This is a genomic window from Micromonospora sp. CNZ297 (assembly GCF_007827625.1).
On record NZ_VISU01000019.1, the window covers coordinates 55823 to 113493 of the forward strand.

At 73.1% G+C, this 57671-nt stretch carries 53 protein-coding genes (2 of these 53 running past the window's edge); 24 read left to right on the forward strand and 29 right to left on the reverse strand.

What is annotated here, in order from left to right:
• The 6 genes in view from FB454_RS26670 to kdd are tightly spaced (at most 58 nt apart) and all read right to left on the reverse strand, a layout consistent with a single transcriptional unit that may run on beyond the window.
• Positions 1-99 carry the start of a glutamate mutase L gene (locus tag FB454_RS26670; RefSeq protein ID WP_013286281.1) on the reverse strand. 1245 nt of this gene lie to the left of the window's left edge, so the window shows 99 of its 1344 coding nt (coding positions 1-99); it begins with the start codon at positions 97-99; its stop codon lies beyond the left edge, outside the window.
• Positions 100-157: 58 nt separating this feature from the next.
• Positions 158-550 carry a 3-aminobutyryl-CoA ammonia lyase gene (gene kal / locus FB454_RS26675; protein WP_013286280.1) on the reverse strand — a complete coding sequence of 131 codons (393 nt, stop codon included), beginning with the start codon at positions 548-550 and terminating at the stop codon, positions 158-160.
• Complete coding sequence (gene kamE, locus FB454_RS26680) at positions 550-1302, reverse strand: lysine 5,6-aminomutase subunit beta (RefSeq protein WP_013476833.1); 753 nt, start codon at positions 1300-1302, stop codon at positions 550-552. Before kamE ends, kal begins: the two co-directional genes overlap by 1 nt.
• Entirely contained in the window at positions 1299-2858 is a 1560-nt protein-coding gene (gene kamD / locus FB454_RS26685) for a lysine 5,6-aminomutase subunit alpha (RefSeq protein ID WP_145823727.1), read from the reverse strand. Before kamD ends, kamE begins: the two co-directional genes overlap by 4 nt.
• Positions 2855-4426: an amidohydrolase gene (locus tag FB454_RS26690; RefSeq protein ID WP_123110120.1), complete on the reverse strand. Its 1572-nt coding sequence runs from the start codon at positions 4424-4426 to the stop codon at positions 2855-2857. The genes kamD and FB454_RS26690 overlap by 4 nt, the downstream gene beginning before the upstream one ends.
• Positions 4427-4430: 4 nt before the next feature.
• Positions 4431-5492: an L-erythro-3,5-diaminohexanoate dehydrogenase gene (kdd, locus tag FB454_RS26695; protein WP_036311047.1), complete on the reverse strand. Its 1062-nt coding sequence runs from the start codon at positions 5490-5492 to the stop codon at positions 4431-4433.
• A 143-nt stretch (positions 5493-5635) separates the two neighbouring features.
• Here kdd and FB454_RS26700 point away from each other — a divergent pair, with 143 nt between their 5' ends.
• On the forward strand, positions 5636-7042 hold the full coding sequence (locus FB454_RS26700) for a KamA family radical SAM protein (protein WP_013286275.1): 1407 nt from the start codon (positions 5636-5638) through the stop codon (positions 7040-7042).
• Positions 7043-7108: 66 nt separating this feature from the next.
• Here the strand turns inward: FB454_RS26700 and FB454_RS26705 are convergent, their stop codons facing one another.
• Together FB454_RS26705 and FB454_RS26710 are read right to left on the reverse strand one after the other, a co-directional pair.
• Positions 7109-7303 (reverse strand): CsbD family protein, encoded by a 195-nt coding sequence (locus tag FB454_RS26705; RefSeq protein ID WP_013286274.1) that lies wholly within the window; start codon positions 7301-7303, stop codon positions 7109-7111.
• A gap of 123 nt (positions 7304-7426) precedes the next feature.
• Positions 7427-8344: a LysR family transcriptional regulator gene (locus FB454_RS26710; RefSeq protein ID WP_145823728.1), complete on the reverse strand. Its 918-nt coding sequence runs from the start codon at positions 8342-8344 to the stop codon at positions 7427-7429.
• A 73-nt stretch (positions 8345-8417) separates the two neighbouring features.
• On the opposite strand from FB454_RS26710, the gene FB454_RS26715 reads away from it, so the two are divergent.
• Together FB454_RS26715 and FB454_RS26720 are read left to right on the forward strand one after the other, a co-directional pair.
• Entirely contained in the window at positions 8418-9386 is a 969-nt protein-coding gene (locus tag FB454_RS26715; protein WP_486485464.1) for a DMT family transporter, read from the forward strand.
• Positions 9387-9441: 55 nt separating this feature from the next.
• Entirely contained in the window at positions 9442-10053 is a 612-nt protein-coding gene (locus FB454_RS26720) for a histidine phosphatase family protein (protein ID WP_145823729.1), read from the forward strand.
• On the opposite strand, the gene FB454_RS26725 is transcribed toward FB454_RS26720, so the two are convergent.
• From FB454_RS26725 to FB454_RS26745, 5 genes are read right to left on the reverse strand one after another with little or no spacing between them, the layout of a single operon-like run.
• The gene (locus tag FB454_RS26725; protein WP_013286270.1) at positions 9986-10489 is read right to left on the reverse strand and encodes an Lrp/AsnC family transcriptional regulator; all 504 of its coding nucleotides are present in this window, start codon (positions 10487-10489) and stop codon (positions 9986-9988) included. The two genes, FB454_RS26720 and FB454_RS26725, sit on opposite strands and share 68 nt — an antisense overlap.
• 59 nt (positions 10490-10548) lie before the next feature.
• Positions 10549-10764 carry a DUF433 domain-containing protein gene (locus FB454_RS26730; protein ID WP_013286269.1) on the reverse strand — a complete coding sequence of 72 codons (216 nt, stop codon included), beginning with the start codon at positions 10762-10764 and terminating at the stop codon, positions 10549-10551.
• A 9-nt stretch (positions 10765-10773) separates the two neighbouring features.
• A complete protein-coding gene (locus FB454_RS26735; RefSeq protein ID WP_135240113.1) occupies positions 10774-11916 on the reverse strand; it encodes an acyl-CoA dehydrogenase family protein in 1143 nt (380 codons plus the stop codon).
• Positions 11913-13022, reverse strand: a complete 1110-nt coding sequence (locus tag FB454_RS26740) for a M24 family metallopeptidase (RefSeq protein WP_135240112.1) — start codon at positions 13020-13022, stop codon at positions 11913-11915. Before FB454_RS26740 ends, FB454_RS26735 begins: the two co-directional genes overlap by 4 nt.
• Before the next feature lie 9 nt (positions 13023-13031).
• Positions 13032-14159, reverse strand: a complete 1128-nt coding sequence (locus FB454_RS26745) for an FUSC family protein (RefSeq protein ID WP_186461662.1) — start codon at positions 14157-14159, stop codon at positions 13032-13034.
• Positions 14160-14417: 258 nt separating this feature from the next.
• On the opposite strand from FB454_RS26745, the gene FB454_RS26750 reads away from it, so the two are divergent.
• From FB454_RS26750 to FB454_RS26815, 14 genes are all read left to right on the forward strand, one after another.
• Positions 14418-14888, forward strand: a complete 471-nt coding sequence (locus FB454_RS26750) for a hypothetical protein (protein WP_209310439.1) — start codon at positions 14418-14420, stop codon at positions 14886-14888.
• Positions 14888-16285, forward strand: coding sequence for a hypothetical protein (locus FB454_RS26755; RefSeq protein WP_145823730.1), 1398 nt, complete (start codon positions 14888-14890; stop codon positions 16283-16285). The genes FB454_RS26750 and FB454_RS26755 overlap by 1 nt, the downstream gene beginning before the upstream one ends.
• On the forward strand, positions 16282-17607 hold the full coding sequence (locus tag FB454_RS26760) for a VWA domain-containing protein (RefSeq protein WP_145823731.1): 1326 nt from the start codon (positions 16282-16284) through the stop codon (positions 17605-17607). Before FB454_RS26755 ends, FB454_RS26760 begins: the two co-directional genes overlap by 4 nt.
• Before the next feature lie 13 nt (positions 17608-17620).
• Positions 17621-18733 (forward strand): ATP-binding protein, encoded by a 1113-nt coding sequence (locus tag FB454_RS26765; RefSeq protein WP_071095066.1) that lies wholly within the window; start codon positions 17621-17623, stop codon positions 18731-18733.
• Positions 18730-21537 carry a DUF5682 family protein gene (locus FB454_RS26770; RefSeq protein ID WP_145823732.1) on the forward strand — a complete coding sequence of 936 codons (2808 nt, stop codon included), beginning with the start codon at positions 18730-18732 and terminating at the stop codon, positions 21535-21537. The genes FB454_RS26765 and FB454_RS26770 overlap by 4 nt, the downstream gene beginning before the upstream one ends.
• A 41-nt stretch (positions 21538-21578) precedes the next feature.
• Entirely contained in the window at positions 21579-21959 is a 381-nt protein-coding gene (locus tag FB454_RS26775) for a YccF domain-containing protein (protein WP_030272340.1), read from the forward strand.
• 539 nt (positions 21960-22498) lie between these two features.
• Positions 22499-23221 (forward strand): FkbM family methyltransferase, encoded by a 723-nt coding sequence (locus FB454_RS26780; RefSeq protein ID WP_186461663.1) that lies wholly within the window; start codon positions 22499-22501, stop codon positions 23219-23221.
• 228 nt (positions 23222-23449) lie between these two features.
• Positions 23450-24508 carry a LacI family DNA-binding transcriptional regulator gene (locus FB454_RS26785; protein WP_145823733.1) on the forward strand — a complete coding sequence of 353 codons (1059 nt, stop codon included), beginning with the start codon at positions 23450-23452 and terminating at the stop codon, positions 24506-24508.
• 115 nt (positions 24509-24623) lie between these two features.
• A complete protein-coding gene (locus FB454_RS26790; protein ID WP_145823734.1) occupies positions 24624-26300 on the forward strand; it encodes an ABC transporter substrate-binding protein in 1677 nt (558 codons plus the stop codon).
• 87 nt (positions 26301-26387) lie between these two features.
• On the forward strand, positions 26388-27512 hold the full coding sequence (locus FB454_RS26795) for an ABC transporter ATP-binding protein (protein WP_071095071.1): 1125 nt from the start codon (positions 26388-26390) through the stop codon (positions 27510-27512).
• Positions 27509-28486 carry an ABC transporter permease gene (locus FB454_RS26800; RefSeq protein ID WP_013286255.1) on the forward strand — a complete coding sequence of 326 codons (978 nt, stop codon included), beginning with the start codon at positions 27509-27511 and terminating at the stop codon, positions 28484-28486. Before FB454_RS26795 ends, FB454_RS26800 begins: the two co-directional genes overlap by 4 nt.
• Positions 28487-28489: 3 nt before the next feature.
• Positions 28490-29572, forward strand: coding sequence for an ABC transporter permease (locus FB454_RS26805; protein WP_145823735.1), 1083 nt, complete (start codon positions 28490-28492; stop codon positions 29570-29572).
• A complete protein-coding gene (locus FB454_RS26810; protein WP_145823736.1) occupies positions 29569-30576 on the forward strand; it encodes an ABC transporter ATP-binding protein in 1008 nt (335 codons plus the stop codon). The genes FB454_RS26805 and FB454_RS26810 overlap by 4 nt, the downstream gene beginning before the upstream one ends.
• A gap of 36 nt (positions 30577-30612) precedes the next feature.
• A complete protein-coding gene (locus tag FB454_RS26815; RefSeq protein ID WP_013476851.1) occupies positions 30613-32025 on the forward strand; it encodes a GH1 family beta-glucosidase in 1413 nt (470 codons plus the stop codon).
• Positions 32026-32053: 28 nt separating this feature from the next.
• Here FB454_RS26815 and FB454_RS26820 read toward each other — a convergent pair whose 3' ends face one another.
• Entirely contained in the window at positions 32054-33298 is a 1245-nt protein-coding gene (locus tag FB454_RS26820; protein WP_013476852.1) for an ROK family transcriptional regulator, read from the reverse strand.
• 141 nt (positions 33299-33439) lie between these two features.
• Here FB454_RS26820 and FB454_RS26825 point away from each other — a divergent pair, with 141 nt between their 5' ends.
• Positions 33440-34819 carry a carbohydrate-binding protein gene (locus tag FB454_RS26825; RefSeq protein WP_145823737.1) on the forward strand — a complete coding sequence of 460 codons (1380 nt, stop codon included), beginning with the start codon at positions 33440-33442 and terminating at the stop codon, positions 34817-34819.
• A 106-nt stretch (positions 34820-34925) separates the two neighbouring features.
• On the opposite strand, the gene FB454_RS26830 is transcribed toward FB454_RS26825, so the two are convergent.
• On the reverse strand, positions 34926-36341 hold the full coding sequence (locus FB454_RS26830; RefSeq protein WP_486485465.1) for a gluzincin family metallopeptidase: 1416 nt from the start codon (positions 36339-36341) through the stop codon (positions 34926-34928).
• Between the two features lie 82 nt (positions 36342-36423).
• On the opposite strand from FB454_RS26830, the gene sthA reads away from it, so the two are divergent.
• The gene (gene sthA / locus FB454_RS26835; RefSeq protein WP_145823738.1) at positions 36424-37827 is read left to right on the forward strand and encodes a Si-specific NAD(P)(+) transhydrogenase; all 1404 of its coding nucleotides are present in this window, start codon (positions 36424-36426) and stop codon (positions 37825-37827) included.
• Positions 37828-37873: 46 nt separating this feature from the next.
• Here the strand turns inward: sthA and FB454_RS26840 are convergent, their stop codons facing one another.
• From FB454_RS26840 to FB454_RS26870, 7 genes are read right to left on the reverse strand one after another with little or no spacing between them, the layout of a single operon-like run.
• Positions 37874-38470, reverse strand: a complete 597-nt coding sequence (locus FB454_RS26840) for a DUF6368 family protein (RefSeq protein ID WP_013286247.1) — start codon at positions 38468-38470, stop codon at positions 37874-37876.
• Between the two features lie 48 nt (positions 38471-38518).
• Complete coding sequence (locus tag FB454_RS26845; protein ID WP_145823739.1) at positions 38519-40306, reverse strand: gamma-glutamyltransferase family protein; 1788 nt, start codon at positions 40304-40306, stop codon at positions 38519-38521.
• A 10-nt stretch (positions 40307-40316) separates the two neighbouring features.
• On the reverse strand, positions 40317-41351 hold the full coding sequence (locus FB454_RS26850; RefSeq protein WP_030272360.1) for an ABC transporter ATP-binding protein: 1035 nt from the start codon (positions 41349-41351) through the stop codon (positions 40317-40319).
• The gene (locus FB454_RS26855) at positions 41348-42325 is read right to left on the reverse strand and encodes an ABC transporter ATP-binding protein (protein ID WP_030272361.1); all 978 of its coding nucleotides are present in this window, start codon (positions 42323-42325) and stop codon (positions 41348-41350) included. The genes FB454_RS26850 and FB454_RS26855 overlap by 4 nt, the downstream gene beginning before the upstream one ends.
• 44 nt (positions 42326-42369) lie before the next feature.
• Positions 42370-43251 carry an ABC transporter permease gene (locus tag FB454_RS26860; protein WP_145823740.1) on the reverse strand — a complete coding sequence of 294 codons (882 nt, stop codon included), beginning with the start codon at positions 43249-43251 and terminating at the stop codon, positions 42370-42372.
• Positions 43248-44192, reverse strand: a complete 945-nt coding sequence (locus FB454_RS26865) for an ABC transporter permease (RefSeq protein WP_013286242.1) — start codon at positions 44190-44192, stop codon at positions 43248-43250. Before FB454_RS26865 ends, FB454_RS26860 begins: the two co-directional genes overlap by 4 nt.
• On the reverse strand, positions 44192-45730 hold the full coding sequence (locus FB454_RS26870) for an ABC transporter substrate-binding protein (protein WP_145823741.1): 1539 nt from the start codon (positions 45728-45730) through the stop codon (positions 44192-44194). The genes FB454_RS26865 and FB454_RS26870 overlap by 1 nt, the downstream gene beginning before the upstream one ends.
• Positions 45731-45908: 178 nt before the next feature.
• Between FB454_RS26870 and FB454_RS26875 the strand changes: the two genes are divergently transcribed.
• Positions 45909-47537, forward strand: coding sequence for an acyl-CoA dehydrogenase family protein (locus tag FB454_RS26875; protein ID WP_145823742.1), 1629 nt, complete (start codon positions 45909-45911; stop codon positions 47535-47537).
• 10 nt (positions 47538-47547) lie between these two features.
• Complete coding sequence (locus FB454_RS26880; RefSeq protein WP_145823772.1) at positions 47548-48369, forward strand: MOSC N-terminal beta barrel domain-containing protein; 822 nt, start codon at positions 47548-47550, stop codon at positions 48367-48369.
• A gap of 53 nt (positions 48370-48422) precedes the next feature.
• On the opposite strand, the gene FB454_RS26885 is transcribed toward FB454_RS26880, so the two are convergent.
• The gene (locus FB454_RS26885; protein WP_145823743.1) at positions 48423-48992 is read right to left on the reverse strand and encodes a GNAT family N-acetyltransferase; all 570 of its coding nucleotides are present in this window, start codon (positions 48990-48992) and stop codon (positions 48423-48425) included.
• A gap of 34 nt (positions 48993-49026) precedes the next feature.
• On the opposite strand from FB454_RS26885, the gene FB454_RS26890 reads away from it, so the two are divergent.
• On the forward strand, positions 49027-50235 hold the full coding sequence (locus tag FB454_RS26890) for a MalY/PatB family protein (protein ID WP_145823744.1): 1209 nt from the start codon (positions 49027-49029) through the stop codon (positions 50233-50235).
• Between the two features lie 36 nt (positions 50236-50271).
• Here FB454_RS26890 and FB454_RS26895 read toward each other — a convergent pair whose 3' ends face one another.
• Together FB454_RS26895 and FB454_RS26900 are read right to left on the reverse strand one after the other, a co-directional pair.
• Positions 50272-51363 carry a winged helix DNA-binding domain-containing protein gene (locus FB454_RS26895; RefSeq protein ID WP_145823745.1) on the reverse strand — a complete coding sequence of 364 codons (1092 nt, stop codon included), beginning with the start codon at positions 51361-51363 and terminating at the stop codon, positions 50272-50274.
• A gap of 20 nt (positions 51364-51383) precedes the next feature.
• Positions 51384-51962 carry a DinB family protein gene (locus FB454_RS26900; protein ID WP_145823746.1) on the reverse strand — a complete coding sequence of 193 codons (579 nt, stop codon included), beginning with the start codon at positions 51960-51962 and terminating at the stop codon, positions 51384-51386.
• Between the two features lie 85 nt (positions 51963-52047).
• Between FB454_RS26900 and FB454_RS26905 the strand changes: the two genes are divergently transcribed.
• Entirely contained in the window at positions 52048-53052 is a 1005-nt protein-coding gene (locus FB454_RS26905) for a WYL domain-containing transcriptional regulator (RefSeq protein ID WP_145823747.1), read from the forward strand.
• Between the two features lie 17 nt (positions 53053-53069).
• Here the strand turns inward: FB454_RS26905 and FB454_RS26910 are convergent, their stop codons facing one another.
• The 3 genes from FB454_RS26910 to FB454_RS26920 form a co-directional block, all read right to left on the reverse strand.
• Complete coding sequence (locus FB454_RS26910) at positions 53070-53249, reverse strand: NIPSNAP family protein (RefSeq protein WP_357000588.1); 180 nt, start codon at positions 53247-53249, stop codon at positions 53070-53072.
• Positions 53250-53264: 15 nt separating this feature from the next.
• Entirely contained in the window at positions 53265-53798 is a 534-nt protein-coding gene (locus FB454_RS26915; protein ID WP_013286233.1) for a flavin reductase family protein, read from the reverse strand.
• A gap of 68 nt (positions 53799-53866) precedes the next feature.
• Positions 53867-54658: a TetR/AcrR family transcriptional regulator gene (locus FB454_RS26920; protein WP_013286232.1), complete on the reverse strand. Its 792-nt coding sequence runs from the start codon at positions 54656-54658 to the stop codon at positions 53867-53869.
• A gap of 223 nt (positions 54659-54881) precedes the next feature.
• On the opposite strand from FB454_RS26920, the gene helR reads away from it, so the two are divergent.
• Complete coding sequence (helR, locus tag FB454_RS26925) at positions 54882-57053, forward strand: RNA polymerase recycling motor ATPase HelR (protein ID WP_145823749.1); 2172 nt, start codon at positions 54882-54884, stop codon at positions 57051-57053.
• A 41-nt stretch (positions 57054-57094) separates the two neighbouring features.
• Here helR and FB454_RS26930 read toward each other — a convergent pair whose 3' ends face one another.
• Positions 57095-57671: the 3' portion of an ABC transporter permease gene (locus FB454_RS26930; RefSeq protein WP_145823750.1), read on the reverse strand. The gene runs 233 nt beyond the window's last position; 577 of the gene's 810 nt are visible here — the last part of the coding sequence; its start codon lies off the right edge, out of view; its stop codon occupies positions 57095-57097.

Here is a 57671-nt window from a genome sequence, read left to right on the forward strand (position 1 = left end):
CGCCGCCGCGACCAGACGGCCGCCGTCGAGGTCCACCACCGCGGCCTTCGTGTACGTCGACCCGACGTCGGCGCAGACGACAACCGGCCTCGCGCTCACGCCGGGCTGTCCTTCGTTCGCGACTGCGGGGCTCGCAACACCGGCTCGCTCCTCGCGCTCACGGTGCTGGCGGCACGACCACCGTGCCGGTCGCGGTGACCGCCACGATCGGCTCGTCGAGCACCTCGGCGGCCGACTCGCCCTTGTCCGGGCGGCCCCGGCACACCACTGTCGCGGCGAAGTCGACGGTGCGGCTGCGGGTGCCCACCCGGGTCACCGTCGCCGTCACCTCCAGCACGTCACCGGCCTTCATCGGCGCCCGGAACTGCACGTCGGAGTACGAGGCGAACAACCCCTCGTCGCCGTCGGTGCGGATGCACACCTCGGTGGCCACGTCTCCGAACAAGCCCAGCGCGTACGCCCCGTCGACCAGGTTGCCCGCGTAGTGGGCGTGGGAGTACGGCACGTACCGGCGGTGGGTGACTGTCAGACCGACACGGGGATCGCTCATCAGGCGTTCGCCTTCCTGGAGGTGATCAAAGCGTGGACGAGGTAACTGGCGACCTCGCCCGGGGTGGTGCCACGGCCGAAGATCCGGTCCACGCCCAGCTCGCCGGTCATCGTCTCGTCGAACCGCGGCCCGCCGACGATCAGCAGCGGCCGCTTCCCGGCCGGCATCGCCTCCCGGAACGCCGCCGACATCTCCCGCGTGTTGTGCAGGTGCGCGTCACGCTGCGTCACCACCTGCGACACCAGCACCGCGTCGGCGCGTTCCCGCCGGGCCGCCTCGACCAGCTCCGGCACGCTCACCTGCGCGCCCAGGTTCGTGACCTTCAGCTCCCGGTAGTACTCCAGGCCCTTCTCGCCGGCGATGCCCTTGACGTTGAGGATCGCGTCGATGCCCACGGTGTGCGCGTCCGTGCCGATGCAGGCGCCCACCACCGACAGCTTGCGGCGCAGCCGCCGCTTCACCACCGCGTTGACCTCCTTGGCCGACAGCAGCGGATAGTCACGCTCCACCACCTGCACCTTCGACAGGTCCACCAGGTGGTTCACCCGCCCGTACACCACGAAGAACGTGAACCCGTCACCGATCGGCTTGGCGTGCACCAGCATCGCCGGGTCCATGCCCATCTTGTTGGCGAGCTGCACCGCCGCGCCCTCGGCCCGCTTGTCGTGCGGCACCGGCAACGTGAACGACACCTGCACCATGCCGTCACCGGTGGTGTCCCCGTACGGCCGCACGACCGTCTTCTCACTCATGAGGGTTGCTCCAGGATCTCCGTGGCCGGGTTGTAGTAGTCCGCCTCGTGCCGCGCCACCCCGTCCAGGCCCTTGCCCCGGTCCGCCGGCCGCTTCATGATCCCGAACGTGCCCTCGGCGATCGCCGTCAGCAACGACTGGTCCCCGATACGCTCCAGCAGGTCCACCGCCTCACCGAGCACCCGGTGCGCCCGCTGCTGGATGAACCCGCCCGGCGCCGGCACGAAGTCCTCGTGCAACCCGCCCGCCGCGCCCAGCACGTACCGCACGTTCTGCAGCGCGATGTCCCGGTCCGACAGCCACGGCGTCACCACCGCCTCGGTCATCATCCCCACCAGCAGGATGCCCTGCCCGGTCATCGTGCCCACCAGGTTGAAGAACCCGTCCAGCAGGTTGCCCCGGAACACGTCACCGGTCATGTGCTTCGTCGGCGGCATCCACTTCAACGGCGCGTCCGGGAACAACTCCCGCGCCAGCAACGCGTGCGCCAGCTCCAACCGGAACGACTCCGGCACATCCGGGTTGATCTCGAACGCGTGCCCCAGCCCCAGCTGCCAGTCCGCCAGCCCCGCCTCGTGCGCGAAGAACTCGTTCAGCAGCTGCGACACCGTCACCGTGTGCGCCTCGTCCACCGCGTCCGCGGTGGTCAGGTAGTTGTCCTCACCGGTGTTGATGATGATCCCCGCCCGCGCGTGCACCTGCCGCGAGAACCGCTGGTCCACGAACGTGCGGATCGGGTTGATGTCACGGAACAGGATCCCGTACATCGAGTCGTTGAGCATCATGTCCAGACGCTCCAACCCGGCCAGCGTCGCCATCTCCGGCATGCACAGACCCGACGCGTAGTTCGTCAACCGCACGTACCGGCCCAGCTCCCGCGACGACTCGTCCAGCGCCGCCCGCATCAGCCGGAAGTTCTCCTGCGTCGCGTACGTGCCCGCGAACCCCTCCCGGGTCGCCCCCTCCGGCACGTAGTCCAGCAGCGACTGCCCCGTCGACCGGATCACCGCGATCACGTCAGCACCGGCCCGCGCCGCCGCCTGCGCCTGCGGGATGTCCTCGTAGATGTCACCGGTCGCCACGATCAGGTAGATCCACGGCCGCTGCTCCGGATCCCCGAACCGCTTCACCAGCCGGTCCCGCTCCGCCCGCCGCCGGTCGATGCTGCGGATTCCCGCCGCCACCGCCTTACGCGACGCCCGCCGCGCCGCAGTCGCCGCCTTCCCCGACGGCTGCGCGAACCGCACCGAACCGGCCGCCGCCTTCTGCGCCAGCAACGTCACATCCGCGATGCCCTCACGAGCCAGCGCGTCGAACACCGGCGCCGCCACCCCGTGCCCCAGCCCCACGTCCGCGACCACCGCGTCCACGAGCCGGTTCACCCACGGAATGCCGTCCGGGTCCGCGCCGGTCACCCCGGCCAGCCGCAGCACCGCCCGCTCCACCGACACAGTGGTGTGGCTGCGCGCCAGATCCACCACCGGCTGCCCGGCCCGGCGCGCCAACTCCCGTGCCCGCGCCACCAGCGCCGGATCCAGCCCAAGCTTCCCTGTCACGAAGACCCTTCCTGATAGATCACGTCACCGCGCAACACGGTGGCCCGGCACACCGGCAGCGGCGTCGGATCGTCCGCACCCCGCAACTCCGGATCCTCCGCCAGCACCACAGGCAGCCCCCGCTCCACGCCCGCCGGGGTGTCCCAGACCGCGAACGTCGCCGGCGCCCCCAACGCCAGCACACCCTCGTTGTCCAGGTGCACCGCCCGCCACCCGCCGCGCGTGTGCGCCGCGAACGCCGCCCGCACACTCATCCGCTGCGCCGGGTTGTGATGCGCCGCCGCCGCCCGCACCGACCCCCACGGATCGACCGGCGTCACCGGCGAATCCGACCCGAACGCCAACGCCACACCGACCCCGTGCATCGCACCCATCGGATTCGACTCCAGCGACCGGGCCAACCCCAGCCGCGACTCGTACATCCGGCCCGCGCCGCCCCACAACCTGTCGAACGCCGGCTGCATCGACGCCACGATCCCGTACTCCACGAACCCGGCGATCAACGCCTTGCTCATGATCTCCGCGTGCTCCACCCGGTGCCGGGCCGCCCGCAACCGGTCCACACCCAGCGACCGCGCCGCCAGCCCGAACCCCTCAAGCACCGTTCCGATCGCCGCGTCCCCGATCGCGTGGAACCCGCCCTGCAACCCGTGCGCCGCGCAGTCCAGCAGATGATCACGCACCTGCTCCGCCGACACGTACCCGTGCCCGCACGCCCCCGCCTCACCGTCCAGGTACGCCGCCGACACGTGCGCCGTCCGCGACCCCAGCGCCCCGTCGGCGAACAGGTCACCACCCGCGCCCACCGCACCCAGCTCCCGGGCCTTCGCCGCACCCAGCAGCTCACCCCAGTACCCGTACACCTCCGGCACCCCGGCCCCCGAGATCGCCAGCAGCCCGGTGAAGTCCTCCTCGTCGGAGATGTCCGGACCACCGCACTCGTGCACCGCCGCCACACCCAGCGACGCCGCGTGTTCCAGCGCCCGCCGCTGCGCCGCCACCCGCTGCGCCCGCGACACCGACGCGAACGCCGCCGCCCGCACCACGTGATGCGCGTCGCGCCGCAGCCACCCCGACGCGTCGTAGCCGGCCGCCGACACCACCTCCGGGCACGCCGCCAGCAACGCCGCCGACACCAGCGCCGAATGGATCGACGCCTGCGACAGATACACCCGCCGCCCACCGGCCGCCCGGCCCAGCGCCGCCGCATCAGGCAACGCCCGATCCGCCCAGGCCGACTCGTCCCAGCCGTGCCCCAGCACCACCGCGTCACCCGGCAGACCCGCCGCGAACGCCGACACCGCCTCCAGCAGCTCACCCGCCGACCGCACCGCCGACAGATCCAGCCCCGACAACGCCAACCCGGTATCGGTCGCGTGCACGTGCGCGTCCACGAACGCCGGCGTCACCAGCGCACCGCCCAGCTCCACCACCCGGTCCGCCCGCGGCGCCTCCGCATCAGTACCCAACCAGGCGATCCGCCCGTCCCGCACCAGCAGCGCCGTCGCGCTCGGGTCCGCCGGACAGTGCAGCACTCCACCGCGATACAGCGTCGAGGGGTTCGTCATGGTCTCAGTCTGCCGCCAGACGAGCCTCGAACAGACCGCGCACCCCCGGCTCGGCACGCAGCAGATCCAGCGCCAGCGCCGCGTGCCCAGGCACGTACCCGTTGCCCACCAGCATCGTCACGTCCGCCGCCAGGCCCTCCGCACCCAGCGCCGCCGCCGCGAAGCTCGTCGCCATCGAGAAGAAGATCACCGTACCGCCGTCCGCCGTGGCCAGCACCGCACCGTGCTCACACCCCGGCACGTCCACGCACACCACAGTCACGTCCGCCGGCACACCCAGCGCCGTCGTCACCGCCGTCGACAGCCCCACCGGATCCCGCGCGTCGGCCAGCGCCACCACGTCGGCCAGCCCGGCCGCCGTCAGCGCGTCCCGCTCCGCGACCACCGGAACCACCCCGACGGTACGGGCGGCGCCCGCCCGCCGCGCCGCCGCGAGCGACAACGACCCGCTCTTGCCGGCCCCGCCGATCACCGCCACCGACACCGGACGCGGATCACCCTCACGGGACCGCCGCGCCACCTGCTCGGCCACCACCCGCGCCGTCAACGCCGGCGCCCCGCACACGTCCAGCACCGCCAGCGACAGCTCGGGGTGCAGGTCCGGCGGCAGCACCGCCGCGATCGACCGGGCGAACAGGATCGCGTACCCGTCGCACGGCACCTGCTCGCTGCGCCCGTCCCAGCGGGCCAGCCCGTCGGTGATCGTCAGCGGCGTCAGCGTCAGCGACACGAGCGTCGCCACCCGGTCACCCGGCTTCAGCCCCAGCGGCGAGCGGCGGCCCGCCTCCTCGACCGTGCCGATCAGCATGCCGCCGGAACCGGTCACCGGGTTCTGCATCTTCCCCCGGGCCGACACGATCTCCAGCACCTCGGCGCGGACCTTCTCCCCGTCGCCGCCGTGCTTCTCCGCCAGCTGCCGGAAACTCGCCGCGTCCAGGTTCAGCCGCTCGACCCGGATCCGCACCTCGTTCGCCGCGATCCGCGGGTCGGGGTCCAGCCGCCAGGCCGCCTGCGGAAGCACCCCCGCCGGTTCCACGACTCGGTGCAGACCCACCGGTGACGTCACGCCGACCCCCTATGTCCAGCCGCCCGAACCCCCGGTCAGGGCTCGCGTCGCGGGAAAACTTCCGGCAGACTAATTTCTTCACCGCAGATTTTCCAGTAGCCTACGCATTCGTTGATCAACCCGCACACTGACGAGGAGGGGCCGTGACCCAGACCCAACCGGTGGAGACCATCCCGACGCCCCGCCCCGCGCCGGTCGCCGTTCCGACCGCCGGACAGCCCTACGAATACCGCCGCGCGCCCCTCGTCGAACCCGACTGGACCCGCTTCCCCGGCTGGCGCCACATCACCCGCGACCAGTGGGAGAGCGCCCAGTGGCAACGGGTCAACTGCGTCAAGAACATCAAGCAGCTGCGCGCCGTCCTCGGCGACACCGTCGACGAGACCTTCTACGCCGACCTGGAGGCCGACCAGAAGGCGCTGGCCACCATGTCCATGCTGGTGCCGCCGCAGATGCTCAACACCATGGTGCCGCATCAACCGATGAGCACCGAGGCGCTGCTCGCCGACCCGATCCGCCGCTACATGATCCCGGTCGCCTCCGACCGGCGCACCGACTGGCCGTCCCACCCGTACGCCAGCCGCGACAGCCTCCACGAACACGACATGTGGGTCGCCGAGGGTCTCACCCACCGCTACCCCACCAAGGTCCTCGCCGAGCTGCTATCCACCTGCCCGCAGTACTGCGGCCACTGCACCCGCATGGACCTCGTCGGCAACTCCACCCCCGCCGTCGACAAGCTCAAGCTCACCCTCAAGCCGGTCGACCGCTACGACGCCCACATCACCTACCTCAAGGCCCACCCGGGCGTACGCGACGTGGTCGTCTCCGGCGGTGACGTCGCCAACGTGCCGTGGCGCAACCTCGAGTCGTACCTGATGCGCCTGCTGGAGATCGAGACGATCCGCGACATCCGGCTCGCCACCAAGGCGCTCATGGGCCTGCCCCAGCACTGGCTCCAGCCCGACGTGGTCGAGGGCCTCGAACGGGTGGCCCGCACCGCCGCCCGCCGCGGCGTCAACCTGGCCATCCACACCCACGTCAACCACGCCCAGTCACTGACGCCGCTGGTCGCCAAGGCCGCACAGACCGCGCTCGACGTCGGCGTACGCGACGTGCGCAACCAGGGCGTGCTCATGCGCGGCGTCAACGCCACCAGCGCCGACCTGCTCGACCTCTGCTTCGCGCTCCAGGGCGAGGCGGGCATCCTGCCGTACTACTTCTACATGTGCGACATGATCCCCAACGCCGAGCACTGGCGCGTCCCGGTCTGGCACGCCCAGCAGCTCCAGCACGACATCATGGGCTACCTGCCCGGCTACGCCACCCCGCGGATCGTCTGCGACGTGCCGTTCGTCGGCAAGCGCTGGGTGCACATGCTCACCGACTACGACCGTGAGCGCGGCATCTCGTACTGGACCAAGAACTACCGCACCTCGATCGAGTCGGCCGACCTGGAGGCGCTGAACAAGCGCTACGCCTACTACGACCCGATCGACACGCTGCCCGAGGCCGGCCAGGCCTGGTGGCTCGCGCACCGCGACGACTGACCCCCGGCCCTCAGGGCGTACGACGGCGGGCCACCTCTCCGATGAGGTGGCCCGCCGTTCGCGTACTCACTTGTTGAAGGCGTCCTTGACGTCGCGGCCCGCCTGCTTGGCGTGCTCCCCGGCCTGCTTGGCACGCGCCGTGCTCTGCTCGGAGGCGCCCTCGGCCCGCAACCGCTCGTTGTCGGTCACGTCGCCGATCCGCTCCTTGGCCATGCCGCTCATCTCCTGGGCCTTGTTCTTCGCCTTGTCGGTGAAGCTCATGTCGCCCTCCCTCGTCCGGCTACGCCTTGCCCTTGTCGCGTCCCCGGCGAGTGTCGGTGCAAACGCCGTTGACCGGCGCACATCGCGTAAGGCGTCCTAGGATAATAGGTTGAAGGTGTGCGCCTACCGGCCGAGGTCGCGGACCCGCTCCGTGACGGCGGCCAGGAACGCGGTGAGGGCGGGCCCGGGCGGCGTGTCCCGGGTGACTGCGACCAGGCGGCGCCGGAGAACGGTCTCGGCGATACCCCGGACCGCCAGCGCCGGGTCGGCGTCGGGCAGGGTCAGGGCCGGCATCAGAGCGACCGCCGCCCCGGCCCGGACCAGTTCCAGCTGGACGTCCGCGTCGCTGGAACGGTGCCGCAGGTCCGGTTCGTAGCCGCCGAGACGACGGCACGTCCCCACCACCATGGCGTGGTGCCCGGTGCCCTCGGCGGAGGCGGTCCACACCTCGGACCGCAGGTCGGTGACCGCGACGTGTCCCCCGTGCCCGGCGAGCGGGTGCGCGGCGGGAAGCACGAGACGCAAGGGCTCCTCGAGCAGGAGCGTGAAACGGAGCCCCGCCGGGCGGGGGCGGGGCTGGCTGTCGTACTCGTCGCCGATGACCAGGTCGACGGTGCCCAGGCGCAGGCCCGGCAGGGACTGTTCGAGTTCCAGCTCGAAGATCTCCACCCGGACCCGAGGGTGCTCGGCTCTCATCCGGGCCACGGCCGGCACGAGCAGGCGGCGCGCCGCCGACTGCAGGCCGCCCGCCCGGACGCTCCCCCGGACGTCACAGTCGAGGGCGGCCAGGTCGGCCTCCGCCGCCTCGGCCGCCGACAGCAGCACCCGGGCGTGCCGAGCGAGCACGTGCCCGGCCTCGGTGAGCCGTACGCTGCGGCCGGCCCTGCCCAGCAGCCGGACACCTGCCTCCTTCTCCAGCAGGGCCAGCTGCTGCGAGACAGTCGACGGGCTGTAGCCCAGAGCCGCGGCGACAGCGGCCATCGTGCCGCGTTCCTCGAACTCCCGCAGGAAGCGCAACCGCCGCAGGTCCAGCTCGATCATGCGGAAATCCTAATGATTCACCTGCGGAATTCATCGCTGGACCTGGGCAGTCGGTGCCGGTGATCCTTGGCGCGTGGGTGCCGCACTGTGTCTCCTGTCAGCCGCCTGTTTCGGCGCGATGGCCGTCTTCGGCAAGCTCGCGTACGACGCCGGTGTCCCCCCGACGTCTCTGCTGCTGGTGCGTTTCGGGCTGGCCGCCGCACTGCTCTGGCTCGTCCTGCTCACCCGGCCGGGCCTGCGCCGCGCGGCGCCGGGCGACGCCGGCGGTGGGCGGCCGGCGACGAGGCGTGGGCGGGTGGTGGCCGTCGCCCTGGGGCTGGGCGCGATCGGGTACGCCACGCAGGCGAGCCTGTTCTTCTCCGCGCTCGAGCTGATGGACGCGTCACTGCTGGCGCTGATCCTCTACACGTACCCGGTCATGGTGACAGTGGCCGCGGTCCTGCTCGGCCGGGACCGGCTCACCCCGGGACGCGGCGCGGCCCTGGTGGCCGCCTCGGGCGGAACGCTGCTGGTCCTGCTCGGCGCCGGTGGCGCGGGCTTCCACCCGCTCGGGGCGCTGCTGGCCTTCGCCGCCGCCGTCACCTATACGGTCTACATCCTGGTCTCCGACTCCGTCGTGCACCGGCTGGCACCCGTGGCACTGTCGGCGCTGGTGATGACCGGTGCCGCCGGCACCCTCGGCGCTCGCGCCCTGGTCACCGGCGGCGTCGACCTGAGCTTCGGGTGGCGGGGATGGTTCTGGCTGGCCGCCATCGCCGTGGTCTCCACGGTCGTGGCGATGCTGGCCTTCTTCGCCGGCCTGAGGCGGACCGGGCCGTCGACCGCGGCCATCCTGTCCACCTTCGAACCCGTGGTCACCGCCGCGCTGGCCACGCTCGCGCTCGGCGAGGCCCTGACGCTCGCGCAGCTCGCCGGCGGCGCGCTGGTGCTGTCCTCCGTCGCGGTCCTGCAACTGCGCCCCGGCCGCGTACGCCGCCGGGAACAGGCGGCCGGCCGACCGGGACCGGCGCGCGACACCGAACCGGCGCCGGCGGCCCGGTAGCGCCGGCGCAAACCGTCGGCGGGCCCGACCCGCCTCGTCATGGTTGACTGGGCCGGTGAACGAGATCCTGCTGATCCGGCACGGCGAGACCACCTGGAGCGCCGCCCACCGGCACACCTCGTACACCGACCTGGACCTGACACCCGACGGCGAGCGGCAGGCACGCGCGCTGGCTCCTCTGCTGGCCGGCCGGCACCTCGCCCGGGTGCTGTCCAGCCCTCGGCAGCGCGCCACCCGCACGGCCGCCCTGGCCGGGCTCACAGTGGACGCGATCGAGCCGGACCTGGCCGAGTGGAACTACGGCGAGTACGAGGGCCGCACCACCGCGGACATCCAGCGGGAACGGCCCGGCTGGTCGATCTGGACCGACGGCGGCCCCGGCGGCGAGTCACCGGAGCAGGTGGGCGCCCGCCTGGACCGCGTGCTGGACCGGGCCGCGCCGCTGCTGGAGGAGGGTGACGTCGCGCTCGTCGGGCACGGGCACAGCCTGCGGGTGCTGGGGGCGCGCTGGATCGGGCTGCCGCCCTCGGCCGGTGCGCTGCTGCGGCTGGACACCGCCACGCTCAGCGTGCTCGGTCACGAGCACGGCCGGCGGGTGCTCAGGCGGTGGAACCTGCCGGCTCCGCCGACGGTCGGGGACGTCCCCGACCGGTCAGCTCGCCATTGATCTTCGGCGGCCGGTTCTCGTACGGCGTGGACAGCACCACTGTCGTGCGGGTGGTGACGTTCGCGGCGGTACGGATCTCCTGCAGCACCCGTTCCAGGTCGGCCGGGCCGGCCACCCGCACCAGCAGGAGATAGAAGTCCTCCCCCGCCACCGAGTAACACGAGTCGATCTCGGGCAGGTGCGCCAGCCGCTCCGGCGCGTCGTCCGGCTGCGACGGGTCGAACGGCCGGATCGCCACGAACGCGGTCAGCGGCAGGTCCAGCGCCTCGAACGACACCCGGGCGGCGTACCCCTTGATCACCCCACGCTGCTCCAGCCGGCGGACCCGCTGGTGCACGGCCGACACCGACAGGCCCACCCGCTCGGCCAGATCCGTGTACGACAGCCGACCGTCTCCGGTCAGCGCGGCGACGATGGCACGGTCGATCTCCTCCACGCGCTGCACCCTAGCCGGAAAAGCGCTCCCACGCCGCACCCGGCCCGCCGCGGTGACGCTCAGCGCGCCGTCCGGTCGCGCACCGCGTCCGCCGCGTAGTTCAGCACCTCCGCCATGTCCTCCTCGTCCAGGAACGGCAGGTCGGTGAGGATGTCCGTGACGGACATGCCCTCGGCCATCATGGCCAGCAGGGTGGCCACGGGGATGCGCGACTGCCGTACGCAGGGCGCACCCCCCATGACGTCGGGGTCCACGGTGATCCGGGGGAAGGTCACCGCGACAGGCTAGCCCTTCGCCAGCGCGCGGGAGATGACCAGCCGCTGGATCTGGTTGGTGCCCTCGACGATCTGGAGCACCTTGGCCTCCCGCATGTACCGCTCGACCGGGTGGTCGGCGACGTATCCGGCGCCGCCGAGCACCTGGACCGCGTCGGTGGTCACCCGCATCGCCACGTCCGTGGCGAACAGCTTCGCCTTGGCCGCCTCGATCGAGTACGGGCGGCCGGCGTCGCGCAGCCGCGCGGCGGCGAGCGTGAGCGCCCGCGCGGCGGAGATCTGGGTGGCGGCGTCGGCCAGGTTGAACCCGAGCCCCTGGAAGTCGATGATCGCGCGGCCGAACTGGCGGCGTTCCCGGGCGTAGCCGACCGCATAGTCCAGCGCGCCCTGGGCCAGGCCCACCGCGCACGCGGCGATGCCCAGGCGACCGGAGTCCAGCGCGGACATCGCGATGGTGAACCCGGCGCCCTCGCCGCCGATCAGCCGCTCCGCCGGCACCCGCGCGTCGTCGAAGGCGATCTGCGCGATCGGCGAGGCGTGCAGACCCATCGTGCGCTCGGCGGCCTGCGGGTGGATGCCCGCCGTGGACCGGTCGGCCAGCAGGCAGGAGATGCCCTTCGGGCCCGGACCGCCGGTGCGGCAGAAGATGTTGTAGAAGTCGGCCACCCGGGCGTGCGTGATCCACGCCTTGGTGCCGGTCACCACGTACGCGTCGCCGTCGCGCACCGCCCGCGTGGTCAGCGCCGCCGCGTCCGAGCCACCCTGCGGCTCGGAGAGGCAGTACGCGCCGAGCAGCTCCCCGCCGATCATGTCCGGCAGCAGTTTGCGCTGCTCGTCGGTGCCGAACTGGGCCAGCGGGTAGCAGGACAGTGTGTGCACGCTGACCGCCTCGGCCACTGCCAGCCACCTGCTGGCGAGGATCTCCAGCACCTGGAGGTACACCTCGTACGGCTGCGCCGCCCCGCCGTGCTCCTCCGCGTAGGGCAGGCCGAGCAGGCCGGCCCGGCCCAGGGTGCGCAGCACCTCCCGGGGGAACTCGGCGCGGGCCTCGAAACCGGCGGCGGCCGGGGCCAGCTCCCGGTCGGCGAGTTCGGTGGCGAGGCCCAGCAGGTCGTGGGCCTCGTCGGTGGGCAGGATCCGGTCGACGTTCATAGCGCGATGAGCTCCGTGGGGGTGGTGTTGAGCCGTTGCCCGCCGTCCGTCGTGCAGACGACGATGTCCTCGATCCGGGCTCCGTGCCGCCCGGCGAGGTAGATCCCGGGTTCGACCGAGAAAGCCATGCCGGCCTGGAGCGGCCGGGGGTTACCGGTCACCACGTACGGCTCCTCGTGGCCGTCGAGGCCGATGCCGTGACCGGTGCGGTGCAGGAAGGCGTCGCCGAGACCGGCGGCGCCGATGACGTCGCGGGCGACCGCGTCGAGGGCCTCGGCGGTCACGCCCGGCGCGACGGCGGCCACGGCGGCGCGCTGCGCCTCCCACAGCACCGCGTAGTAGTCCACGAACTCGGCCGGGGCGGGAGCGCCGGTGACGTACGTGCGGGTGCAGTCGGAGCGGTAGCCCGACGGCATGGTGCCGCCGATGTCGACCACCACCGGCTCGCCAGCGCCGATCGGGCGGTCCGAGGTGCCGTGGTGCGGGCTCGCGCCGTTCGGCCCGGCCGCGACGATGACGAAGTCGACGGCGGCGTGCCCGGCCGCCCGGATCGCGGCGGCGAGGTCGGCGGCGACCTCGCGCTCGGTGCGGCCGGGGCGCAGCCACTCCCCCATCCGCAGGTGCACCGCGTCGATCGCGGCGCCCGCCTCGGCCAGCGCCGCCACCTCGGCCGGCGACTTGCGGATCCGCATCTCCCGCAGCACGTCGGAGGCGAGCCGCTGGGCCGCGCCGGGCAGCGCGTCGCGCAGCGCGAGGACCTGCTGCGCCCACATCCGGTCGGCCAGCCCGACGGCGCGGACCGGGCCGGGCAGCGCTGCGCGCACCAGCGGCCACGGGTCGGTGCCGTCGGCGTGGTCGACGATCCGGTACCCGGTGCCGGGCGCGGCCTCGGCGTCCGGCCGCTCCAGCACCGGCACGATCAGCGTCGGCTCACCCTCGGCGGGCACCACCAGGCAGGTCAGCCGCTCCCCCTCGCGGGCGTCGTAGCCGGTCAGGTAGCGCAGGTCGGAACCCGGGGTGAGCAGCAGCGCGTCCAGGCCCGCAGCGGCGGCGGCGCGCTGGGCCGCGACGAGACGCCCGGCGGGGTACAGTTCCTCGATTCCCACCCCCGAAGCTTAACGGTCGTTTGGGTCCGGGCGGGAGTCCGGGCGATGCTCGCAGACACCGGCCGTCCGGTCCGCCTCGATCTTGGTCATGCCGGACGCCTGGAGCAACTCGCCGACCACGATGAGCAGCTGCGAGGCCACGATCGTGCCGGAGAAACCCAGCCCCGCCGCCCGCGCCCGGCCCGCATCCTGCGCGGCCTCCCGTGCCCGCGCCCGGGCGATGTCCGGCGGCCGCCCGGCCAGGAAGTCACGGTGCAGCAGCCGCAGCGACTGCCCGAACGCCTCGACCCCGGCCGGCAGGGCCGGGGGAACCGGCTCCCGGGCCTCCAGCAACGCGACCACCCGGCGGACCATGTTGCGGCTGTTCGTGTACGCCAGCTCCAGGTGGGTGGCGGCGTTCTCGTAGCGGCGCAACTGGGCCCGGCGCCGCCACCGCCACGGCGACAGCGACGTCACCTCCCGGGCCGCCGCGACGATCTCGGTGGTCTGCTTCCGCTCGACCTCGGCCGCCTCCAACCGGCCCTGCGCCGCCTCGGCCGCCCCGGCGTCCCGGGTGGCCAGCGCGTTCGCCGTCGCCGTCAGCTCGTTGGCAAACAGGTCCAGGGTGGGCCCGGCGGCGCGGTGCACCACCCGGACCGGGTTCAGCGGCAACAGCAGCAGCGCCACCACCACCGCCACCCCGCCGCCCACCAGCGCGTTCGCCGTACGCGGCACGGCCAGGTCCGGCGCGTTGGGCTCCACGGTGCCCAGCAGGACCGCGGTGCTGCCGGCCTGCACCATCACGGCGCCGCTGCCCCGGATCACCACCGCAAGTGAGATCGCCAGCGCGACCACCAGGCCGGTCTGCACCGGACCGGCCCCGATCAGCTTGATGATCAGGTCGCCGACCAGCACGCCGAGGATCACGCCGCCGAGCAGTTCGGCGGTGCGGCGGATCCGGTTGCCGATCGCCGCGGCGATGGTGCCCACCGCCGCGGCCGGCGCGAACAGCGGCTGCGGGTTCTTGAGCAGCGCGCTGGCCACGTACCAGGCCAGACCGGCGGCCAGGCCGGCCTGGAGAGCCACGATGAAGTACCGGCGCAGCCGCTCGTACGCCTCCCGGGCCTCGCGGCGCGCCGCCGGAGCCACGGGGGTCACGGCACCGCCCGCCTGCCCGGGCGCCACAGGCACGACGGCTCGGGCTCGATCACGCCCTCCTCTACCCGCCGGGCCGCACGGTATTCCCGGCGCCGCCCGCGACGGCGCTCCTGTCGTACCCGTGGTCCATGATCCTTGTCGTCACAGCGGCACGGATCACGGCCGGCGACGGCGTCCCGGCGTGCCCGGCGGCGGCCGGCCGGCGGGGAGGTCGGGAAGATGACGGAGGCGAACGACGCCTCGTGGCGACGGCGCAGCGTGCTGCGGGTGGCGCCGCCCGCGCGGGCCCGCAAGCTGGCCAAGGTGCCCTTCGTGGAGCTGGCCGACGGGCGGTTGCAGGGGGTGGTGTCCAGCGGCTCCGACGTGGAACGCGTCTACGTCTCCTCGGTGACCGCCGGCACGCACGCGGTCAACTGCAGCACCAACAACAACCGGCCCTGCGGCGGGCTGCGCGGCACCATGCTCTGCAAGCACCTGCACGCGCTGGCCGACGAGGCGGTGCTGCAGTACGGCGCCGAACAGGTCGCCCGCTACCTGCGGGTGGACGTGGGCGACGGCGTCGACAGCGGCACCGCCCTGCTGGCCCGCACCGACGCCCGGCACGAGCCGGGCCCGGCCGCCGTGGTGTTCAGCCGCTTCCTGCGCCACCTGGCCTACCTCGAGGTCCCGGCCGCCACCACGGCGGTGCCGGAGCTGCACTGGTTCCCGGCCACGGCGGCGGTGCGCTGATGCTCGCCGCGCACCTGACCCGGCTCCACGACGGGACGATCCCCGGGCTGGCCGAGACGCTCGCCGTCGTCGACCGCGCCGACGACACGCTCACCGCCGGGCTGGCCCGCGCCGACGAGCCCGGCGCCGCCGCCTGGGCCGCGCTGGCCGCGGCGGTCGGCGGCACGCCGCTGGCCGAGCGGACGGACGCGGCGGCCGGCGCGGTGCGCACCGGCGCGCTCGCCGAGGACCACCTCGCTGCCCTCGCCGGGGCCCGCGCCGCACTGCTCGGCGCGGCACACGACGCCCTGCTCGACCGCCTCGACACGGCGCTCGGCCGGCCCCGCGCGGCGTGGACCGCCGCACCGGACGGCACCACAGTCTCCCCGCCCGCCCTGGCCGGCGCACGAGCCTGGCTGCACGAGCTGGCACTCGCCGGTTGGCGCGGCACCGACCACGAACTGCTCTCCGCCGCCGCCGCGCCGGTCGAGGCCGCACTCGCCGACCCGGCGTCACGCCGCATCGCGGTGCTCCTCGACGGGCTCGCCGCCGAACTGCGCGCCGCCCTGCCGGTGGCGTCGCTGCCACAGGTGCCCGCCCGCCGGTGGGCCGACCTGTGGACCCGCGCCGTCCTGCTCACCCTCGGCGCGCACGGCGAGACCGCGCCCGGCGAGCCGGTGTCCGGGCGGCTGCTGCCCCTCGGCGTCGACCTGCACGAGCACGACACGGCGTTCCAGGCGCAGGTGCACGCACTGCTCGAACCGGCCGGGGACGGCGCGCCCCGGCTCGTCCGGGTGACAGTGGTCGCGGCGAAGGTCGCCACCATCGTCGGCCCGGCCGGCTGGCGGCTGCTGGAGGCGTACCCGGTCCTGCTCACCGCCCTGGCCCAGCGGCGGGCGATCACCGTCACCGACCTCACCGCCCACGGCGCGGACCTGCACTGGGCCGAGGACCGCGCGGCCCTCGGCGAGCCGGCCGACCCGTTCGCCACGGCCCGGGTGCTGCTGGCCGGCGCCACGGCCGCGGCGACCCCACCGCTGCTGCGCCACCCCGCCGCGATCGCCGAACCGGTACTGGTCGAGGGCTACACCGTCCGCGACGACGACGGCGTCCCGGCGCTCGACCTCGACGGCCGGTCCCTGCACCTGGCCGCCGACCGGCTGCCCGCCGCCGGTCCGCTCACGCCCGCGCTGGTCACCGCCTCCACCGCCTGTCTCGGCCTGCTCCGCTGGGACGACGGCCGCTGGCTGCTGCAACCCCTCGCGGTCCGGGCCACCGTCAAGCGGCAGACGGTCGAGGCGCACAACGGCGACTGGGCGTGCGGCGTCACCGACCCGAAGACGGCCAAGGCCGAGGCCAAGGCGGGCGACGCCGTGGCGGTGCTGCGCGAACGCGCGGGACGGTTGCTGCGCCGATGACCGAGGACCGCACCCACGCCAACCGCCGCCAGGTGCTCTACTGGCGGCTGCTCGCCCGCCTGTTCCACCCCGACGAGCAGCCCGGCCTGGAGTCGGCGAGCGTCGCCGTCGTGGACGACCTCGGCCTGCCGGCCGCGCTGCTGGACCCGGCCGTCTCCGTCGACACCGTCGTGCAGCGCTTCCCCGCCCTCGCCGGCGAGCTGCGCGGCCTGCTCACCCCCGGCGACGACACCACGGCCGCCGCCGGGCCGTTCCAGCCGGCCGAGACCGAGGTACGCCGTGCCGCGCTGGCGTCCAAGCTGCTGCTCAACGTGTTCGCCACCGGCGGCGGCGAGGTCAGCGCCGGGCAGCTCGCCCGCTGGCAGGCCGACGCCGGCTGGTTCGAGCAGGCGTGCGGCGCGCAGCCCGGTGAGCTGCGCCGCGAGGGCACCGGCCTGGGTGCCACGCTCGCCGGGCTGGAGGGTGACCTGGTGGCCCGGATGCGGCTGCGCGAGGTGCTCGCCGACCCGGTGCTCGCCGCCCGGCTGACCCCGAGCATGTCCCTGATCGAGCAGCTCCTGCGGGACAAGTCCAACCTGTCCGGGGTGGCGCTCGCGAACGCCAAGTCGCTGATCCGCCGCTACGTCGACCAGGTCGCCGAGGTGCTGCGTACCCAGGTCGCGCAGGCCACCGTCGGGGCCGTCGACCGGTCCGTGCCGCCCAAGCGGGTCTTCCGCAACCTCGACCTGGACCGCACCATCTGGCAGAACCTGACCAACTGGAGCCCGGACGACGAGCGCCTCTACGTCGACCGGCTCTACTACCGGCAGACCGCCCGGCGGACCACCCCGTCGCGGCTGATCGTGGTGGTCGACCAGTCCGGCTCGATGGTCGACTCGATGGTCAACTGCACCATCCTCGCCTCGATCTTCGCCGGCCTGCCCAAGGTCGACGTGCACCTGATCGCGTACGACACCCGGGCGCTGGACCTCACCCCGTGGGTGCACGACCCGTTCGAGGTGCTGCTGCGCACCAAGCTCGGCGGCGGCAACGACGGCCCGGTCGCCATGGCCCTGGCCCGCCCCAAGATCGTCGAGCCGCGGAACACGGTCATGGTCTGGATCTCCGACTTCTACGAGTTCGACAGGTCCCAGCCGCTGTTCGACGGCATCGAGGCCGTGCACCGCTCCGGCGTGAAGTTCATCCCGGTCGGCTCGGTCAACAGCTCCGGCAACCAGAGCGTCAACCCCTGGTTCCGGCAGCGCCTCAAGGACCTCGGCACCCCCGTCATCTCCGGCCACATCCGCAAGCTCGTCGCCGAGCTGAAGAACTTCCTCACCTAGGAGAGCATCCCTGATGTCCGACATGCTCCGCGCCCCCGCCGAGGTCAAGTACGCCGACGAGCTGGCCTACCTCGAATCCGTCGACACCGGGCCGAAGCCGTTCTCCTGGCGGCTGAGCCCCCGCATGGTCCGACTGTTCGTGCTCGGCTCCGAACGCGCCGACGGCCTCGACCGGGAGATCCCGCAGAAGTGGTTCGGCGACCGCAGCTTCGTCGAACGCAGCATCGTCACGCTCGCCTCTGACCGCGGCCTGCTGCTCATCGGCGACCCGGGCACCGGCAAGAGCTGGCTCGCCGAACTGCTCGCCGCCGCTGTCTGCCGCAACTCCACGCTCGTCGTGCAGGGCACCGCCGGCACCACCGAGGACCACATCAAGTACTCGTGGAACGTCTCCATGGTCATCGCCCGGGGCCAGTCGCGCGAGTCGATGATCCCCTCGCCGATCATGACCGCCATGGAGCAGGGCGTGATCGGCCGGTTCGAGGAGCTGACCCGCTCCACCAGCGACGTCCAGGACGCGCTGATCTCGATCCTGTCCGAGAAGTACGTCTCTCTCCCGGAACTGGACCACGACAACATCGTCTTCGCCAAGCCCGGCTTCTCCGTCATCGCCACCGCCAACAGCCGCGACCGGGGCGTCAACGACCTGTCCTCCGCACTCAAGCGGCGGTTCAACTTCATCCGCATCCCGGTGGTCACCAACAAGCGCAGCGAGGCCGAGATCGTCCGCTTCCGCACCGAGGAGCTGCTGCGCCGGCACCGCATCGAACTGGACGTGCCGCCCACCCTGCTCGACATCCTGCTGCAGAGCTTCGCCGACCTGCGCGCCGCCGCGTCCGCCGCCACCAGCGACGACGAGAAGCTGGAGTCGGCGCTGTCCACCGCCGAGCAGATCGGCGTGCTGGAGGACGCGATCCTGCACAGCCAGTTCTTCGGCGACCGCACCCTGCGCGCGCAGACGCTCGCCGGCTCACTGATGGGCTCGCTGGCCCGCCGCGCCCCGGAGGACCTGGCCATCCTCAACAAGTACCTGCACGGCGTGGTCGAACCCCGCGCCAAGGCCGACGGCGGCGACTGGGAGGGCTTCCTCGACGGCGGCCGCCAGGCGATCGCGTCGCTGTCATGACCGCGCCCGCACCGACCGGCCTGTTCGGTCCGCTGCGCGACCAGCTCACCGACGCCGCCGCCGCGTTCGCCGGCTCCCCGGACGCGCTCGCCGGCATCCTCTCCGGCATGGTCGACGACGTCGACCGGGCGCTGCGCGAACGGCTGGAGATCTTCCCGGTCTGCCACCACTCCCCCGCCTCGGCGCTGGCCATGGCACGCCGCCTGCGCGCCCGCCCGCCCAAGGTGATCTACCTGGAGCTCTGCGAGGACCTGCGCCCCCTGCTCGACGAGCTGCGCAACTGCCGGCTGCCGGTGGCGGTGCAGGCGTTCGCCACCGAACTCGACGGCTTCCCCGCCGAGTGGAGCCCGCTGAGCGTGGTCGCCCCGATCACCGAGGCGTCCGCCGAATACCAGGCCGTCGCGTACGCGCTGGACACCCCCGGCGTGGAGCTGGTGCTCGTGGACCGCTCCACCGACCACGTCTTCCAGTGGACCCCCCGCGACGACACCGGGCCCGCACCGGGGCCGGACTCCGCCCCCGCGTCCGCCGACGACACGGCACTGCACGGCGACGCGGTCGGCGTGGAGATCGGCGACCTGCGCCCCCGGTTCGCCGAACTGGAGGCCCACCTGCTGCACCACGGCAAGGTGCGGCACTGGTCGGAATGGTGGGACCAGTACGTCGAACGGCCGCTCGCCGACGCCGACCACGACACGTACCGCCAGGTCATGGTGCTGATCGGCAGCCTGTTCCGGCGGCTGCGCCCGTCCCGGTCCGCCCGCGACGACCGCGACGAGGACCGCGAACGCCACATGTGGACCCGGATGCGACAGCACCTCGCCGAAAGCGGCGCCGACCCGGCCGACTGCCTCTACGTCTGCGGCGCCTTCCACGCCGCCAGCCAGGTCGAACAGTTCGGCCTCGACTCGACCGCACCGGACTTCCCGATCAGCCCGCGCACCGGCACCCGCTGGCGTTACGGCCTCATCCCGTCCAGCCACTCGGCCATCGAGGCGCAGTTCGGGCTGGCCCCGGGCACCGTGTCCATCGCCGCCGCGAACTGGACGACCGCTGTCGCCCGCACCCGGCTCACGCCGTACCGGCTGGCCGGGCAGCGTACCGGGAAGAAGGGCCGCCGGGCCCGCGCCGCCGCGCCGGCCACAACCGGCCCGGCCACGGACCGGCTCAGCGGATTCCTCGCCGCCCCGCCCGTCCTCGACGAGCTGGACGAGGCCGAACTGCGCGGCTGGTGCGTCGACATCGTCCGGCTCGCCCGCCGCAACGGCTACCTCGCCAGCACCGCCGACGCGATCGCCGTGTTCGAGACGTCGATCCTGCTCGCCACCATGCGCAACCGCGCGCGGCCCACGCCGTACGACTTCGCCGACGCCGCCGTGACCTGCATCGAGAAGGACGTGGTGCCCGGCCGCCGCGACGTCCGCCGGCTCTGCGAGATCCTCCTCGGCGGCGACCGTGTCGGCCAGGTCGGGTACGACTCCCTGCCGCCGCTGGCCCGCGACGTCCTGGACCGGCTGCGCCCCCTCGGCCTCGACCTGGAACGGCGCACCGTGCAGCGGGCGCTGCTCGACCTGCGCGCCGACCCGGCGCTGGCACCCTGCTCCGACCTGCTGTGGATGCTGCGGCACCTGCTGCCCGCCGACGCGGTCCGCCCGATCATGGGCGAGCGCCGCCTCGGCCACCGCTCCGAACAGGAGAGCTGGGACCTCGCGCTCGGCCGCAACCAGCGCGCCCTGATCGAGCTGGGCTACGAGGGCGTCACCGTCGAACAGGTGCTGGAGCAGCGGCTGCGCCGGGCGGTACGCGGCCCCGACGCGACAGCCGCCCGCGCGCTCGCCGCCGTCGAGGACGCCATCCGGCTGCTGGACAGCCCTCGCCTGGTCGACGAACTCGGCGCGCGGGCGGTGGAGCTGCTCGCCGCCGAACGCACAGTGGACGACGCGCCGGAGGTGCTGCGCCGCATCCGGCGGCTGCTCGCCCACCACCGCACCACCACACCGGCGCTGCCCGCGTGGTGCCGGACGTTCGTCACCACCGGGTACGCCCACTACTGCACGCTGCTGCCCACCGCGTTCGTGGACGAGTCCACCGGCGTACGGCAGGTCGGCGCGATGCTCGGCTTCCTGTTCAGCATGGAGAGCCTCGCGTTGTCGCTCGGGTGCGACCGCTCCCAGCTCGAACTGGCCGTCGCGCAGGCCCACCCGGAGGCCCCGGCCAAGCTCGCGCTGCTCTGGGCCGCCCGCCACCAGCTCGGCCTGCTGCCGCTGGCGCGACTGCGCGAACAGTGCGCCGAGCTGCTCGCCAATCCGCTCGTGGTGCCCGCGTTCCCGCAGTACCTGTCCGGCTTCGTGCACGCGCTCGAACCGGTGCCGGGGCTCGCGCCGTTCGTGGTGGAGACCATGTCGTCCGCCTTCGCCGGGCTGCCCGACCCGGTGCTGCTGCCCTGGCTGCCGACGCTAATCACCACACTGCGCGAGCACGGCCCGGAGCTGGTGCCGCTGCTGGTCCGCGAGGCGGAACGCACGTTCCCCGCCACGCTGCCCGCGCTGGACGCCTGGACACCGCCGTGGGCGGCCACGCCCACCCCGTCCACCGCGCCCGCGCCGTCCCCGGGAACCGGTCCGGTGCACGGTCTGCTGGGCGCCCACCCGGAGGCGGTCGACGCGGTGGCGGCGCTGCTCGGCTGCTCCGGCGGCTGGCAGCCGCTCGCCGAGGGCGGCACGTCGCCGGGTGACGGGGCGTCGGTGCTGCTCGCCGCACACCCGGCGACGGCTCATGCGGTGGCGACGCTGCTGGCGGACTGATCGACGTCGGCGGGTTTGCGAGGGCAGGCGACCATGGAGTGGTGATCCGCTTTCTGCTGAACCTGCTGTGGCTCGTCTTCGGCGGCGGCTTCGTCCTGGCCCTGGGCTACGGCGTGGCCGCCCTGATCTGCTTCGTCCTCGTCGTCACCATCCCGTTCGGTGTCGCCTCGCTGCGGCTGGCGTCGTACTCGCTGTGGCCGTTCGGCCGCACGATCGTGCGCAAGCCGGGTGCTGGTCTGCCCTCCGGCCTGGCGAACGTGCTCTGGGTGGTGCTGGCCGGCTGGTGGCTGGCGCTGTCGCACATCCTCGCCGGCATCGCGCTCTGCGTGACGATCATCGGCATCCCGTTCGGGGTGGCGAACTTCAAGCTGGTCCCGGCGGCGCTGTGGCCGCTCGGCCAGGAGGTCGTCGACAACCCGTAACCACATGCCGGCCCCGACGGCGCGGGCGCCGGGGCCGGGGCCGGGCGAGCCTGGTGGCCGGTAGGAGCTGAGCGAACGCCGGGACAGCTGCTGCCCTATCGACGTCCTGCCTGTCCGCCGGCCCTCGCCGCGCCCAGCCCCTCCCCTAGCGTCCGCTGCGACCCGCGAGCGGGTGGAACGTCATGGGTGTCTCCGCCCTCGTTTGACACCCATGACGTTCCACCCGTGGTTAGCACTCCTCGGGCAACGAGTGCGAGTCCTGATGAGCGGGATCCGCGTTCCGGTCACCGGGGTTGCGGGCGATCTTGGTACGAAACGGCCCTCATGGGGGCCGTTTCGTACCAAGATCTGCTGGGTCGTCGTTGACTGCTCGCGCGGAGATGCGAAGCGGACGCGGGGCAGCGCACCATCTCTACGGCGTCCTAGGAGGATGGGGTGATTGCTCAAGGGACGCGAATGGCGCTCGGGGACGCGCCCGGCTGGCTAGCGTCGGAGGGGTGCGGGACGGGGTGATCGAGACGCTCAAGGCGGACCCGGCGATGTCCGGTCTGCGCCGGTCGCTGGACTTCTACCACGGCGACCCGGCGCGCGACGCCGCCCTGGACGCGTTCTACGCCCCGCTGGTCCGCGCCGGTGACCTGGTCTTCGACGTCGGCGCGCACGTGGGCGACCGGCTCGGCAGCTTCCGCCGTCTCGGTGCGCGCGTGGTGGCGGTCGAGCCGCAGCCGCTGTGCGCCCGGGTGCTGCGCGAGATGTACACGGGCGACGACGGCGTGACGGTGGTGGAGGCGGCGTGCGGGCGTACAGCCGGGCCGGTGCGACTGCACGTGAACTCGGCCAACCCGACCGTCTCCACCGCCTCCCCCGGGTTCGTCCGCGCCGCCGACGGCGCACCCGGCTGGACGGGCGAGATCTGGGACGCCCAGATCGAGGTGCCGGGCACCACGCTGGACGCGCTCGTGGCCGCGCACGGCGTACCGGCGTTCGTGAAGATCGACGTGGAGGGCTTCGAGGACGCCGTGCTGGCCGGGCTGAGCCGGCCGGTCCCCGCGCTGTCGTTCGAGTTCACCACCATCGCCCGGGTGGCGGCGGCGCGCTGCCTGGACCGGCTCGCCGCGCTCGGCTTCACCCGGTTCACCGTGGCGATCGGTGACGAGATGGAGTTCGCGCTGCCCGGCTGGCGTCAGGCCGCCGAGGTGGCCGCGTACCTGCGCACGCTGCCGGACGAGGCCAACTCCGGCGACGTGTACGCCCGCCCCTGAGCGTCCACTTCGGACCGCCCTGCACGAAGGAACGAGGCATCGACCCTGCTCATCGCCGTGATCGGCGGAGCCGCAGCCCGGGCACTTTTTTCAAGCCTCGAACTTAGCAGTGCATCGTTATCCGTCTGTGATTGACGTGACCCGCGCCACTTGGGTTGACTGCCACGGAACCGCTTCCGCAACCGGTTCCGAAACACCCCGCTCATCCCTGCGACCCGGGAGCGTCACGTGCCGATCACCATCGCCGACGTCGCCACCCGCGCCGGGGTGAGCAAGACGACGGTCTCCCGGGTGCTCAACGGCAAGGGCGAGGTGCACGTCCGTACCGCCGACCGGGTCCGTGCCGTGATCAGCGACCTCGGGTACGTGCCGAGCGCCCGCGCGGTCGGCCTCGCCCGGGGGCGTACCCGGGTGGTCGGGATGCTGGTCCCGGCGCTGACCTGGCCCTGGATGGGCGAGGTGCTCCAGGGCGCGGCCGACGTGGTCGAGGCCGCCGGCTACGGCATGCTGCTGTTCACCTGCACCCACGGCGACGAGTCGATGCGCCGGTTCGCCTCCCAGGTCTCGGCCAAGTCGTTCGACGGCCTGCTCGTGGTCGAACCGGAGGGGACGCTCGACTACATCACCGAGCTGCACCGGCGCGGCCTGCCGGTCATCCTCATCGACGACCGGGGCCACCAGCCCGGCTTCCCGTCGGTGCGGACCACGAACGAGGAAGGCGCGCGGGCCGCCGCCACGCACCTGCTGGCGCTCGGCCGGCGGCGGCCGCTCGTCGTCACCGGCTTGCGCCGGTTCGGCTGCACCCGGGAACGGCTCGCCGGGTTCGCCGGCGCCTACGCCGACGCGGGCGTGCCGGTCGAGCCGGACCGGGTGGTGGAGGGCGACTTCACCTTCGAGTGCGGGCGCGCGGCGGTACGGCGGCTACTCGCCGACGGCGTACCGTTCGACGCCGTCTTCGCCCACAACGACCTGTCGGCCGCCGGGGCGTTGCAGGCGCTGCGCGACGCCGGGCGGCGCGTCCCGCAGGACGTGGCGGTGGTCGGCTTCGACGACCTCCCGCTGGCCGGGCACACCCACCCGCCGCTGAGCTCGGTGCGCCAACCCCTGCGGGAGATGGGTACGGCGGCGGCCCGCCTGCTCATCGGCCACCTCGGCGGCACCCCGCTGCCGGACACCCCGACCGTCATCCCGACCGGCTTCACCGCCCGCGACTCGACGACCACGAGCGACCCGACCGCACCGGACTCGACAGGCGCGCGGGCGCCGGCGGGTGCCCGCGTCACCTGACCCACCCCGCCGTACCGGCGACCACGCCGGCGGGCCCGCCCGCCGGTGGCACCACCGCACACCTCCATCCACCACATCCCGCCCGAGGACTGCGGGACCACCGAGGGAGACCTCCATGAGAAGACGGCAACTCCTCGCCCTCGCGCTGGCCGGCGCGATGGTCACCGGCGCCGCCGCCTGCGGCGACAGCCCGAACGCGAACAAGAAGAGCGGCCAGGCCGCGACCGTGTTGAACGTCGGTATGCCCAACGGCCCGCAGGCGGAGAACAACAACCCGTTCCTCACCACCTCGGCCGCCGCGTCGCTCGGCTACCGGTGGCAGATCTACGAGCCGCTGATGATGTGGAACCCGGTCAAGCCGGCCGAGCCGTTCAAGCCGTGGCTCGCCACCAAGGCCGAGTGGTCGTCGGACTACAAGACGGTCAAGGTGACCATCCGGGAGAACGCCACCTGGTCCGACGGGCAGAAGGTCACCGCCGAGGACGTCGCGTTCACCTACAACCTGGTGAAGAAGTTCCCGGCCCTCAACGACCAGGGCGTCCCGTACACCGACGCCGTGGCCAGCGGCAACGAGGTCACCATCTCGATGGCCAGCCCGCAGTTCGTCAACCAGCAGAAGGTGCTGTGGCGCGTGCCGATCGTGCCGAAGCACCTGTGGGAGAAGATCGCCGACCCGGCCACCGACCCGGTGAAGCAGCCGGTCGGCAGCGGCCCGTACACGCTGAAGTCGTTCACCCCGGCGACCACGACGCTCTCCGTGCGCGACAGCGGCTACTGGCAGGACCCGCCGAAGGTCAAGGAGCTGCGGTACACGTCCTACACGGACAACAGCGCGCAGACCACCGCGCTGGCGAACGGCGAGTCGGAGTGGAGCTTCGTCTTCATCCCGAACTACCAGACCGTGTTCGTGGCGAAGGACCAGAAGAACCACAAGATGTGGGCGCCGCCGGTGCTGGGCATCCACGGCCTCTACGTGAACACCACGAAGAAGCCGTTCGACGACCCGACGCTGCGCAAGGCGATGAACATGGTGATCGACCGGGCGGACATCTTCACCACCGCCGAGGCCGGCTACTTCCACCCGGAGGTCAAGAGCGTGACCGGCCTGCCCAGCCCGGCCGGTGACTCGTTCATCGCGCCCGAGTACAAGGGCCAGGAGCACAAGGTCGACGTCGAGGGCGCCAAGGCGCTGCTCACCGGCGCGGGCTACAAGCTCGACGGCACCACGCTCAAGGACAAGAGCGGCAAGCCGGTGACGATCCGGCTCACCGACCCGGCCGGCTGGTCCGACTACCAGACCAGCCTGGAGATCGTGAAGGGCAACCTGGCGAAGATCGGCATCGCGGCCACCATCGACAAGGCCAACCAGGACGCCTGGTTCCGCAACGTCGAGCAGGGCAACTTCGAGGCCACGTTCCGGTGGACCGAGTCCGGCGCCACGCCGTACGACATCTACCGGACCATCATGGACGGCCGCGTGCTCAAGCCGATCGGCACCGCCTCCCCGGCGGGCAACTTCGGCCGGTTCCAGAGCAAGGAGGCCACCGACGCGCTGGTGTCGTACGCCAACGCCACCGACGACGCCACCCGCACCACGGCGATGGCCACCCTGCAGAAGATCTTCGTCGAGCAGATGCCGATGATCCCGGTCGGCGCGGACAACATCGGCGGCGCGTACAGCACGAAGAACTGGACCGGCTGGCCGGACGACTCGAACCCGTACGGCGCGCTCCAGCCCACCCAGCCCAACGCGGTGGACGTGGTGCTGCACCTCAAGCCGGCCGCCGGCTGACCCGGCGCCGCCGGCCCGGCCACGATCGCCCGGCCGGGCCGGCGGCGCCCGCCCCTCTCTTCGGCAACCCTGAGACAGGAATGCGGCATGACGTTGACCGAGAGCGCACCGGCGCCGGCCGACGAGGTGGTGCTGGAGGCCGTCGGCCTGACCAAGCACTTCCCCGTCCGCCGGCGGCTGCGTGACCTCCTCTCCCGCACCCCGGCGGTGGTGCACGCCGTCGACGACGTATCGATCGCGCTGCGCCGTGGCCGGGTGACGGCACTCGTCGGCGAGTCCGGCTCCGGCAAGTCCACAGTCGCCCGGCTGCTGGCCCAGCTCTACCCGCGCACCGCCGGCGACATCCGGCTGCACGGCCGCTCGACACGGGTACGCGGCGGGCGCCGGTTCCGGGCGTACGTGCGCCGGGTGCAGCTGATCCTCCAGGACCCGTTCGCCTCGCTGAACCCCGTGCACACGGTCCGCTACCACCTGACCCGGTCGCTGCGCATCCACGGCAACGCCGGGACCGGACCGGACGGGCTGGAGAAGGCGCTCGCCGGCCTGCTGACCCGGGTCGCGCTCACCCCGCCGGAGCGCTACCTCGACGCGTTCCCGCACGAGCTGTCCGGCGGGCAGCGCCAGCGGGTGGCGATCGCGCGGGCGCTCGGCGCCGATCCCGAGGTGCTGCTCGCCGACGAGCCGGTGTCCATGCTCGACGTGTCGATCCGCCTCGGCGTGCTCAACCTGCTCCAGGACCTCAAGGACCGGCTCGACCTGGCGATCCTCTACATCACCCACGACATCGCCTCGGCCCGCTACTTCGCCGACGAGACGATCGTCATGTACGCGGGGCGGATGGTCGAGGGCGGCGACAGCGAGACGGTCACCCAGCGCCCGGCCCACCCGTACACCCGGTTGCTCATCGAATCGGCGCCGGACCCGGAGCGGATCACCGGCGCGGGCGGCGACGGCGCGGCGGCGGGCGAGCGGGGTCACGGCGAGCCGCCGAGCCTGATCCGCCCGCCGGCCGGATGCCGGTTCCACCCGCGCTGCCCGGCGGCCATGCCGCGCTGCGCCACCGACCTGCCGCCGCCGATCCCGGTCGACGACGCGCCGGGCCACTGGGCGGCGTGCTGGCTGTACGACGCGGACACCGTCGCCACGGAGAAGCCGGCGAACGCGGAGAAGCCTGCGAACGCGGAGCAGGCCGGAACGGAGGCGGCCCGGTGAGATTCCTGCTGCAACGGGTGGCCTTCTACCTGTTCACCGCCTGGGCGGCGATCACGCTCAACTTCTTCATCCCGCGGATGGTGCCCGGCGACCCCGTACAGTCGCTGATCTCCCGCAACCAGGGCCGGATCAGCGCCGACGCGATCGCGTCGCTGCGGGTGCTGTTCGGGCTGGACTCCGACCGCTCGCTGTGGGAGCAGTACGTCGCCTACTGGGGGCAGCTCCTGCACGGCGACCTGGGGCTGTCGTTCACGTTCTTCCCCGCCCCGGTGTCGCAGGTGATCGGCGACAGCCTGCCGTGGACCGTCGGCCTGGTCGGCGTCACCACGATCGTCAGCTTCCTGCTCGGCACCGCGCTCGGCGTCGGCGCCGGCTGGCGGCGCGGCTCGTGGATCGACGGGCTGCTGCCGGCCACCACGTTCCTGTCCTCGATCCCGTACTTCTGGCTGGGTCTGGTCGCGATCGCGCTGTTCGCCGGGCCGGGCAGCTTCTTCCCCTCCTCCGGCGGCTACGAGCCGGGCCTGGTGCCGGCGTTCGACGCGTACTTCGTGCCGAGCGCGATCCAGCACAGCATCCTGCCCGCGGCGACCATCCTGGTGTCGTCGATGAGCGGCTGGATCCTCAGCATGCGCAACATGATGGTGACTGTCGCCAGCGAGGACTACATCACCGTGGCGCACGCCAAAGGGCTGTCCGAGCGCCGGGTGGCGCTCAGCTACGCCGCACGCAACGCGCTGCTGCCGAACGTGTCCGGGTTCGCGCTGTCCCTCGGCTTCATCGTCGGCGGCACGCTGCTCGTGGAGATCGTCTTCTCGTACCCGGGTCTGGGGTTCCAGCTCTTCCAGGCCGTCGGCGCGAAGGACTATCCGCTGATGCAGGGCATCTTTTTGATCATCACGATCTCGGTGCTGGTGGCGAACCTGCTCGCCGACGTGGCGTACCTGCTCCTCGACCCGCGGACCCGAAAGAGCTGAGCGATGACACTCTCCCCGTCCAGCATCGAGCAGGTCATCCCCGGCCAGGGGGCGATGGCGCAGCCGTCGGCCCGGGCACGCCGCCGCCGGTTCCGCTTCGTCGCCAACGCCAAGGCCGCGACCGGCCTGGCAGTCCTCGGGGTGTACGTGCTCCTGGCGGTGATCGGGCCGTGGATCGCGCCGTACGACCCGGACGCGCGCAGCGCCGACGTGCTCCAGGCGCCCTCGGCCCGGCACTGGTTCGGCACCACCCACCTCGGGCAGGACATCTTCAGCCAGATCCTGGTCGGCGCGCGCAGCGTCATGGTGGTGGGCCTGATCGCCGGCGTGCTCGCCACGATCCTGTCCATCCTCATCGGCGTGACCTCCGGCTACCTGGGCGGCGCGGCCGACGAGGGCCTGTCGGCGGTGTCGAACGTGTTCCTGGTGATCCCGGCGCTGCCGCTGATCATCATCGTCACGTCCCTGGTCGACCAGGCCGGCGACATGCTCGTGGCGCTCATCATCGGCCTCACCTCGTGGGCGTGGGGCGCCCGGGTGCTGCGCGCGCAGACGCTGTCGTTGCGCCGCCGCGACTACGTCGAGGCCGCCCGCGCCACCGGCGAGCGGACCTGGCGGATCATCGGCTTCGAGATCCTGCCGAACCTGACCGCGATCATCGCCTCCGGCTTCGTCGGCACCGTCATCTTCGCGGTGATGTCGGAGATCACCCTGGCGTTCATCGGCATCTCGTCGATGACGTCGTGGAACTGGGGCACGATCCTGTTCTGGGCGCAGGGACAGCAGGCCCTGGCGCAGGGCGCCTGGTGGTGGTTCGTCCCGGCCGGGCTGGCCATCGCGCTGCTCGGCACCGCGCTGGCGCTGATCAACTTCGGCATCGACGAGTTCGTGAGCCCGCGGCTGCGCACCGGCGGCCGGACCCGGATCCGTACCGCCGACGGTCGCGTCGTCGCGATGCGCGTCGGGTTCACCCCGGTGCTCGCGCCGGTCACCGCGTCGGTGCCGATGCAGCCGCGCGACGCCGGGGGCCGGCCGGCCGCCGACGCCGTCAGGCCGCCCGCCGACGAGAGAGGGAAGCGCGCATGAGCGACCAGGTGCTGGAGATCCGCGGGCTGTGCGTCGACTACGGCGTCGGCGCGGAGGCGGTCCGCGCGGTCCGCGACGTCGACCTGACGCTGCACCGCGGCGAGGTGCTCGGCCTGGCCGGGGAGAGCGGCAGCGGCAAGTCCACGCTCGCGTACGGGCTGACCCGGCTGCTGCCCCCGCCCGGCGTGGTCAGCGGCGGCCAGGTCATCTACCACCCGGCCGACGGCCCGCCGGTCGACGTGCTCACGCTCAGCCCGGCGAAGCTGCGCGAGTTCCGCTGGGCGGAGACGTCGATCGTGTTCCAGGGCGCGATGAACTCGCTCAACCCGGTGCACAAGGTCTCCACCCAGCTGCTCGACGTGATCCGGGCACACGAGCGCAGGAGCACGGCGGCGAGCCGGTCGGCCCGGGCCAAGGAGCTGCTGCGCCTGGTCGGCATCTCCGCCGACCGGCTGGACAGCTACCCGCACCAGCTCTCCGGCGGCATGCGGCAACGGGTCATGATCGCGATGGCGCTGGCGCTGGAACCGCAGGTGGTCATCATGGACGAGCCGACCACCGCGCTGGACGTGGTGATGCAGCGGCAGATCCTCGGCCAGCTCGCCGAGCTGCGCGAACGCCTCGGCTTCGCGGTCCTGTTCATCACCCACGACCTGTCGCTGCTGGTCGAGTTCTCCGACCGGATCGCGATCATGTACGGCGGCCGGATCGTCGAGGAGGCGCCCGCCACCCGGCTGTACCGGGAACCGCTGCACCCGTACACCGAGGGGTTGCTGCACTCGTTCCCGGCGCTGCACGGGCCGCGCCGCGAGCTGACCGGCATCCCCGGCTCCCCGCCGGACCTGCGCGCCATGCCGTCCGGCTGCGCGTTCCACCCCCGCTGCCCGAAGGCGTTCGACGGGTGCGACCAGCAGGTGCCGGTGCTCGGCGCCCCGCGCGTCGACGACCCGGCGCGGGCCGTCGCGTGCCGGCTGCACCCGGCCGTCGCGCCCCTGTCCCGCTGACCCGCCCGACACCACCCGCTACCCGCGAGGAGAACCATGGACACCGACCTCACCCGCCCGTCGTCAGTCGCCGGCGCGGACCCGATCGACACGCTGCCGCCGACCTTCCGGTGGGGGGTGGCGACGTCGTCGTACCAGATCGAGGGCGCGGTGGCCTCCGACGGCCGCACCCCGTCCATCTGGGACACGTTCTGCCGGGTGCCGGGCGCTGTGGCGAACGGCGACAACGGCGACGTGGCGTGCGACCACTACCACCGGATGCCGCAGGACGTCGCGCTCATCGCCGACCTGGGACTGGACACGTACCGGTTCTCGGTGGCCTGGCCCCGGGTGCAGCCGGGCGGGCGCGGTCCGGCGAACGTGGCCGGGCTGGCCTTCTACGACCGGCTGGTGGACGAGCTGCTCGGCCGGGGCGTCGAGCCGTGGGTGACGCTGTACCACTGGGACCTGCCGCAGGAGCTGGAGGACGCGGGCGGCTGGCCGAACCGGGACACCGCGTACCGGTTCGCCGACTACGCGGAGCTGGTCTTCGCCGCGCTCGGCGACCGGGTCCGCACCTGGACCACGCTCAACGAGCCGTGGTGCTCGGCGATGCTCGGGTACGCCTACGGCGACCACGCCCCGGGGCGGCGGAACCTGGGCGACGGCATCGCAGCTGCGCACCACCTGCTGCTCGGGCACGGGCTGGCGACGCGGCGGCTGCGCGAGGCGGCCCGCTCCCCGATCGAGCTGGGCCTGACGCTGAACCTGTCCACCGCCGATCCGGCCACCGACAGCGCGGCGGACCGGGACGCCGCGCGGGCCGCCGACGGGCTGGCCAACCGGCTCTACCTCGACCCGGTGCTGCGCGGGGCGTACCCGCAGGACGTGATCGCGGACCTGGCCGCCGAGGGGGTACGTATCCCCGTCGAGGACGGCGACCTGGACGTCATCGCCACCCCGATCGACGTGCTCGGGGTCAACTACTACTTCGGGCAGCTGCACTCCGGCGTGGACGAGCAGGGCCGGGACCGCGACGACGACGGCAAGCCGGTACGCCGGGTGGTCCGCCGCGACCTGCCGCGTACCGCGATGGACTGGGAGATCGTGCCGGAGTCCTTCACCGACCTGCTGGTGCGCCTGCACCGCGACTACCCGGGCACGCCCATGGTGATCACCGAGAACGGCGCCGCGTTCGACGACACGCCGGACGCCGACGGGTTCGTCGCCGACGACGACCGGGTCGGCTACCTCACCGAGCACCTGCGGGCGGTGGCCCGGGCGCGGGCGGCCGGCGCCGACGTGCGCGGCTACTTCGCCTGGTCGCTGCTGGACAACTTCGAGTGGGCGTACGGCTACGACAAGCGGTTCGGCATCGTCCGGGTCGACTACGACACGCAGCGCCGCACCCCCAAGCGCAGCGCGCTGTGGTACCGGGACACCGTGCGGCGGGTCCGCGGGCAGCGCTGACGCCGCGGCGTGGGGGGGGCCGGGCCGGTCAGTGACGCCGGCCTTGCCCCCACGCCGGAACCGGGCGGGCGGCCGGGTCGCGGGCCACGCCGCCGTCGCGCAGCAGCCGGGTCATCGGCAGGGTGGCCGCGCCCATCGCGACCGCGTCCGGTCCGAGCCGGCACAGCTCGATCGAGGTCTGCGCGTACGGCTGCCGCAGCGCGTGCCGCGCGGTGGCCTCGCGGATCGCGGGCAGGTGCCGTTCGCCCAGGGCCAGCCCGGCCCAGCCGCCGAGCACCACCCGCTCCGGGTTGAACAGGTTCACCAGGTTCGCCACCCCGGCGCCCAGGTAGCCGACCGTCTCGTCGATCACCTTCGCGGCGGTGCTGCCGGTGGAGCGCAGCAGCTCACCGAAGGCGGTCTCCTCGTCCGCACCGGGTGCCGGGCGGCCCCGGTTGGCCTGGCGGAACCGGTCCAGCACCGCCTCCGCCCCGACGTACGCCTCCAGGCAGCCGAGGTTGCCGCAGCGGCAGCGGCGGCCCCCGTACACGATTGTGGTGTGGCCCCACTCCCCGGCGCTGCTGTGCGCGCCGCGGTAGCCGACGCCGTCGGCGACCACGCTCGCACCGACGCCGGAGCCGACCAGGGCGACCACCGCGTGCCGGACGCCGCGGCCGGCGCCGAACCACATCTCGGCCTGGCCGAGCGTCTTCGCGCCGTTGTCCACGTGCACCGGTACGTCGGTGCCGGCGCGCAGCATCGCGCCGAGCGGCACGCCGTCCCAGCCGAGCGTCTGGGCGTGCACCACGGCGTCGGCGGTGCGCTCGACGGTGCCGGCGACGGCGACGCCGAAGCCGAGGACCGCGGCCGGGTCGACGCCCGCCTGCTCGGTGACAGCGGCGAGGCCGTGCCGCAGGTGCGCGGCGACCTGCTCGGGGTCGGGGTCGGCCGCGGCGATCGGGTACTCCGCCTTCGCCAGCGCGGTCATGCTCAGGTCGAACAACTCCACCTGGACCCGGGTCTCGCCGACGTCGGCGCCGACCAGGTAGCCGTAGCCGGGCGCGACGCGCAGCAGCACGCGGGGGCGGCCGCCGTCGGACTCGACCGAGCCGGCCTCCTCGACCAGGCCCTCGTTGATCATCTCGCCGACCAGGTTGCTGACGCTGGCCAGGCTGAGCGCCGTGGACTGGCCCAGCTCGTGCCGGCTGAGCGGACCGTCCAGCCAGATCCGGGTCAGCAGGACCGACCTGTTGGCCCGGCGCATGTCACGCACCGTGGTGCGTCTGGCGTCCACGTCGCCGCCGTCCTTCCCGGCCGCCCGCGGGCGGCTTTCGTTCCTGCTTCACACCCTGAACGGGGTGGTGACAGGGTACGCCGCATTTACACTTAACAAAGTTAACTGATAACCTCCGGCGCATCGATGAGGAGGTATGTCATGCGACTCGGACGTGGGATGACCGCTCTGCTCGGTGGCGTCGCGCTGCTCGCCGCCACCGCTGCCGCCCTGCCCGCCACCGCCGCCACACCGGCCCGCGCCGTCGGCGCGCTCGTCGCCTGTGACGCGCCGGCCTGGGCCGAGGGCGTCACCTGGACCGCCGGCAGCCGGGTGACTTATAACGGCCGGCTCTACCAGGCGCTCGTCACGCACACCCCGCCCGCCGGCGCGGGCTGGAACCCGGCCGCCGTACCGGCGCTCTGGACCGACCTCGGCGCCTGCACCGGCGGCACGCCGTCGCCGAGCCCCACCACCCGGCCGCCGTCGCCCTCCCCCACCGCCTCCCCTTCCCCGACCGCTTCCCCCACGCGGACGCCGACGCCCACGCCCACTGTGTCGTCCAGCCCGACCACGCCGGGCGGAGACACCTGCGCGCTGCGGTCCCGGCCGTCCGGCAAGGTGCTTCAGGGCTACTGGGAGAACTGGGACGGCGCCGCGAACGGCGTACACCCCGGCCTCGGCTGGATCCCGATCACCGACTCCCGGATCACCGGGCACGGCTACAACGTGGTGACCGCCGCGTTCCCGGTCATCCGCGCCGACGGCACCGTGCTCTGGGAGGACGGCATGGACGCCGGCGTCAAGGTGCCCACCCCGGCGCAGGTGTGCCAGGCCAAAGCCGCCGGGCTCACAGTGCTGCTGTCCATCGGCGGCGCCACCGCCGGGATCGACCTCAGCTCCAGCGCGGTCGCCGACCGGTTCGTCGCCACCGTCGTGCCGATCCTCAAGCGGCACAACTTCGACGGCATCGACATCGACATCGAGACCGGCCTGACCGGCAGCGGGAACATCAACCAGCTCTCCCCCTCGCAGGCCAACCTGATCCGGATCATCGACGGGGTGCTGGCCCAGATGCCGGCCGGCTTCGGGCTCACCATGGCGCCGGAGACCGCGTACGTCACCGGAGGCAGCGTCACCTACGGCTCGATCTGGGGCGCGTACCTGCCGATCGTCAAGAAGTACGCCGACAACGGGCGGCTGTGGTGGCTGAACATGCAGTACTACAACGGCTCGATGTACGGCTGCGCCGGTGACTCGTACCCGGCCGGCACCGTGGCCGGTTTCGTCGCGCAGACCAACTGCCTCGACGCCGGCCTGGTCGTGCAGGGCACCACCATCCGCGTACCGCTCGACCGGCAGGTCCCTGGGCTGCCCGCGCAGGTCGGCGCCGGCGGCGGCTACATGAGCCCGGCGCTGGTGGCCCAGGCGTGGAACACCTACCAGGGCCGGCTCAAGGGCCTGATGACCTGGTCGGTCAACTGGGACGGCTCGAAGGGCTGGACGTTCGCCGACAACGTCCGCTCGCTCCAGGGCCGCTGAGACGCGGCGCGGGGCCCCGCCGGACGGGCGGGGCCCGCGCCGGGTCAGGCGATCTTCTTCGGGGTGATCTTCTTCGGCGTGGTCGGGGAGTCCAGCCAGGCGTTGATCAGCGCGGTGAAGTCGCGGCCCGTCTGCTTGTTGACGAAGGCGATGAACGAGGCCCGGTCCTGCGGCGTGTTGCGCTGCTCCTGGACCCAGGCGCGGGCCAGCGCGAAGAACGCCGCGTCGCCGACCGTCCGGTGGATCTCGCGCAGCATCGCCGCCGGGCACAGATAGACGTTCCCCTCGGCGAACCGCTTCGGGTCGGGCCGGCCGGGCGGACCCAGCTTCTTGCGCAGCACGGCGTCACCCTCGCGCAGGTAACGGTCCAGGCTGGCCTCGCTGAGCTCAGCGTCTCCTTGGTGTACAGGTCCTGGATGTACTTCGCCCAGCCCTCGTTCAGCCACAGGTCCGTCCAGGTGGTGGGCGTGACCGAGTTGCCGAACCACTGGTGGGCGTACTCGTGCAGCAGATCGCTGCCCCAGCGGTCCCGGCGGGCCGTGGTGTTCTCGGTCTTCCGGCCCATCGTGATCATCTGCTGGGTCTCCATGCCCGACGCCGAGTCCACCACCACGACGCCGCCGGAGGGGAACGGGTACGGACCGAACTTCTTCTCCAGCCAGGCCAGGTACTGCGGGGACTTCTTCAGGTACGGCAGCAGCTTGTCGTCCGCGCCCTTGCGGTACCAGTAGGTCAGCGGCACGCCGCGCGGCCCCGCCGCGGTCAGCTTCTGGTACTTCCCCACCGCGAGCGTGGTCAGGTAGGTCGCGACCGGGTCGGTGCTCCGGTAGCTGAACGTGGTGCCGGACTGACCGGCGGGCGTGCCGCCGGCGATCGCGGACCAGCCTGCCGGCACTGTCACCCGGATGTCGTAGAGGGCCTCGTCCGACGGCTGGTCGTTCGCCGGGTACCAGGTGAACGCCCCGAACGGCTCCTGCATGGTCCAGAGGCCGCCCTCCTTGGTGACGGTGAGACCCAGGGCCTCGGTGTCCTTGCGGTGCGACGGCATCGGGGTCGTCTTCGGCCGGCCGTGGTAGGTGACCACCAGGGTCACCGGCTCGTCCGCCACCACCGGGGCGGACACGGTCAGCTTCTCCTTCGCCACCGCGCCGGGAACCGTAGCGCCGTCCAGCGTGACGCTGTCGAGCTGGTAGGGCATGAAGTCGAGAACCAGGCTCGGCGCGTCCTTCACCGGCCGGATCCGCAGCGTGGCGGTGCCGGTGAGGGTGGTGGTCGACGGCGCCCACTCCAGCGCGAGGTCGTAGTGCAGGACGTCCAGCGCGTCGGTGCCCCGGGCCGGATAGACCGGGTCGGCCACCGGCGTCGACCGCCCCGCCTGCCAGGCGGCGTAGTCGACGGCGGGCGCGGTCGGGCTCGGCGAAGTGGAGGCGGAGGGGGTCGCGGCCGGGGTGGCGGGAGCGGTGGTGCACCCGGCGACGAGCAACGGTACGAGGAGCATGATCAGGGTTACGGGGCGGCGCATCAGCGCACCCTACGGCAGTGATCGATCTTCGTGGGGGCGTCTCGGCTGGCGCGGGTTGCGAGACCCTGCGAGGCTGGCGCTCGTGTATGACTACGACCTGCTGGTGCTGGGCTCCGGACCGAGTGGACAGAGGGCGGCGATCGCCGCGGCGAAGCTGGGCCGCCGCGTCGCGATCGTGGACCGCCGCGACATGCTCGGCGGGGTGTGCATCAACACCGGCACCGTGCCGTCCAAGACGCTGCGCGAGGCGGTCCTCTACCTGACCGGGCTGAGTCAGCGCGACCTCTACGGCAGCAGCTACCGGGTCAAGGAGGACATCACCGTCGCGGACCTGGCCGCCCGCACCCAGCACGTGATCACCCGGCAGACCGACGTCATCCGCAACCAGCTGGCCCGCAACAAGGTCTCGCTGATCACCGGCACCGGCCGGTTCGCCGACGCCCACTCCGTCTGGGTCGACGCCGGCTCCGGCCGGGAGACCCGGGTCAGCTTCGACAAGGCGGTCATCGCCGCCGGCACCCGCCCGGCCCGCCCGGACAGCGTCGACTTCGACGACCGGACGATCGTCGACTCCGACGGCGTCATCAACCTCCAGGCCGTCCCGCGCAGCATGGTCGTCGTCGGCGCCGGGGTGATCGGCATGGAGTACGCGTCCCTGTTCGCCGCGCTCGGCACCAAGGTGACAGTGGTCGAGCGCCGCCCGCGGATGCTCGACTTCTGCGACGAGGAGATCGTCGAATCCCTGAAGTACCACCTGCGGGACCTGTCGGTGACCTTCCGCTTCGGCGAGGAGGTGGCCGCCGTGGAGAAGCACCGCAGCGCCGCGCTCTGCGTCCTGCGCAGCGGCAAGAAGATCGCCGCCGACACGGTGATGTACTCGGCCGGGCGGCAGGGGCAGACCGACGACCTCGCGCTGGAGGCAGCCGGGCTCACCGCCGACCACCGGGGCCGGATCACCGTCGACGCCGACTACCGCACCACCGTCGAGAACATCTACGCCGTCGGCGACGTGATCGGCTTCCCCGCGCTGGCGTCCACCTCGATGGAACAGGGCCGGCTGGCCGCCCAGCACGCCTGCGGCGAACCGGCGCGCGGCATGTCGGACCTGCAACCGATCGGCATCTACACCATTCCGGAGATCAGTTTCGTCGGGAAGACCGAGGAGGAGCTGACGGATGCGTCCGTCCCGTTCGAGGTGGGCATCGCCCGCTACCGGGAGCTGGCCCGGGGGCAGATCGTCGGCGACTCGTACGGCATGCTGAAACTGCTGGTCTCACCCGAGGACGGGCGGCTGCTCGGGGTGCACGTGTTCGGCACCGGCGCCACCGAGATCGTCCACATCGGGCAGGCCGTGATGGGCTGCGGCGGCACCGTCGACTACCTGCTGGACGCCGTCTTCAACTACCCGACGCTGGCGGAAGCGTACAAGGTGGCCGCCCTCGACGCCGCCAACAAGATCCGCAACATCACCCGGATCGACACCTGACCCTGCCCTCTCCCTGGGCCGGCTCGACGTCGCCAGACTCGTCGCGCTACTTCACCATGCGAAATTGTGGATGCGTCAACCAAACTGTCAGGAGATCGGGCTCGACGACGTGGTAGATGTGCCGGGTGCCACCGGCGGCCACGTAGGGGATCTCGTGCCATGCCCCGCCGAGCATCCTGAGGGTCTCCCGGGATCCGGCCCACCACTCCTCGATCCCGGTACCGGCCTCGACGGCATCGAGGACGCGGACTCTCGCCGGAGGTGGGACCGGTAGTGGACCGGTGAGATCGATCAGGCCGCCGTACCGGTGCGCTATCGCTACCGCGAGATGCGCCAGGAACCGGTGGTCGTCCACGCCGTTCGTCGCCGAGGCCAGAACGACCTCTGTCGCGGGCCGGAACCCGGCGGCGCGCGCCAGAAATGTTGCCTCGTCCGGATCCTCCACGTCCCAGTCATCCGGCTCGACCAGCATCGGCCCGGTAACCGGTGACTCAGCCTGCCAGCCCAAGCGGGACGGCTCTCGGAGCAGCCACCAGTCGCCGGTCTGGTTGGTGAGCGCCTCCGCCAGCCAGACCCGGAACAGTTCGACATGCGAAGCGGTCCACGGATCGGGCAGCAGGACTGCGACACAGGGCCCGGCCACGGCCCCATCATGCCCGTACGCCCACGGCCGCGCTCAGGGGAGGGTGGGTCAGCGGCCTGTGGCGTAGCCCTGGGCGCCTCGGGGGTTCGCCGCGGCGGAGAGGACCCCGGTGCGCGGGTCGCGTGCCACCGCGCACATGCGGCCCAGGCTCCACGGGTCGGACAAGCGGACGGTGTGGCCCCTTGCGCGCAGGCCCGCCAGCACGTCGCCGTCGATCCGGTCCTCCAGCACCAGCACGCCCGGCTCGACCTCGCGTGGATAGAACGACGCGGGGAAGCTCGTCGTGTGCCACGTCGGCGCGTCGATCGCCTCCTGCAACTCCTGCCCGCCGGCCAGGTGCCGCAGCAGGAACAGCAGCTGCCACTGGTCCTGCTGGTCGCCGCCGGGCGTCCCGCAGGCCATCACCGGCTCGCCGTCGCGGAGCACGAGCGTCGGGCTGAGCGTGGTACGCGGACGCCGCCCCGGCCGCAGCGTGGAGGCGAGCCCCTCCTCCAGCCAGCACATCTGCAACCGGCTGCCGAGCGGGAAGCCCAGCTCCGGGATGACAGGTGAACTCTGCAGCCAGCCACCGCTGGGCGTGGCGGAGACGATGTTGCCCCACCGGTCCACCACGTCGACGTGGCAGGTGTCGCCGCGGGTCACGCCGTCCGCCCGTACCGTGGGTTCGCCGGTGCTCGGATCCTGCGGGACGGCCCCGCGACCCACGTCGGTGTGCAGGTGGGACGGGAGCCGGGGCGGCTCGCCCGCCGGGCTGCCGGGACGCAGCGTCGTGTCGGCACGGTCGCCGACCAGCGCGGCCCGCGCACGGGCGTAGCCGGCCGACAGCAGCGCGGAGCCCGGGACGTCGGTGTCGCCGTACCACGCCTCCCGGTCGGCGAAGGCGAGCTTCAGCGCCTCGGCCTGCGCGTGGATGCCCTCCAGGCTCGACGGGTCGTGGACACGCGGGTCGTCGAGCGCGTCCAGGATGGAGAGCGTCTGGAGCAGCACCGGGCCCTGGCCCCAGAAGCCGGTCTTGGCGATCGTGTGCCCGTGCCAGTCCAGCGTGACCGGTTCCTCCCAGGTGGCCGACCATCCGGCCAGGTCGTCGCCGGTGACCAGCCCGGCGTGCGCACGCCCGCTGGAGTCGCGGAACGGCAGCCGGCTGAACGCGTCGATCGCCTCGGCGACGAAACCCTCCCGCCAGGCGCGCCGGGCCGCCTCGATCTGCGCCTCCCGGTCCGCACCGGCGGCCCGTCCCGCGTCGACGAGGCGGCGCAGCGTGTCCGCGTACGCCGGGTTGGTGACCATCTCCCCCGGCGCGGGCGGGCGGCCGTCGCGGAGCCAGAGGCGCGCGGAGGTCGGCCAGTGGTCGGTGAACAGCGAGCGGACCCGCGCGACGGTCTGCCCGGCCGGGCCGACCAGCGGATGGCCTGCGGCGGCGTAGCCGATCGCCGGTTCCAGCACCTCGGCGAGCGTTCGGGTGCCGTGGTCGCGCAGCAGCAACAGCCAGGCGTCGACAGCGCCCGGCACGACGGCGGCGAGCGGACCGGCGCCCGGCACGAGGTCCAGGCCGAGCGACCGGAAGTGCGCGACCGTCGCGGCCGCAGGGGCCGGGCCCTGACCGCACAGCACCCGCGGGGTGGGGTCGGTCGCGGTGGCGAGGACCGCGGGCACCTCGCCGGCCGGGCCGTTGAGGTGCGGCTCCACGACGTGCAGCACGAACCCGGCGGCCACCGCGGCGTCGAAGGCGTTGCCGCCGCGTTCCAGCACGCCCATCGCGGACTGGCTGGCCAGCCAGTGCGTGGAGGAGACCATGCCGAACGTGCCGCGCAACGTCGGCCGGGTGGTGAACGCCATGGGCGCGAGCCTACGGCGTGCCGGCGGCGTCGGCGTGCGTCGTCGCGGCCTCCCCCACGCCGCCGTCCCGGTCGCCGTCGAGCGGGAACAGGCACGCGGCGTGGTGGTCCGTGCCGACCTCGGCGAGCGCCGGATCGGTCTCGGCGCACGCGGGGCGGGCCTGGGGGCATCGGGTACGGAAGCGGCAACCGCTCGGCGGGTCCACCGGGCTCGGGATGTCGCCGGTCAGCACGATCCGGCGGCGCTCCCGCTCCACGCGGGGGTCGGCCACCGGCACCGCCGACAGCAAAGCCGCCGTGTAGGGGTGCGCCGGGTGCCGGTAGATCCGCTCGGGTGGGCCGGTCTCGACGATGCGGCCCAGGTACATCACCGCGATCCGGTCGCTCATGTGCTCGACGGCGGCCAGGTCGTGCGCGATGAACAGGTAGGTCAGCCCCAGGTCGCGTTGCAGGTGCCGGAGCAGGTTCATGATCTGCGCCTGCACGCTCAGGTCCAGCGAGGCGATCGGCTCGTCCAGGACGATCAGGTCCGGCTCGCCGGCCAGCGCCCGGGCCACGCCGACGCGCTGGCGCTGGCCGCCGGACAGCTCGTGCGGATAGCGGCCGGCGGTGTCGGCGCGCAGGCCGACCAGGTCCAGCAGCTCCGCGACCCGGTCCCGCCGGGCGGCGGCGGACCTGGCGAGCCGGTGCACGATCAGCGGCTCGGCGATGCTGTCGCCGACCGTACGGCGTGGGTCGAGCGACGCCTGCGGATCCTGGAAGACCATCGCCACGTGGCGGCGCGTCGCGCGCAGGCGGCGGCGCGACCAGCGGGTCACGTCCGCGCCGGCCACCCGGACCCGTCCGGCGGTCGGGTCGACCAGCCGCAGCAGCGCCAGGCCGGCTGTGGACTTGCCGCTGCCCGACTCGCCGACCAGCCCGAGCGTCTCGCCCCGGCGTACGGCGACGCTGACGCCGTCCACCGCGCGGACGGTTCCGGCCGGGGTCGGGAAGTGCACCTTCAGGTCGTCCAGCTCGGCGACCACGTCCGGGGTGTCGGCGCTCATCCGGCCTCTCCACGGTAGAAGGTGCGGACCGCGTGCCCGTCGCCGACCGGCGTCAGCGGGGGCAGCTCGTGCTCGCAGCGGGGGTCGGCGCGTACCGGGCAGCGCGGCCAGAACGCGCAGCCGGGCGGCAGGTCCAGCGGGCTCGGCGGCGAACCGGGGATGGCGACCAGGTCCTCGCCGCGGCGTGACGGGTCCGGCCGGGCCGCCAGCAGCGCCCGGGTGTACGGATGGGTGGGCGTGTCGAACACCGCGTCGACGGGGCCCTGCTCGACGATCCGCCCGCCGTACATGACCGCCACGGTGTCCGCGATGCCTGCCACCACGCCCAGGTCGTGGGTGACCCAGACGACGGCGGTGCCCAGCCGGGCCTGGAGGTCGGCGACCAGTTCGATGATCTGCGCCTGCGTGGTGACGTCGAGCGCGGTGGTCGGCTCGTCGGCGATCAGCAGGTCCGGCTCGCAGGCGAGCGCCATGGCGATGGCGACGCGCTGGCGCATGCCGCCGGAGAACTGGTGCGGGTACGCGTCGACGCGCCGCGCGGCCGACGGGATGCCCACCAGTTCCAGCAGCTCCACCGCCCGGTCGCGGGCGGCGCGGCGGGTCAGCCCCAGGTGCTCCTCGGCCGCCTCGGTGACCTGCCGGCCCACCGGCAGCACCGGGTTGAGCGAGGTCATCGGGTCCTGGAAGACGAACCCGACGTGCCGGCCGCGTACCTTGCGGCGGCGGTCGTCGGGCAGCGCGGTCAGCTCCGTGTCGAGCAGCCGGACCCGGCCGGTGACTGTGGCGGCGCGCGGGGCGAGGCCGGTGGCGGCGAGCAGGGTCATGCTCTTGCCGCTGCCGGACTCGCCGACCAGCGCGAACGTCTCCCCCTGCCGCACCTGCCAGGACACCCCGGCGACGGCACGGACCGGGCCGCGGCGGGTGCCGACGGTGACGGTGAGGTCGTCCACTGACAGCACCGTCGAGTCGGTCATGGTGGGGTGCCGGCGCTGGCTCGGCATGGGCTCGGTGCGCTCGCTCATGGGGTGCTCCTGCGGGCCTCGCCCAGGGTGAGCTGGCGCGGGTCGAGCACGTCGCGCAGCGCGTCGCCGACCAGGTTGAACGCCAGTACGGTGAGGAAGATCGCCGCGCCCGGGAACACGCCCAGCCACCACGCGTCGGTGACGAAGCCGCGCCCGTCGAACAGCATCCGGCCCCAGGCCGGCGCGGGCGGCTGGATGCCGAGGCCGAGGAAGGACAGCGCGGCCTCGGAGAGGATCGCGAACGCCAGCGACAGCGACGTCTGCACGATCAGCGGCGCGGCGATGTTCGGCAGCACGTGCCGGCGCATGATGCGCAGGTCGGACGCGCCGATGGAGACGGCGGCCCGGACGAACACCTGCTCGCGTACGGACAGGACGCCGGCGCGGGTGATCCGGGCGAAGATGGGCGTGTAGACCACGCCGATGGCGACCATGGCGGTGAGCAGGCCGGGGCCGAGCACCGCCACGATGGCGACCGCCAGCAGCAGCACCGGGAACGCGAACAGCACGTCCATGCAGCGCATGAGCACGCTGTCCAGCCAGCCCCGGTAGTAGCCGGCGAACAGTCCGAGCATCACGCCGGCGACCAGCGCGATGCCGACGCTGACGGCGCCGACCTGCAGTGACACGCGGGCGGCGACGAGCACCCGGCTGAGCACGTCACGGCCCAGCTCGTCGGTGCCGAACGGGTGCGCGCCGCTGGGTGGGCGCAGCATCTGGTCCACGTCGACGTCGTTCACGCCGGCCGGTGCCAGCCACGGGCCGGCCACACCGACCACCACCAGCAGTACGAGCACTATGGTGCCGCCGACGGCGAGCGGGTCGCGGCGCAGCGCGTCCAGGACGCGGCGTCCGGTGCTCTCGGTCGTGGCGCTCACTTGACCGTGATCCTCGGGTCGAGGCGGGCGTAGAGGATGTCCACCAGCAGGTTGACGAGCAGGAACAGGGCTGCGACGAGCAGCACCGCGCCCTGAAGGACGGGATAGTCGCGGGCCTGCACGGCGTCGAAGGTGAGCCGGCCGATGCCGGGCCAGGCGAACAGCACCTCGATCACGATGACGCCGCCGAGCAGGCTGGCGAGCTGCACCGCGACCACGGTGACCACCGGGATGAGCGCGTTGCGCAGCACGTGCCGCACGATCACCACCCGGTTGCGCAGCCCTTTCGCCTCGGCGGTCCGCACGTAGTCGGCGGAGAGCACCTCCAGCACGGAGGAGCGGATGAACCGGGTGAGGATCGACGCGGTGACCAGGCCGACGGTGACCGCCGGCAGCGCCACGTGGGTGGCCCACCTGCCGGGGTCGTCGGTCAGCGCCACGTAGCCCGAGGGTGGCAGCCAGCCGAGCACCCCGGCGAACAGCAGGATGCCCATGATGCCCATCCAGAAGTCCGGCACGGAGACGCCGAACTGGCTGAACACGCGCGCGGCGTGGTCGACCGCCGAGCCGCTGCGGACCGCCGCGACGATGCCCAGCGGGAACGCCACCAGTAGCGCGAACACCACGGCGGTGACGGCCAGCGACAGCGTGGCGGGCAGCCGTTCCAGCACGATCTGGCTCACCGGCTGGCCGGTGCGGAAGCTGACCCCCAGGTCACCGGTGAGCGCGTGCCCGAGGTAGCTGGCGTACTGCACCGGCAGCGGCTGGTCGAGGCCGGCGCGTTCCCGCAGCGCCTCGTACGTCTGCGGGTCGAACCGGGTGCCGAGCGCCACCCGGACCGGGTCGCCCGGCACCAGTTGCAGCAGCAGGAACACCACGAGCGTCACGCCGAGCAGGACGACCGCCGACTGGAGTACCCGCCGCAGGACGAAGCGGGCCATCACTTGGCCAGGGCGACCGACCGGAACCGGATCGCCCGGTCGGTGCGCACGTCGTAGCCGGAGACCTTCTTCGACCAGCCCTGCACCACGTCCGGGTTGTAGAGGTAGAGGTAGCTGGCGTCGTCGACGATCTGCTTCGCCGCCTGCTCGTACGCCTGCTTGCGGGCGCCCTGGTCGGTCTGGGTACGGGCGTCGTCGAGCAGCTTGTCCACCGCCGGGTTCTTGTACTTGTGGAAGTTGAACGTGCCGCCGCTGTGGTGCTGGGCGTAGTAGAACTCGTCCGGGTCGATGTTGCCGAGCCAGCCCAGCATGAACCCGTCGAAGTTGCCCTTGGCCTGCTCGTCGAGCCACTGGGCGAAGTCCAGCGTACGGATCTTGACGGTGATGCCGACGTCCTTGAGCTGCGCGGCGATGACCTGCGCGGCGGTGACCGTCTCCGGGTACTCGCTGGTGACCATCAGGTCCATGGTCAGGTTGCTCACGCCGGCCTGGCCGAGCATCTGCTTCGCCTTGCCCGGGTCGTGGCTGTAGGGCGCGTAGTCGTAGTAGAACGCGCTGGCCTTCGGGATGGCGGTCTGGTTGACGGTGGCCAGGCCGAACTTCGCCGCCTTGGTGATCGCCTCGCGGTCCAGCGCGTAGCCGATGGCGCGTCGCACCTCGGGGTTGTCGAACGGCTTGCGGGCCTCGTTGAGCGCCACGTACCAGTAGTCGGTGGAGGCCGCCGACTTCACCACCGGGTCGTCGCCGTCCTGCAACGACTTCACCTGCTGGGGCGGCAGGTTGTCGGTCCACTGGACCTGGCCGCTGCGCAGGTTCTGCAACGCCACCGTCGGGTCCTTGACGAAGGTGAACGTGACGCCGTCCAGCTTCGGCTTCTCCCCCCAGTACGAGTCGTTGCGGACCAGCTTGACGCTGTCGCCGGAGGTGTAGCCGGCCACCTTGAACGGGCCGCTGCCGACCGGCGCGGTCTTCACCGCGCCGGACTCGACGTTGGACTTCTCCACGATCGCCACGCCCTTGAACCCGCCGAGGTTGGCGAGCAGGTTCGGCGTGGGCGCGCTCAGCGTCACCACCACTGTGGCCGGGTCGGGCCCGGTGACCGACTTGACGGTGGCGAACTTGTACGCGCTGTTCAGCTTCTCCTTGATGATCCGCTCGTACGAGTAGACGACGTCCTCGGAGGTCAGCGGCGACCCGTCGGAGAACGTGACGCCCTCGCGCAGCGTGAACGTCCAGGTGAGCTGGTCGTCGCTGGTGGTCCACTTCGTCGCCAGCGACGGCACCATCTTCAGGTCGGCGTCCGGCTCGACGAGCGTGTCGTAGACGTTCTCCAGCACCTGGAAGCTGTAGTACGCCGAGGTCTTGTGCGGGTCGAGCTGGTCCGGCTCGCCGCCGATCGCGGCGTTGAGGACACCACCGGCGCCGCCGGCGTTCCCCCCGCCGCCGACGTCGACCGCCTCGCCGCCGGTGCATCCGGACAGGACGCCGACGGTCAGTGTGAGTGCGGCACCGAGCACACCGAGCTTTTTCCTGGACACAGGCCCCCCTAGCCACTTCCCGGACAAAAGAAAGTTTCGGCGAGTCTTCTCCCCGAGCGGGATGATGTCAACGAATACCGCCAAAGTGACTGGTCGGCCGCCGCTTGCCGGTGCGGAGTGAACGGTGGTTCAATCCGGGCCCCGACCCGATCCGCCACCAGCGCTGGGAGTTGCCGCCGTGACCACACACGAGGTCGTCAACCAGGTCCCGCCGATGGTCGGCCACGACACCGCCGACGACCCGGCGCTGTGCGACGGCGTGGCCCGCGAGGGTGCCGGCTGGGCGCTGCCCGGGCTGCACGAGCTGGGCCGGCTCGCCGGTGGCGAGGAGGCCGCCGAGCACGGTCGGCTCGCCAACGAGCACCCGCCGGTGCTGCGCACCCACGACCGGTACGGCAACCGCATCGACGAGGTGGAGTTCCACCCGTCCTGGCACGAGCTGATGCGTACCGCCGTCGGTCACGGCCTGCATGCCGCGCCGTGGGCCGACGACCGGCCGGGCGCGCACGTGGCCCGCGCGGCCGGCTTCTACCTGTGGCGGCCCGACGCCGGGCACGGCTGCCCGATCTCGATGACCTACGCGGCGGTGCCCGCGCTGCGGCACAGCCCGGACCTGGCCGCCCGCTACGAGCCGCTGCTCACCACCCGCGAGTACGACTTCGGGCTGCGCTCGCCGCAGACCAAGCGCGGCCTGCTCGCCGGCATGTCGATGACCGAGAAGCAGGGCGGCTCGGACGTCCGCGCCAACACCACCACGGCCCGGCCCGAGCCGGACGGCAGCTACCGGCTCGTCGGGCACAAGTGGTTCACCTCGGCGCCCATGTGCGACCTGTTCCTCACCCTCGCCCAGGCGCCCGGCGGCCTCACCTGCTTCCTGGTCCCCCGGGTGCTGCCCGACGGCACCCGCAACCCGATGCGGCTGATGCGGCTCAAGGACAAGCTCGGCAACCGCTCCAACGCCTCCGCCGAGGTCGAGTACGAGCACGCGGTGGCGTGGCGCGTCGGCGACGAGGGCCGGGGCGTGCGCACCATCATCGACATGGTCAACCTGACCCGGCTCGACTGCGTGATCGGCGCGGCGGCCGGGATGCGCCACGGCGTGACCACAGCCGTGCACCACGCCACCCACCGGCGGGCGTTCGGCGACTACCTGGCCGACCAGCCGCTGATGCGCAACGTGCTGGCCGACCTGGCGGTGGAGTCCGAGGCGGCCACCGTCCTGATGGTCCGGCTGGCCGGCGCGACCGACCGGTCCGCGCGCGGCGACGACGGCGAGACGGCGTTCAAGCGCCTCGCCCTCGCCGTCGGCAAGTACTGGGTGTGCAAGCGCTGGCCGGGACACGCCGCCGAGGCGCTGGAGTGCCTGGGCGGCAACGGCTACGTGGAGGAGTCCGGCATGCCGCGGCTGTTCCGCGAGTCGCCACTGAACTCGATCTGGGAGGGCTCCGGCAACGTCGCCGCGCTCGACGTGCTGCGCGCGCTCACCCGGGAACCGCAGGTGCTCGCCGCGTACGAGGCGGAGGTGGCCGCCGCGGCCGGCGCGGACGCCCGGCTGGACGCCGCGGTGCGCCGGGTGCGCGACGAACTGGCCGACCACACCGACCTGGAGCTGCGCGCCCGGCGGGTGGTCGAGCGGCTGGCGCTGGTGCTCCAGGGCTCGCTGCTGGTGCGCCACGGCCACCCGGCGGTCGCCGACGCGTTCTGCGCGTCCCGGCTCGACGGCGACCACGGGCAGGCGTACGGGACGCTGCCGGGCGGACTGGACCTCGCCGCGATCATCGACCGCGCCACTCCCAAGATCGGCTGAGTGCGTGGTGATGCGACTCGCCTCGGTACACCTGTATCCGGTCAAGTCCCTCGGCGGCGTCGACGTCGACCGGGCCGATGTCCAGCCGTGGGGGTTGCGTCACGACCGCCGCTGGCTGGTGCTGCGCCCGGACGGCGGCAAACTGGGCTCGACCGCCCTGCCGGCGCTGCTCGGCCTGACCGCCGCGCCCGGCTCCGGGTCGATCACGCTCACCGCCCGCGACGGGTCGTCGCTGACAGTCGCCGAGCCGGTGGACGGGCCACCGGTCGCCACGGACGTGTCCCGGCTGGACACGGTCCGGCTCGCCGCCGACGAGGCACACGACTGGCTGTCCGCGCGGCTGGGCCGGCCCGTACGGCTGGCCTGGCTGGACGATCCGCGCCGCCGGCCGATGTCGGCCGAGCACGGCGGCGGGCCCGGCGATCCGCTGAACCTGTCCGACGCCGGGCCGCTACTGGTCGCCACGGCGCCGTCGCTGCGGCGGCTGCGGGACTGGATCGTCGAGGGCGCGCTGGAACGCGGCGAGCCCGCGCCGGAGCCGCCGGCGATGGCCCGGTTCCGCCCGACTGTGGTGCTGGACGGGCCGTTCGAACCGTTCGCCGAGGACGGCTGGAGCCGGGTACGCATCGGCGCCGTCGACTTCCGGGTGTCCGAACGCTGCGACCGCTGCTCGGTGACGCTCATCGACCCGGAGACGCTCGCGACCGGGAAGGAGCCGATCCGCACGCTGGCCCGGCACCGGCGCTACGACGGCAAGACGTGGTTCGGCGTCCGCCTGGTCCCGCTGACCACCGGCGAGATCCGGGCCGGCGACGAGTGCGAGGCGACATGACCGCCCGCCGTTCGACACCGTGCTGCTCGCCGGGGCGGGTGGACTGAGCGCGGTCAGCCCGGCCTGACCGGCCGGGACCGCCACTCGTCCGCCAGGATCGCGTAGACGAGCTGGTCGGCCCAGCCGTCCCGGAACCGGTAGCTGCGCACGTGCCGCGCCTCCCGCCGCATGCCGAGCCGGGCCATCAGGCGGGCCGACGGCTCGTTGTCCGCGTGGCAGCGGGCCACCACCCGGTGCAGCCCGAACCCGCCGAAACCCCAGTCCAGCAGCGCCCCGGCCGCCTCGGTGGCCAGCCCACGACCGCCGTGGCCGGGGTGGAACACGTACCCCAGCTCGGCGGTGCGGTCCGCCGCACTGCGCCACACCAGCTCGACCGCGCCGATCACCCGTGCGTCGCGCACCACGGCGAGCGTCAGGCAGTCGCCCTCCGCGCGCAGCGCGTCCTCGCCGGCCATCGCGGTCACCGACGACAGGGACTCCGCCCGGGTACGCGGCGCGGTGCCGGCCATCCAGCGGACCACGTCCGGGCGGCGCTGCCAGGCGTGCACGTCGTCGAGGTCGCCGAGCGTGACCGGGCGCAGCAGCAGCCGGGGCGTGCGCAGCGGGTACGCCGGGTGGGTCATCGGGCGATGGTAGGAGGTACCTAGTGTGGGCCGCATGGTCGTCTCCGCCGACGAGGGCAATCCGCTCACCCAGCTCACGCTCGACCAGCTCCGGCAGCGCACCAGCGTGAAGTGGCGGCTGTACCCGCCGGACGTGCTGCCGCTGTGGGTGGCCGAGCAGGACGTGCCGCTCGCGCCGCCGGTGGCCGAGGCGCTGCGCCGGGCGGTCGAGCTGGGCGACACCGGCTATGCGTTCGGCACCGGGTACGCCGAGGCGGTCGGCGGGTTCGCCGCGCAGCGGTGGGGCTGGGCCGACTTCCCGGTCGGCCGGACCACGCTGGTGCCGGACCTGATGATGGGTACGGTCGAGGTACTGCGCCTGGTCACCGGCCCGGGCGACGCGGTGGTGGTCACTCCCCCGGTCTACCCGCCGTTCTACGCGTTCGTCGCCAACGCCGGCCGGCAGGTCCTCGAGGCGCCGCTCGGCGCGGACCTGCGGCTCGACCCGGCCGCGCTGGAGGAGGCGTTCCGCCGGGCCCGCGCGATCGGCGAGCGGCCGGCGTTCCTGCTCTGCAACCCGCACAACCCGACCGGTGTGGTGCACCGGCCCGACGATCTGGCCACCGTCGCCGAGTTGGCCGCGCGACACGGCGTACGGGTGGTGGCCGACGAGATCCACGCGCCGTTGGCGCTGCCCGGCGCGCGGTTCACGCCGTACCTGACGGTGCCGGGCGCGGAGAACGCGTTCGCGCTGCTGTCGGCGTCGAAGGCGTGGAACCTGGCCGGGCTCAAGGCGGCGCTGGCGGTCGCCGGGCCGGACGCGGCGGACGACCTGGCGCGGATGCCGGAGGAGGTCAGCCACGGACCCAGCCACCTCGGGGTGCTCGCGCACACCGCCGCGTTCCGCGCCGGCGGGCCGTGGCTGGACCGGCTGCTCGACGGCCTCGACGCGAACCGGGCGCTGCTCGGATCACTGCTGGCCGAGCACCTTCCGACCGTGTCGTGGCGGCCGCCGGAGGGCACGTACCTGGCCTGGCTGGACTGCCGGCGCCTCGGCGTACCCACCGAGGCGGGCGACGGACCGGGCGTGGCGAGCGACCTGGCCGGTCCGGCGCGGATGTTCCTCGACCGGGCCCGGGTGGCGCTCAGCTCCGGGCACGTCTTCGGCTCCGGCGGCGCCGGGTTCGTGCGGCTCAACTTCGCCACCTCCCCCGCCGTGCTCACCGAGGCGGTCACCCGGATGGGCCGCGCGGTGCGCGCCTGACCGGCGGCCAGCGCGCTCGCGCGCCTTACCGGCGGCTCAACGGGCGACGACGCGTACCCCCTGGTTGTCGCCCTCGGACAGGAACGACGCCACGGCGCCGCCCTCGGCGGTGACGGCCGTGCGCTCGGCGCGGGTCAACGCGCGCAGCGGCGTGACCACCACGACGCCCGCGTCGACCGTCCAGGTGGCGGCGACCCGGCCGTCGACGAGCACGAACCGGGCACCCGCGACGGAGAGGTTGCGGTGGGCGTCGTCGATGATCCGGCTGCGGTCGTGGTAGCCGAGCACGGCGTTGTCGAAGGCGGGCAGGAACCGTACCGGCGCGGGGGTGTCCGGGTCGGGCCGGGGCGCGCCGGGCAGGTCCAGCAGCGTACGGCCGCGCGCGTCCCGGAAGGCCACCAGCTCGTCGCGGACCGCCGCCACCGCCGCGGGCAGCCCGGCGAGGCCGCACCAGGCGCGCAGGTCCGCCGACGCGGCCGGCCCGAACGCGGCCAGGTAGCGCCGCACCAGCGCCCGCCCGGCCGGGTCGTCGCCGTCCGGGCCGGGCGGGTCGGCGTCGCGGCCCAGCCACCGGGCCAGAGCGACGGTATGGACGCCGGCGGTGGTCCGCCACAGTCCGCGCGGCGGGGCCTGCACGGCCGGGACCAGAGCGAGCACGATCTCGCCGAGCGCCCGCCGGTCGGTCTCCGGCCAGCGCGCGGTGAGCGCCCCCACGATCTCGGCGGTGGTGCGCGGCTCGCCGTCGGTCAGGACCTCCCGGGCCGCCGCGGCGAGTTCGTCGAGGTCGACCCCGTCGAACTCGCCGCGGTAGACGCCCAGCACCCGCTGCCGCAGCATCGCGTCGTGCCGGGACCGCCAGGCCAGCACGTCGTCCGCGGCGAGCAGGTGCACGGTGCGGCGCATGAGGTGGGTACGCACCAGGCGGCGGCGCACCAGCAGGTCCGACAGGACCGCCGGGTCGAAGGCCCGCAGCCGCGACCAGAGCCCGACGTACGGCTCCTGCGGCTCCTGGGCCTGCAACCCGCACAGGTGCGTCACGGCGTCCGCCACCGGCAGGTCGGCGCGCTCCAGCAGCAGTTGCCGGGCGAGCGTGGCCCGGTTGAGCATCAACTGGTCGAGCACTGTCATCGCTGCGGTCTCCGGCCCGCTCAGGTGGTGGTCTGCCCGTCGATGCTCTCGCGCAGGATGTCCGCGTGCCCGGCGTGCTGGGTGGTCTCGGCGATGACGTGGATCAGCACCCGCCGGATGCTGCGGACCGAACCGGGCTCGTTCCACGGCGCGTCCGGCACCGGCCAGGTCGCCGACAGGTCCTCGACGCCGGCCACGATCTCCTCGGTACGGGCGGCGATGCGGGCGTACCGGTCCAGGATGGCCGGCAGCGTGTCCTCGGGCAGCATCTGGAAGTCCCGTCCCCGCTCGATCGCCCACTGCGGCAGCTCGCGGGCCTGCCCGGACATGAAGTCCTCCCAGGTGACGCCCTCGGGCATGGCGAATGACATCGCCGAAGGGCCCTCGACCACGAACCGCAGCCACGCCTCCTCGGTGGACGCGACGTGCTTGATCAGGCCGCCCAGGCAGAGCGCGCTGACAGTCGGCTTCTGCCCGGCCTGCTCGTCGGTCAGGCCGCGCACCGTGTTGATCAGCATGTTCCGGGCCTCGGCGAGCTCGGCCAGCAGGTCGGTCCGCTCGGCGTCGAGGGTGGTGGGGGTCGTGGTGGTGCCGGTCATCGTCATCGTTCCTTCCGGTCCTGATCGGGTACGGGTCCACCCTCGCAGGCATAGCGGTCAGGAAGTGTCCTCTTCTCGCGGCAGAATGCGTGGCGTGCCGAAGACTTCCGCCCGGCTGCTCTCCCTGCTGTCCCTGTTGCAGGCGCGACGCGACTGGCCCGGGTCGCTGCTCGCCGAACGGCTGCGGGTCAGCCCCCGTACCGTGCGCCGCGACGTCGACCGGCTGCGCGAGCTGGGCTATCCGATCGAGAGCGCCAAGGGGCCGGACGGCGGCTACCGGCTGGGCGCCGGCTCGGCGCTCCCGCCGCTGCTCTTCGACGACGAGCAGGCGGTCGCGCTCACAGTGGCGTTGCAGACCGCCGCCGGCGGGGTGACCGGCATCGAGGAGGCGGCGGCGCGGGCGCTGACCACTGTGCGGCAGGTGATGCCGGCGCGGCTGCGGCACCGGGTGGACGCGCTGCGGGTGGTCGACGTGCAACGCGCCGATACGCCCTCCCGGCACCGGGTGGAACCGGCGCTGCTGATGACGTTGAGCGCCGCCGTGCACGCCCGCGAGGAACTGCGCTTCGACTACGAGTCGGTGTCGACGGCGCCGGCGGTCGCGGGCCGGCCGCCGCGCCGGGTGCAGCCGCATCACCTGGTCACCTGGGGTGGGCGCTGGTACCTCGTCGCCTGGGACCTCGACCGCGACGACTGGCGCACGTTCCGGGTCGACCGGATCAGCCCGCGTACGCCCACCGGCCCCCGGTTCACGCCCCGCGAGCTGCCCGGCGGGGACGTGGCCGCGTACGTCGCCGGCCGGTTCAAGGGCGCCACCGGGCCGGGCGACTGGCCCTGCCGGGGCGAGGTGATCCTCGACCTGCCCGCCCGCGTGGTGTCCGGGTGGACCCGCGACGGGATCGTCGAGGCGCTGGGCCCGGACCGTTGCCGGCTGGTGCTGGGCGCCTGGTCGTGGCCCGGGCTGGCCGCCGTGCTCGGCCGGTACGACGCCGACATCGAGGTGGTCGGGCCGCCGGAGCTGCGCGAGGCGTTCGCGCGCCTGGCCCGCCGTTACGCCGCAGCGGCAGAGGGCCCGAACCCGCCTCGGTAGCCGGGCCGGCCGGGGCGTCAGTCGGTGGGCAGGAGCGGGCGCATGAACGTGCGCTCGTACCGCAGGACGCAGCCCGACTCCTCGCGGATCCGGTCGGCGGCGACGAACTCGGGATCCACTCCGAACCGGGCCCGGTACTGCTCGTACGCCGCCAGGCTCTCGAACGTGTAGTGCACGACGCAGGTGATCGCGGCCACGATAGCGGCGGCCGGTCAGGCGGCGGAGCGGCGGCCACCGGGGTCGGTCGTGTCGGCCAGGCCGGCGTACCGCCCCCTGTGGTAGAGCAACGGCGAGCCGACGTCGGCGTGCCGCAGCAGCTCCGGTTCGGCCAGCACGACGGCGTGGTCCCCGACGACAACCCGGTCCACCACCCGGCAGAGCAGCCAGGCCAGCGTGTCGTCGAGGACCGGCACCCCTTCCGGGCCGGGCCGCCAGCGGGTCGGCTCGGCGAACCGGTCGATCCCGCTGGTGGCGAACGTCCGGGCCATCTCGTGCTGGCCGTGCCCGAGCAGGTGCACGCCGACGTGCCGGGCCCGGGACACCACCGGCCAGCTCGACGAGCCCCGGTCCAGGCAGAACGAGACGATCGGCGGCCGCAGCGACACCGCGGTGAACGAGGTGGCGGTGAACCCGGCCGCGGGCGGACCGGCGGCGGTGACCACTGTGACGGTGCTGGCCTGGTGCCGCAGCAGCGTCCGCAGCGCGTCGGCGTCGGCGTCGACCGGGGTGTCGGCAGGCTCGGTCACGGTGTTCCTCCAAGGTGTACGACGGGGATCGTCGACCCCAGGGAGAGTTTCCTACCCATCCAGTAGGATTACAAGGTCTTCCCGGGCTCCGGCCCACCAGCGGCACGGTCGGCCACCACCACCGAGATGCCGTCGAGCACACGCTGGAGACCGAACTCGAAGGCGTGGTCCGGCCCGTACGCCGCGCCGTGCGCCATGCCGGCCGCGGTGCCGACCCGCGCGGCGAGCGGGAAACTGCCGGCGGTCATGAACTTCTCCAGCCAGGGCCCGTGCGTCTGCCACCACTGGTCGTCGGTCATCCCGGTCTCACGTTCCAGCTCGGCCACGTCCAGCGCGACCCGGGCCGCGTTCTTGGCGTGCCCCAGCACGAGCGTGAGCACCGCGTCCATCTCCACGTCGTCCAGCCCGATGTCCGCGACGGCGTGCAGTTCGTAGTCGTACTTGGCGAGCACGTTCGGACCGAGCACCGGCCGGGTGGTCTCGGCGCGCAGCAGCCACGGGTGGGCCCGGTAGAGGGCGAGGTTGTCCCGCGCGACGCGTTCCAGCCGCCCCCGCCAGCCACCCGGCACGTCGGACGGGCGCGGCAGGTCACCGAGGACGGCGTCCACCATGACGTCGAGCAGTTCCGCCTTACCCGGCACGTACGTGTAGACGGACATGGTGCCCACGCCGAGCGCCTCGCTGACCCGGCGCATGGTGAGCGCGTCGATGCCGTCGGCGTCGGCGATCTCGATCGCGGTGCGCACGATCCGGTCGACGCTCAGGGCGGGACCGGCGCCGCGGCTGGCCGGCTCCTGGGTGCGCCAGAGAAGGGCCAGGCTGCGGGCGGGATCGGCCTTGCGCCGGCGCTCCTTCGACATGGTGCCGTCATCCTACCGGCCACGCCGGTCACCGGCGGTCGGCGGGACGCCGGAAAAGGGGAGCCCGAGAATTGTTCGCGCAAAAAGAATGGCGGGTTCCCCCGCCACTACCAACATATAGCGCACCCCCGGTCTTGCCGCAAGACCCGGGTGAGGGCGCACAATTGCCGGCCGTAACCCATTGCCGAGGCATTCGAAAGCCGCGAAGAGCGGAGGCTCGGCCGTGCCCGTGATCGGAGACGAGTTGAATCTGCCTGCCACGAGCGTTTTCGATCTTCCCGAGCGTCTGTCGGCGAAGGCCGGCCCGGACCTGATCGCCGCCGACGAGCGGCACTTCGCCGCCATCGCGGACAGCCTGCACCGTTCGATCGCCGAGTTGACCGACCGGCTCGACGCGACGCGCCGGACCGCGGGCGGCCGGGGTCGGCAGGCGGTCGACCGGGACCAGGAGGTCCGGCGGCTGAGTGCGCGCCTGCGTACGCTGCGCCGTTACGGCCTGGACCTGTGCCTGGGCCGGATGGTCGGCGCGGACGGCGGCGAACCGGTGTACGTGGGCCGGCTCGGCCTGACCGACGGCGCGGGCGGCCGGCTGCTGCTGGACTGGCGCTCCCCCGCCGCCGAGCCGTTCTTCGGCGCCACCCACGCCGACCCGATGGGCCTGGTCAGCCGCCGCCGGTACCGGTGGAGCCGAGGACGGATCACCGACTACTGGGACGAGGTGTTCACCGCCGACGGCCTGGCCGGGCACGCCGCGCTCGACGACCAGTCGGCGTTCATCGCCAGCCTGGGCGCGACCCGGTCGGCGCGGATGCGCGACGTGCTCGGCACCATCCAGGCCGACCAGGACGCGATCATCCGGGCCGGGTCGCGGGGCGCGCTGGTGGTCGACGGCGGCCCCGGCACCGGCAAGACGGTGGTGGCGCTGCACCGGACCGCGTACCTGCTGCACGCCGACCCGCGGCTGGGCGAGCGCCGGGGCGGGGTGCTGGTGGTGGGGCCGCACCAGCCGTACCTGAACTACGTGTCGGACGTGCTGCCCAGCCTGGGTGAGGAGGACGTGCAGATCTGCACGCTCGCCGGCCTGGTGCCCGAGGGCGCGACGGCGGCGCCGGAGACCGACCCGGAGGTGGCCCGGCTGAAGGCGTCCGCGGACACGGTGCGGGCGGTCGACGCCGCGGTCCGGTTCTACGAGGAGCCGCCCGCGACCGTGATGACAGTCGGCGTCAGGGACGGCGAGCTGCGGCTGACCGCCGACGACTGGACGACGGCGTTCGAGGCGGCCGGACCGGGCGTCCCGCACAACGAGGCCCGCGACGACGTGTGGGAGGAACTGCTCACGATCCTGGTGGAGAAGTACCGCGGCGACGAGCCGGAGGAGGCGGTGCGCCGGGCGCTGGCGCGCGACCGGGAGCTGGTCACCGCGTTCGGCCGGGCGTGGCCGCTGCTCGACCCGCTCGACGTGGTGGCCGACCTGTGGTCGGTACCGGCCTACCTGCGCCGGTGCGCGCCCTGGCTGAGCGTCGAGGAGATCCGTACGCTGCGGCGGCCCGACCCCCGGGCCTGGACTGTCGCCGACCTGCCGTGGCTGGACGCGGCCCGGCGCCGCGTCGGCGACCCGGAGGCGTCGCTGCGGCGGCGCCGCGACGAGGCGGTGCTGGCCGCGCAGCGCGCCGAGATGGACACGGTGGTCGACGCGCTGATCGCGTCGCACGCCTACGACGACGGCGAGGGTCTGATGACCATGCTGTACGGCGAGGACATGCGGACGAGCCTGGTCGACGAAAGCGCGCTGAGCGTGGCCGATCCGGACCTGCTGGCCGGGCCGTTCGCGCACGTCGTGGTGGACGAGGCGCAGGAGCTGACCGACGCGCAGTGGCAGATGCTGCTGGCGCGCTGCCCGTCGCGCAGCTTCACAGTGGTCGGTGACCGGGCGCAGGCGCGGCACGGGTTCACCGAGTCGTGGCCGCAGCGGCTGACGCGGGCCGGCTTCGACCGGGTCGAGGTGGCCACGCTCACCGTCAACTACCGCACTCCGGCGCAGGTGATGGCGGCGGCCGAACCGGTGATCCGGGCCGTGCTCCCTGATGCCAACGTACCCACGTCCATCCGCGACGGCGCCCCGGTGCGGTACGGCGCCCGCGCGGAGCTGGGCGCGGTGGTGGACGGCTGGCTCGCCGACCATCCCGAGGGCGTCGCGTGCGTCATCGGCGATCCGGCGTTCCCGGCCTCGGAGCGGGTCCGGTCGCTGACCCCGGAGCTGGCCAAGGGACTGGAGTTCGACCTGGTGGTGCTGGTCGACCCGGAGTCGTTCGGCGACGGGATCTCCGGCGCGGTGGACCGGTACGTCGCGATGACCCGCGCGACCGGCGAGCTGGTCGTCCTCACCGGGCCGTGACCGCGTCCCGGGGGCGGCGCACGGCCGCCCCCGGGCCCGGTTCAGCGGCTCAGCGCCCGGTAGCGGCGCAGCGACAGCGGCAGGAACACCGCGACCAGCGCCAGCGGCCAGAGCACCGCCAGCAGCGGGTGGTGCGCTGCCACCCACGAGTCGCCGCCCCACCCGGGGTTGCCGAACAGCTCCCGGGTGGCCCCGACGGTCGCGGACAGCGGGTTCCACTCGGCGACCGCACCCAGCCACGCGGGCATCGTGGACGGCGCCACGAACGCGCTGGACAGGAAGCCCAGCGGGAACTCCAGCGTCTGCACGGCCGTGACCGCACTCTGCCCCTTCACGGTCAGGCCGAGGAAGACGCCCACCCAGACCAGCGCGAACCGCAGCAGCAGGATCAGCCCGATCGCGGCGAGCGTGTCACCGAGGTCGCCGCGCGCCCGCCACCCGACGGCCAGGCCGACGAGCAGCATGACGGCGAGCGTCACCACCGCGAACATCAGGTCGGCCACGGCGCGGCCGAGCAGCGGGGCCAGCCGGGACACCGGCATGGACCGCAGCCGGTCGGTGACGCCGCGCTCCAGGTCCGCCGAGACCGCCATGGTGGTCATGCTGATGCCGAAGACC

Coding starts and splice junctions, on each gene's coding strand:
- FB454_RS26900 (WP_145823746.1), bottom strand. CDS start 51,962: ATGACCGGCACCACCACGACCCCCACCACCCTCGACGCCGAGCGGACC.
- FB454_RS26770 (WP_145823732.1), top strand. CDS start 18,730: ATGACCGCGCCCGCACCGACCGGCCTGTTCGGTCCGCTGCGCGACCAG.
- FB454_RS26885 (WP_145823743.1), bottom strand. CDS start 48,992: ATGACCCACCCGGCGTACCCGCTGCGCACGCCCCGGCTGCTGCTGCGC.
- FB454_RS26905 (WP_145823747.1), top strand. CDS start 52,048: ATGCGTGGCGTGCCGAAGACTTCCGCCCGGCTGCTCTCCCTGCTGTCC.
- FB454_RS26795 (WP_071095071.1), top strand. CDS start 26,388: ATGACGTTGACCGAGAGCGCACCGGCGCCGGCCGACGAGGTGGTGCTG.
- FB454_RS26705 (WP_013286274.1), bottom strand. CDS start 7,303: ATGAGCTTCACCGACAAGGCGAAGAACAAGGCCCAGGAGATGAGCGGC.
- FB454_RS26815 (WP_013476851.1), top strand. CDS start 30,613: ATGGACACCGACCTCACCCGCCCGTCGTCAGTCGCCGGCGCGGACCCG.
- FB454_RS26780 (WP_186461663.1), top strand. CDS start 22,499: ATGTCCGGTCTGCGCCGGTCGCTGGACTTCTACCACGGCGACCCGGCG.
- FB454_RS26830 (WP_486485465.1), bottom strand. CDS start 36,341: ATGCGCCGCCCCGTAACCCTGATCATGCTCCTCGTACCGTTGCTCGTC.
- FB454_RS26790 (WP_145823734.1), top strand. CDS start 24,624: ATGAGAAGACGGCAACTCCTCGCCCTCGCGCTGGCCGGCGCGATGGTC.
- FB454_RS26855 (WP_030272361.1), bottom strand. CDS start 42,325: ATGACCGACTCGACGGTGCTGTCAGTGGACGACCTCACCGTCACCGTC.
- FB454_RS26690 (WP_123110120.1), bottom strand. CDS start 4,426: ATGACGAACCCCTCGACGCTGTATCGCGGTGGAGTGCTGCACTGTCCG.
- FB454_RS26845 (WP_145823739.1), bottom strand. CDS start 40,306: ATGGCGTTCACCACCCGGCCGACGTTGCGCGGCACGTTCGGCATGGTC.
- FB454_RS26920 (WP_013286232.1), bottom strand. CDS start 54,658: ATGTCGAAGGAGCGCCGGCGCAAGGCCGATCCCGCCCGCAGCCTGGCC.
- FB454_RS26865 (WP_013286242.1), bottom strand. CDS start 44,192: ATGGCCCGCTTCGTCCTGCGGCGGGTACTCCAGTCGGCGGTCGTCCTG.
- FB454_RS26710 (WP_145823728.1), bottom strand. CDS start 8,344: ATGATCGAGCTGGACCTGCGGCGGTTGCGCTTCCTGCGGGAGTTCGAG.
- FB454_RS26890 (WP_145823744.1), top strand. CDS start 49,027: ATGGTCGTCTCCGCCGACGAGGGCAATCCGCTCACCCAGCTCACGCTC.
- FB454_RS26765 (WP_071095066.1), top strand. CDS start 17,621: ATGTCCGACATGCTCCGCGCCCCCGCCGAGGTCAAGTACGCCGACGAG.
- FB454_RS26850 (WP_030272360.1), bottom strand. CDS start 41,351: ATGAGCGCCGACACCCCGGACGTGGTCGCCGAGCTGGACGACCTGAAG.
- FB454_RS26755 (WP_145823730.1), top strand. CDS start 14,888: ATGCTCGCCGCGCACCTGACCCGGCTCCACGACGGGACGATCCCCGGG.
- kamE (WP_013476833.1), bottom strand. CDS start 1,302: ATGAGTGAGAAGACGGTCGTGCGGCCGTACGGGGACACCACCGGTGAC.
- FB454_RS26895 (WP_145823745.1), bottom strand. CDS start 51,363: ATGACAGTGCTCGACCAGTTGATGCTCAACCGGGCCACGCTCGCCCGG.
- FB454_RS26825 (WP_145823737.1), top strand. CDS start 33,440: ATGCGACTCGGACGTGGGATGACCGCTCTGCTCGGTGGCGTCGCGCTG.
- kal (WP_013286280.1), bottom strand. CDS start 550: ATGAGCGATCCCCGTGTCGGTCTGACAGTCACCCACCGCCGGTACGTG.
- FB454_RS26805 (WP_145823735.1), top strand. CDS start 28,490: ATGACACTCTCCCCGTCCAGCATCGAGCAGGTCATCCCCGGCCAGGGG.
- FB454_RS26810 (WP_145823736.1), top strand. CDS start 29,569: ATGAGCGACCAGGTGCTGGAGATCCGCGGGCTGTGCGTCGACTACGGC.
- FB454_RS26735 (WP_135240113.1), bottom strand. CDS start 11,916: ATGAACGTCGACCGGATCCTGCCCACCGACGAGGCCCACGACCTGCTG.
- FB454_RS26880 (WP_145823772.1), top strand. CDS start 47,548: ATGCGACTCGCCTCGGTACACCTGTATCCGGTCAAGTCCCTCGGCGGC.
- FB454_RS26760 (WP_145823731.1), top strand. CDS start 16,282: ATGACCGAGGACCGCACCCACGCCAACCGCCGCCAGGTGCTCTACTGG.